General features: G+C 68.3%; 43 protein-coding genes (1 of these 43 only partly in view). 16 read left to right on the forward strand and 27 right to left on the reverse strand.

All coding sequences use genetic code 11. The features are described from left to right. The 5 genes from AB4089_RS12530 to AB4089_RS12550 all read right to left on the reverse strand — a co-directional run. Positions 1 to 733: the 5' portion of a glycerate kinase family protein gene (locus AB4089_RS12530; protein WP_441409613.1), read on the reverse strand. The gene continues 302 nt to the left of window position 1, outside the view; only the first 733 of its 1035 coding nucleotides appear in the window; its start codon is at positions 731 to 733; the stop codon falls past the left edge of the window. Positions 734 to 737: 4 nt separating this feature from the next. Beyond that, positions 738 to 1670: a 3-keto-5-aminohexanoate cleavage protein gene (locus AB4089_RS12535; RefSeq protein ID WP_441409614.1), complete on the reverse strand. Its 933-nt coding sequence runs from the start codon at positions 1668 to 1670 to the stop codon at positions 738 to 740. A 19-nt stretch (positions 1671 to 1689) separates the two neighbouring features. Continuing rightward, complete coding sequence (locus AB4089_RS12540) at positions 1690 to 2454, reverse strand: SDR family oxidoreductase (RefSeq protein WP_441409615.1); 765 nt, start codon at positions 2452 to 2454, stop codon at positions 1690 to 1692. 83 nt (positions 2455 to 2537) lie between these two features. Further along, positions 2538 to 3857, reverse strand: coding sequence for an MFS transporter (locus tag AB4089_RS12545; protein ID WP_441409616.1), 1320 nt, complete (start codon positions 3855 to 3857; stop codon positions 2538 to 2540). Positions 3858 to 4093: 236 nt separating this feature from the next. Beyond that, positions 4094 to 5152, reverse strand: a complete 1059-nt coding sequence (locus tag AB4089_RS12550; RefSeq protein WP_441409617.1) for a LacI family DNA-binding transcriptional regulator — start codon at positions 5150 to 5152, stop codon at positions 4094 to 4096. A 710-nt stretch (positions 5153 to 5862) separates the two neighbouring features. Here AB4089_RS12550 and clpB point away from each other — a divergent pair. Beyond that, on the forward strand, positions 5863 to 8538 hold the full coding sequence (gene clpB, locus AB4089_RS12555) for an ATP-dependent chaperone ClpB (protein ID WP_441409618.1): 2676 nt from the start codon (positions 5863 to 5865) through the stop codon (positions 8536 to 8538). Positions 8539 to 8640: 102 nt separating this feature from the next. On the opposite strand, the gene AB4089_RS12560 is transcribed toward clpB, so the two are convergent. Beyond that, positions 8641 to 9366, reverse strand: coding sequence for a septum formation family protein (locus AB4089_RS12560; RefSeq protein ID WP_441409619.1), 726 nt, complete (start codon positions 9364 to 9366; stop codon positions 8641 to 8643). Positions 9367 to 9658: 292 nt separating this feature from the next. Between AB4089_RS12560 and AB4089_RS12565 the strand changes: the two genes are divergently transcribed. Both AB4089_RS12565 and AB4089_RS12570 read left to right on the forward strand, forming a co-directional pair. Further along, positions 9659 to 9892, forward strand: coding sequence for a DUF3073 domain-containing protein (locus tag AB4089_RS12565; RefSeq protein WP_018774150.1), 234 nt, complete (start codon positions 9659 to 9661; stop codon positions 9890 to 9892). A 253-nt stretch (positions 9893 to 10145) separates the two neighbouring features. Beyond that, entirely contained in the window at positions 10146 to 10928 is a 783-nt protein-coding gene (locus tag AB4089_RS12570; RefSeq protein WP_441409620.1) for a VOC family protein, read from the forward strand. 6 nt (positions 10929 to 10934) lie between these two features. Here AB4089_RS12570 and AB4089_RS12575 read toward each other — a convergent pair whose 3' ends face one another. Next, positions 10935 to 11561: a GntR family transcriptional regulator gene (locus AB4089_RS12575; RefSeq protein ID WP_441409621.1), complete on the reverse strand. Its 627-nt coding sequence runs from the start codon at positions 11559 to 11561 to the stop codon at positions 10935 to 10937. Positions 11562 to 11673: 112 nt separating this feature from the next. Here AB4089_RS12575 and AB4089_RS12580 point away from each other — a divergent pair, with 112 nt between their 5' ends. Genes AB4089_RS12580 through AB4089_RS12595 form a run of 4 tightly spaced genes read left to right on the forward strand, consistent with a single transcriptional unit; the run spans position 11674 to position 15407 of the window. Next, entirely contained in the window at positions 11674 to 12765 is a 1092-nt protein-coding gene (locus AB4089_RS12580; protein WP_441409622.1) for a succinylglutamate desuccinylase/aspartoacylase family protein, read from the forward strand. Next, positions 12752 to 13693, forward strand: coding sequence for an ABC transporter substrate-binding protein (locus AB4089_RS12585; RefSeq protein WP_441409623.1), 942 nt, complete (start codon positions 12752 to 12754; stop codon positions 13691 to 13693). Before AB4089_RS12580 ends, AB4089_RS12585 begins: the two co-directional genes overlap by 14 nt. Positions 13694 to 13701: 8 nt before the next feature. After that, positions 13702 to 14628 (forward strand): amino acid ABC transporter permease, encoded by a 927-nt coding sequence (locus AB4089_RS12590; protein ID WP_441409624.1) that lies wholly within the window; start codon positions 13702 to 13704, stop codon positions 14626 to 14628. Then, the gene (locus AB4089_RS12595; protein ID WP_441409625.1) at positions 14625 to 15407 is read left to right on the forward strand and encodes an amino acid ABC transporter ATP-binding protein; all 783 of its coding nucleotides are present in this window, start codon (positions 14625 to 14627) and stop codon (positions 15405 to 15407) included. Before AB4089_RS12590 ends, AB4089_RS12595 begins: the two co-directional genes overlap by 4 nt. Positions 15408 to 15541: 134 nt before the next feature. On the opposite strand, the gene purM is transcribed toward AB4089_RS12595, so the two are convergent. The 3 genes from purM to AB4089_RS12610 all read right to left on the reverse strand — a co-directional run bounded on the left by purM (position 15542) and on the right by AB4089_RS12610 (position 18881). Continuing rightward, positions 15542 to 16711 (reverse strand): phosphoribosylformylglycinamidine cyclo-ligase, encoded by a 1170-nt coding sequence (gene purM / locus AB4089_RS12600; protein WP_441409626.1) that lies wholly within the window; start codon positions 16709 to 16711, stop codon positions 15542 to 15544. Beyond that, positions 16708 to 18399, reverse strand: a complete 1692-nt coding sequence (purF, locus tag AB4089_RS12605) for an amidophosphoribosyltransferase (protein ID WP_441409627.1) — start codon at positions 18397 to 18399, stop codon at positions 16708 to 16710. Before purF ends, purM begins: the two co-directional genes overlap by 4 nt. Positions 18400 to 18509: 110 nt before the next feature. Continuing rightward, entirely contained in the window at positions 18510 to 18881 is a 372-nt protein-coding gene (locus tag AB4089_RS12610) for a hypothetical protein (RefSeq protein ID WP_441409628.1), read from the reverse strand. Positions 18882 to 18982: 101 nt separating this feature from the next. Here AB4089_RS12610 and AB4089_RS12615 point away from each other — a divergent pair, with 101 nt between their 5' ends. Then, on the forward strand, positions 18983 to 19831 hold the full coding sequence (locus AB4089_RS12615) for a class I SAM-dependent methyltransferase (RefSeq protein WP_441409629.1): 849 nt from the start codon (positions 18983 to 18985) through the stop codon (positions 19829 to 19831). Here AB4089_RS12615 and AB4089_RS12620 read toward each other — a convergent pair whose 3' ends face one another. After that, on the reverse strand, positions 19832 to 20266 hold the full coding sequence (locus AB4089_RS12620) for a DUF6855 family protein (RefSeq protein WP_441409630.1): 435 nt from the start codon (positions 20264 to 20266) through the stop codon (positions 19832 to 19834). It lies immediately after the preceding gene. A gap of 106 nt (positions 20267 to 20372) precedes the next feature. Then, positions 20373 to 20852, reverse strand: a complete 480-nt coding sequence (gene bcp / locus AB4089_RS12625) for a thioredoxin-dependent thiol peroxidase (protein ID WP_441409631.1) — start codon at positions 20850 to 20852, stop codon at positions 20373 to 20375. Between the two features lie 171 nt (positions 20853 to 21023). On the opposite strand from bcp (AB4089_RS12625), the gene AB4089_RS12630 reads away from it, so the two are divergent. Beyond that, positions 21024 to 22025: a serine hydrolase gene (locus AB4089_RS12630; protein WP_441409632.1), complete on the forward strand. Its 1002-nt coding sequence runs from the start codon at positions 21024 to 21026 to the stop codon at positions 22023 to 22025. 134 nt (positions 22026 to 22159) lie between these two features. Here the strand turns inward: AB4089_RS12630 and bcp (AB4089_RS12635) are convergent, their stop codons facing one another. From bcp (AB4089_RS12635) to AB4089_RS12685, 11 genes are all read right to left on the reverse strand, one after another. Then, entirely contained in the window at positions 22160 to 22672 is a 513-nt protein-coding gene (gene bcp, locus AB4089_RS12635) for a thioredoxin-dependent thiol peroxidase (protein ID WP_441409633.1), read from the reverse strand. Positions 22673 to 22746: 74 nt separating this feature from the next. Beyond that, positions 22747 to 23430 carry a winged helix-turn-helix domain-containing protein gene (locus AB4089_RS12640; protein WP_441409634.1) on the reverse strand — a complete coding sequence of 228 codons (684 nt, stop codon included), beginning with the start codon at positions 23428 to 23430 and terminating at the stop codon, positions 22747 to 22749. Continuing rightward, positions 23427 to 24770, reverse strand: a complete 1344-nt coding sequence (allB, locus tag AB4089_RS12645; protein ID WP_441409635.1) for an allantoinase AllB — start codon at positions 24768 to 24770, stop codon at positions 23427 to 23429. Before allB ends, AB4089_RS12640 begins: the two co-directional genes overlap by 4 nt. Further along, entirely contained in the window at positions 24763 to 25959 is a 1197-nt protein-coding gene (locus AB4089_RS12650; protein WP_441409636.1) for a glycerate kinase, read from the reverse strand. The genes allB and AB4089_RS12650 overlap by 8 nt, the downstream gene beginning before the upstream one ends. Before the next feature lies 1 nt (position 25960). Beyond that, entirely contained in the window at positions 25961 to 27751 is a 1791-nt protein-coding gene (gene gcl / locus AB4089_RS12655; protein WP_441409637.1) for a glyoxylate carboligase, read from the reverse strand. 156 nt (positions 27752 to 27907) lie between these two features. Next, positions 27908 to 28786, reverse strand: coding sequence for a 2-hydroxy-3-oxopropionate reductase (locus AB4089_RS12660; protein ID WP_441409638.1), 879 nt, complete (start codon positions 28784 to 28786; stop codon positions 27908 to 27910). Positions 28787 to 28845: 59 nt separating this feature from the next. Next, a complete protein-coding gene (locus AB4089_RS12665; RefSeq protein WP_441409639.1) occupies positions 28846 to 29646 on the reverse strand; it encodes a hydroxypyruvate isomerase family protein in 801 nt (266 codons plus the stop codon). A 226-nt stretch (positions 29647 to 29872) separates the two neighbouring features. Then, the gene (locus AB4089_RS12670) at positions 29873 to 30685 is read right to left on the reverse strand and encodes a bifunctional allantoicase/(S)-ureidoglycine aminohydrolase (protein WP_390206482.1); all 813 of its coding nucleotides are present in this window, start codon (positions 30683 to 30685) and stop codon (positions 29873 to 29875) included. After that, positions 30682 to 32037, reverse strand: coding sequence for a DUF6986 family protein (locus tag AB4089_RS12675; protein WP_441409640.1), 1356 nt, complete (start codon positions 32035 to 32037; stop codon positions 30682 to 30684). The genes AB4089_RS12670 and AB4089_RS12675 overlap by 4 nt, the downstream gene beginning before the upstream one ends. A gap of 3 nt (positions 32038 to 32040) precedes the next feature. Beyond that, positions 32041 to 33639: a malate synthase A gene (gene aceB / locus AB4089_RS12680; RefSeq protein ID WP_441409641.1), complete on the reverse strand. Its 1599-nt coding sequence runs from the start codon at positions 33637 to 33639 to the stop codon at positions 32041 to 32043. A 37-nt stretch (positions 33640 to 33676) separates the two neighbouring features. Further along, the gene (locus tag AB4089_RS12685; RefSeq protein ID WP_441409642.1) at positions 33677 to 35101 is read right to left on the reverse strand and encodes an NAD-dependent malic enzyme; all 1425 of its coding nucleotides are present in this window, start codon (positions 35099 to 35101) and stop codon (positions 33677 to 33679) included. 203 nt (positions 35102 to 35304) lie between these two features. On the opposite strand from AB4089_RS12685, the gene AB4089_RS12690 reads away from it, so the two are divergent. Then, positions 35305 to 36060 carry an IclR family transcriptional regulator gene (locus AB4089_RS12690; protein WP_441409643.1) on the forward strand — a complete coding sequence of 252 codons (756 nt, stop codon included), beginning with the start codon at positions 35305 to 35307 and terminating at the stop codon, positions 36058 to 36060. Positions 36061 to 36169: 109 nt separating this feature from the next. On the opposite strand, the gene AB4089_RS12695 is transcribed toward AB4089_RS12690, so the two are convergent. Both AB4089_RS12695 and pucL read right to left on the reverse strand, forming a co-directional pair. Continuing rightward, positions 36170 to 37693 carry a nucleobase:cation symporter-2 family protein gene (locus AB4089_RS12695; RefSeq protein ID WP_441409644.1) on the reverse strand — a complete coding sequence of 508 codons (1524 nt, stop codon included), beginning with the start codon at positions 37691 to 37693 and terminating at the stop codon, positions 36170 to 36172. Between the two features lie 165 nt (positions 37694 to 37858). After that, positions 37859 to 38767, reverse strand: coding sequence for a factor-independent urate hydroxylase (gene pucL, locus AB4089_RS12700; RefSeq protein ID WP_441409645.1), 909 nt, complete (start codon positions 38765 to 38767; stop codon positions 37859 to 37861). A gap of 466 nt (positions 38768 to 39233) precedes the next feature. On the opposite strand from pucL, the gene AB4089_RS12705 reads away from it, so the two are divergent. The 6 genes from AB4089_RS12705 to AB4089_RS12730 all read left to right on the forward strand — a co-directional run bounded on the left by AB4089_RS12705 (position 39234) and on the right by AB4089_RS12730 (position 46065). Continuing rightward, positions 39234 to 39434, forward strand: coding sequence for a hypothetical protein (locus AB4089_RS12705; RefSeq protein ID WP_441409646.1), 201 nt, complete (start codon positions 39234 to 39236; stop codon positions 39432 to 39434). 298 nt (positions 39435 to 39732) lie between these two features. Next, on the forward strand, positions 39733 to 40227 hold the full coding sequence (locus tag AB4089_RS12710; RefSeq protein WP_441409647.1) for a nucleoside deaminase: 495 nt from the start codon (positions 39733 to 39735) through the stop codon (positions 40225 to 40227). A gap of 17 nt (positions 40228 to 40244) precedes the next feature. Then, entirely contained in the window at positions 40245 to 41513 is a 1269-nt protein-coding gene (locus tag AB4089_RS12715) for an XdhC family protein (protein WP_441409648.1), read from the forward strand. Then, on the forward strand, positions 41504 to 42463 hold the full coding sequence (locus tag AB4089_RS12720) for an FAD binding domain-containing protein (protein ID WP_441409649.1): 960 nt from the start codon (positions 41504 to 41506) through the stop codon (positions 42461 to 42463). Before AB4089_RS12715 ends, AB4089_RS12720 begins: the two co-directional genes overlap by 10 nt. A gap of 2 nt (positions 42464 to 42465) precedes the next feature. Continuing rightward, the gene (locus AB4089_RS12725; protein WP_441409650.1) at positions 42466 to 45351 is read left to right on the forward strand and encodes a molybdopterin-dependent oxidoreductase; all 2886 of its coding nucleotides are present in this window, start codon (positions 42466 to 42468) and stop codon (positions 45349 to 45351) included. Between the two features lie 69 nt (positions 45352 to 45420). Beyond that, positions 45421 to 46065 carry a uracil-DNA glycosylase gene (locus AB4089_RS12730; RefSeq protein WP_441409651.1) on the forward strand — a complete coding sequence of 215 codons (645 nt, stop codon included), beginning with the start codon at positions 45421 to 45423 and terminating at the stop codon, positions 46063 to 46065. Positions 46066 to 46076: 11 nt separating this feature from the next. Here AB4089_RS12730 and nboR read toward each other — a convergent pair whose 3' ends face one another. Continuing rightward, positions 46077 to 46742, reverse strand: coding sequence for a nicotine blue oxidoreductase (gene nboR / locus AB4089_RS12735; RefSeq protein WP_441409652.1), 666 nt, complete (start codon positions 46740 to 46742; stop codon positions 46077 to 46079). Positions 46743 to 46839: 97 nt separating this feature from the next. Next, a partial coding sequence (locus AB4089_RS12740) for a transketolase-like TK C-terminal-containing protein (protein ID WP_441409653.1) occupies positions 46840 to 48540 on the reverse strand: 1701 nt, incomplete at its 5' end.

Consider the following 48540-nt stretch of genomic DNA (forward strand, 5'->3'; position numbering starts at 1 on the left):
CGAACCCCAACAAATCCAGCACATAGTTGGCCCCTGACACCAGGCTGGCACCGTAGCGTGCCCACATGCCGCCGGAGAACCCGCCGGCCGCGCCGGTCCGGTCCATCAGACGGGGATCGCGGCCGTACTCGGCGGCGAAGCGTTCCGCCTGCAGCTCGAGCCGGCGGGTCAGGTCGGCAACTAGGGCCGGACCGGCGCCCTTCTGCGGACCGAACACCCGGGCGGCGTCGGAAAAACGCGTTGTGACGTCGCTCAGGATCACGATCTCGGCGCCGCGGAGGCCGCCGCGCTCCTCGATCGCAGCGATGGCCCCGGCGCCGCCGTCGGTCGTGGCGGACCCGCCGGCCGCGACCAGCAGCCGGCGGGCCCCGAGCCGGACGGCCTCCGCCATGAGCACGCCGGTGCCGTAGGTGCTGGCGGCGGTTGGGTCCCGGTCCCCGGCCGTGGGCAGGTTGAGACCGCTGGCAAAGGCCAGCTCGACGACGGCGGTGCCGTCGGCGGCCAGGGCGATGGCGGCGTCGACGGCGTCACCCCACGGACCCACCGTGCCCACGCGGACCGGGCGGGCGTCCAGGCCCCTGACCAGGACCTCAAACGTTCCCTCGCCGCCGTCGGCCACGGGGAGTTCGACGGCGGCGGCGCCGGCCGAACGGATCCCGCCGGCAATGTGCGCCGCGACCTGCGCCGCCGTGAAGGTGCCCTTGAAGCTGTCCGGGGCCACGAGGATGCTCACGTGCTCAGAAACCCACCTTGTCCCGGCCCTTAAGCTGCAGCATTTGCCGCGCCTCGTCCGGTGTGGCGACCTCGAAGTTGAGGGCTTCCAGGATGGTGCGGATCCGGGTGACCTGTTCGGCGTTGGACGCGGCGAGTTGCCCCGGCCCTATCCAGAGCGAGTCCTCCAGGCCCACCCGGACGTGCGAGCCCATGGCCGCGCCGATCGTGGCGAGCGGCATCTGGTTCTTGCCGGCGCCCAGGATGGACCACTCGTAGTCCTCGCCCAGCAGCCGGTCCGCGGTGCGGCGCATGTGCATGAGGTCCTCGGGGTGGGCGCCGATGCCGCCGAGCAGGCCGAATACGGACTGGACGAACAGCGGGCCCCTGGCAAGTCCGCGGGCATGGAAGTGGGCCAGGTTGTTCAGGTGCGAGATGTCGTAGCACTCGAACTCGAAGCGGGTGCCGTTCCGGTTGCCGATGCCCAGGATGGTCTCGATGTCCTGGAAGGTGTTCTTGAAGACCAGGTCGCGGCTCTTCTCGAGCCCCTCGCGTTCCCAGTCGTGGCCGAACTCGGTGAAGCGCTCCAGCATCGGGTACAGCCCGAAGTTCATCGAGCCCATGTTCAGCGAGGCGAGCTCGGGCTTGAACAGTGCTGCCGGCTGCATCCGCTCCTCGACGCTCATGTGCGGCGAGCCGCCGGTGGTGATGTTGATGACGGCGTCGGTGTTGAGCTTGAGTTTGTCCAGGATCGGTGCGAAGTGCTCCGGGTCCTGTGAGGGGCGGCCGTCCCTGGGATCGCGGGCGTGCATGTGCACAATGGCGGCGCCGGCCTCGGCGGCGCCGATCGCGGCGTCGGCGATCTCGTCCGGGGAGACGGGCAGGTGCGGGGACATGGACGGGGTGTGGATGGCGCCGGTGACGGCGCTGGTGATGATGACTTTGCGTGCAGCAGCCATGGGTGTCGCTCCTCGGGGATCAGTAGAGTTTTTCGGTGTTGCCGTCGACGGCGAGGGCCTGGCCGTTGACGTTGCGGGCCAGGTCGCTGGCCACGAAGACGGCCATGTTGGCGATGTCCTCGGCCTCGATGAGCCGGCCGAGCGAGGACTGGTGGTGGTAGAGCGCGGACACCTCGTCCGCCGGCTGGCCGAGCATTTCGGCCTTGGCATTGATGACCGCGTCGATCCGGGGGCCGTTGACGGCGCCGGGGCAGATGGCGTTGACCCGGATCCGGTCCGGGCCGAGTTCGATCGCAAGGGTCTTGGTGAGCCCGACGACGGCCCACTTCGACGCCGAGTAGGCACTGCGGCCGGCCATGCCCAGCCGCCCGGCGGCCGAGGACAGGTTCACGATCGAGGCGCCGTTGCCCTCGCGCAGCAGGGGCAGGGCGTGTTTGATGCAGAAAAACTGGCCGTGGATGTTGACGTCGAAGGTCGCCTTCCACGCCGCGGCGTCGATGGATTCCAGGGGGCCGGTTGGCCCGGCGATGCCGGCATTGTTGACCAGGACATCCAGGCCGCCCAGTTCTTCCCGGACCGTTGCCATGAGGGCGCGGACCTGCCATTCGTCGGAGACGTCGCTGACGGCGGCCGCGAGGCCGTTGACGCGGGCCTTCTCGACGGCGTCGGGGTCAATATCGGTGACGAAGACGGCGGCGCCGAGTTCCCGGAACCTGTTGGCGATGGCCAGGCCGATGCCGTTGGCTCCGGCGGTGACCAGGACGCGTTTGGCGGTGAAATCCATGGGTATTCCTTGCAGTCAGAGGGTGTGCGGGCCCGTTCCGGACGCGCGGCGGGGCGCGTCCGGGACGGGCGGTGGTCCGTGGGTCAGTGGGCGGCCGGGACAGCCGCGGGCTTCTCCGTGCCGCGCTTGAGCAGCAGGGACAGCAGCGCGCCGATGATGCACATGGCCACGATGAACCACAGCCCGGACAGCTTGGAGCCGGTGGCGTCCTGCATGAAGCCCATGACGTAGGGGCCCAGGAAACCGCCGCAGAGGCCGATGGTGTTGACGAAGGCGATGCCGCCGGCGAGGGCGGCGCCGCTGAGCCGGGTGGCCGGGTAGGTGAAGAGGATCGGCTGCAGGGCGAAGAAATTGAAGGCGGCGAGGCAGAAGCCGATCATCCCGAGCAGGGGACCGCCGACGGCACCCAGCGCGAAGCCGGCGACGATGCCGGTCATGGTTCCGGTGACCAGCATCCGGGAGCGGCGGCCGTCCGTGGCGAAACGCGGGACCAGCAGCGCGCCGGCCGCGGAGAAGATCCAGGGGATGGCCGTCAGCAGGCCGATCTGCAGCGGGCTGAGCTTTCCGTACGTGCCGATGATGGAGGGCAGGAAGTAGGACAGGGCGTAGACGGCGATCTGGTGGGTGAAGTAGACGCCGACGACGAGGAGGATCTGCTTGTCCTTAAGGACATCGCGGAGCCGGTGGTTGCCGGAGGCCTCGGCGCCGGCAGATTCCTCGGCGGCGATGCGGGCCTCAAGATCGGCCGCTTCCTCGGCAGTCAGGAATGGTGCCTGGCTGGGGCGGTCCGGGAGTTTTTTCCAGACGACGTAGGCGAGGACGCACGCCGGGAGGCCCTCGACAAGGAACATCCACTGCCAGCCGTGCAGGCCGCCGAGCCCGTCCATGGTCAGCAGCAGACCGCCCAGGGGGGCGCCGACGATGTTGGCGATGGAGACGCCGAGCAGGAACATTCCGTTGGCCTTGGCGCGGTCCTTGACCACGAACCACTGGGTCAGGAAGTACATGACGCCCGGGAAGAGTCCGGCCTCGGCGACGCCGAGCAGCATCCGCATGATGTAGAAGGACCATTCGCCCTGGACGAAGGCCATGCCGGCGGAGATGATGCCCCAGGTGATCATGATCCGCATGATCCAGAAGCGGGCACCGACCTTGTGCATGATCAGGTTGGACGGGATCTCGGACAGGGCGTAGGTCAGGAAGAAGAGCCCGGCGCCGATGCCGTAGGCGGTGGCCGAGATGCCGAGGTCGATCTCCAGCCGGTCCTTGGCCATGCCGATGTTGGTGCGGTCCAGGAAGGCCATGATGTAGGCGCCGATCAGCAGCGGCATGACGCGGCGTAGGATCACGCCGTTGATTTCCTGCGGTGTGCGCATCTTCTTTGGTGCGGATACAACTGACATGGGTCGGGGTCCTTGGGTCGGTGGTCGGGGTCGGTGGCCGGGGCCGGTGGTCAGAACGGGCGTGCGGAAGTCAGGCGACCGGGAGCAGTGCGGCCGCGGCGGGGCACACGGAGCCGTCGTCGTGACGGACTGGCGTGGAATGGTGGGCGTGGATGGGCGGATGCGGGGGACTGGCCGTGGCCGGCCCGGCCGGCGTGTGGCCGCCGGCGTGGGCGTCTTCGGTGCGGCGCCCGGCCTCAGATGTCCGGCGGCGTGCAGCCGCACGTCCGCCCGACGTGCAGGCGGTGCCGGCACACTTTCGAGGTGTAGGAGGCGGAAGGGGAATCGATGCGTTTGAGCAGCATGGCGAAGGCCTCGTTGGCCATTTCCTGCTGCGGTTGGACAATGCTGGTCAGGTTGATCAGCCCGGAGCGGCTGTGCGGCAGACCGTCACAGCCGGCGACGGCGACGTCCTCCGGGATGCGCAGGCCGCGCGACAGGGCGTATTCCATGACGCCGATGGCAAGTTCGTCGCTGCCGCACACCACGGCCTGGGGCGGAGTTCCGGCGGAAAACAGCCGTTCCGCTGCCAGCCGGCCGCCCTCGTTGTTGACCCTGGTGCTGATCTTCCGGTCGCCGCTGATGGTGATGCCGGCTGCGGCGGCGGTGCGGACAAACGCCTGTTCACGGGCCAGGGAGGCGGTCGAGAATCGGGGCCCCACAACGGTGGCGATCTCGGTGAAGCCGTGGCTGAGCATGTGCTGCATCAGCGTGGAGGCGGCGGCGTCGTCGTCGATCCCGACAAAGTCCGAATCGAGGAAGTCCGCCCGCCGGGACAGGCACACGTAGGGGATCCGGGCCGCCCTCAGGGTGCGGAGCGCGGTGGCGTCGTCCCGGAGCGAGGCGGCCAGGATGATGCCGTCCACGTTGCGGTGCGCCAGTGTGGAGGTGACCTGGGCGAGGACCTCCGGATCGTCCTGGGTGGTGGCGACGAAAACTTCGTAGCCGGACTCCGCCGCGGCCGTGATGACGCCCTGCGCCCAGCGCGGAAACATCGGATTGATGATGTTCGGCAGGATCAGCCCGATGACCCGGGTCCGCTGCGGGTCTGTTGACTGCGAGGGCTTACGGGGCCTGAAGCCGAGCTCGTTCGCCACATGGATGATGTGGCGCCGGGTTTCCGGCGAGACGCCGCCCTTGCCATTGAGGACATAGGAGACCGCAGCCGAGGAGACCCCGGCGGCCCGTGCCACCGCGGCGGCCGAAACCGGTCCAACACGGCCGTCCATCGTGGCGCTTGCGGCGTGTTCGTGCATGTCCGGCCCTCCTTCGTGTCGGTTCGAGTTGCTGTGACCCCAGTTACAGTAAGGAGCCTGCCGATCGTTAAGCAACGTTAAGTGACTGGTGCGGGCTGCGTGAGCGGCTGCCGCGGGACATGCCCATTTTTCCAATCCGGGCCGAGGGGGCATGTCCAGCCGGGCGAGTGGGACACGTCCAGTCTTGGGGCCGAGTCGTGCCGGGCGAGCGGGGACATGCTCATTTTTCGTACCGGGCGAGCGGGACATGCCCATTTTTCGCGCCCGGATGGCGGGAGCATGTCCAGCCCTCGGCCCGAAGAGCGGACATGATGGGATTATGTCCACTCTTCGGGCTCAGGGGAGGGCATGTCCCGTGGAATCAGTGGAATCAGTGGAATCAGTGGGAGCGGTGGAATCGGTGGAATCGGTGGAAGCGGTGGAACCCGTGGAACCCGTGGAACCAGCGGAACCAATGGAACCAGTGGGGTCAGTGGAATCAGTGGAACCCGTGGAACCAGCGGGGCCGGGGGCGGATGCCTGGTTGCTCCCCGGTGCCCCCTAGCTCTCCCTGATGCCCCCTGGCTCTCCCTGGGGCGCATGGCCCGCGGGCAGTCCGCCCCTAGACAGGCGTTTCGCTGTCGGCAAACATGGAGCCAGCGGGCATCACGGCAAAGTTGAGCGATGTAGACTCAACTTTGCCATCAGGACCATTCCGGAAGGAGCCCTCTTTGGACGCCAAGTTCACCACCAAGAGCCAGGAGGCTCTCGCCGCCGCCGCCATGAATGCCTCGACCGCGGGAAACCCGCAGCTCGAGCCGGCGCACCTGCTCAAGGCGCTCATGGACCAGCGGGAGGGCGTCGCCGTCGCACTGCTCCGGGCCACGGGCGCAGACCCGGACATCGTCAGCGTCCAGGCGAGCACCGCCATCAAGGCCCTGCCCTCAACGTCCGGGAGCAGTGTGCAGCAGGCGCAGCTGTCCCGGACCGGCCTGCAGGCGATCAAGAATGCCCAGAACGAGGCCGAACGGCTCGGGGACAGCTTTGTCTCCACCGAACACCTGCTGCTCGGCCTCGCTGCCGGCAGCGACGGCGTCGGGACGCTCCTGCGCGAGGCCGGCGCCTCCCACGAGGCGCTCCTGGCCGCCCTGCCCGGCGTGCGCGGCGGCCGCAAAGTGGACAACGCGGACCCGGAAAACACCTTCCAGGCACTCGAGAAATACGGCACGGACCTCACCGCTGTCGCCCGCTCGGGCAAGCTGGACCCGGTGATTGGCCGCGATGCAGAGATCCGGCGCATCATCCAGGTCCTGAGCCGCCGCACCAAGAACAACCCCGTCATTATCGGCGAGCCCGGGGTCGGCAAGACCGCCGTCGTCGAGGGCCTCGCCCAGCGGATCGTAGAGGGCGACGTGCCCGAAAGCCTGCGCGGCAAGACCCTGATCGCCCTGGACCTCGCCTCCATGGTGGCCGGCGCGAAGTACCGCGGCGAATTCGAGGAGCGGCTCAAGGCTGTCCTGGAGGAAATCAAGGGCTCCGAGGGGCAGATTGTCACCTTCATCGACGAGCTCCACACGGTGGTGGGTGCCGGCGCCACCGGGGACAGTTCCATGGACGCCGGCAACATGCTCAAACCCATGCTGGCCCGCGGCGAGCTGCGGCTGATCGGTGCCACCACGCTGGATGAGTACCGCGAGAACATCGAAAAGGACCCCGCCCTGGAACGTCGGTTCCAGCAGGTGTTCGTGGGCGAGCCCAGCGTGGAGGACACCATCGGCATTCTGCGCGGCCTCAAAGAGCGCTACGAGGCCCACCACAAGGTTTCCATCTCCGATTCCGCCCTCGTGGCGGCGGCGACACTCTCCAACCGGTACATCTCCGGCCGGCAGCTGCCGGACAAGGCGATCGACCTCGTGGACGAGGCCGCGTCCCGGCTGCGCATGGAAATCGATTCCGCCCCCGAAGAGATCGACCAGCTGCGCCGCCAGGTGGACCGCCTGACCATGGAGGAGCTGGCCCTGGCCGGCGAGACCGATGCCGCTTCGAAGGAGCGCCTCGCGGCGCTGCGCGCGGACATGGCGGACAAGAAGGAAGAGCTCGCGGGCCTGAACGCCCGTTGGGAGGCCGAGAAGGCGGGCCTGAACCGGGTGGGTGACCTCCGGGCCAAGCTCGACGAGCTCCGCTCTGCGGCGGACAAGGCCCAGCGCGAGGGCGACCTCGAGACGGCGTCCAGGATCCTCTATGGGGAGATCCCCGCCCTGGAGCGGGAACTGAACGCTGCGTCCGAGGCCGAGGCGGCCGTGCCCGACAAATCCACGCAGATGGTGGCCGATGAAGTCACAGCCGACGACATCGCCGAGGTGATTTCGGCCTGGACCGGCATCCCTGCGGGGCGCATGCTGCAGGGCGAGAGCCAGAAGCTGCTGAACATGGAGCATGTCCTGGGCGAGCGGCTGATCGGCCAGAAGAAGGCCGTTGCCGTGGTTTCCGACGCCGTGCGCCGCGCCCGCGCCGGGATCAGTGATCCCAACCGACCTACGGGTTCGTTCCTGTTCCTGGGCCCCACCGGCGTCGGCAAGACTGAGCTCGCCAAGTCCCTTGCGGACTTCCTCTTCGACGACGAGCGCGCGATGGTCCGGATCGACATGTCCGAATATTCGGAGAAGCACTCCGTGGCCAGGCTCGTCGGGGCGCCTCCCGGGTACGTCGGCTACGAGGAGGGCGGCCAGCTCACGGAGGCCGTCCGGCGGCGCCCGTACTCGGTGCTGCTGCTGGACGAGGTGGAAAAGGCCCATCCGGAGGTCTTCGACATCCTCCTGCAGGTGCTCGACGACGGGAGGCTCACCGATGGTCAGGGGCGCACCGTGGACTTCCGCAACGTGATCCTGGTGCTCACTTCGAACATAGGCAGCCAGTTCCTGGTGGACCCCAACCTCGACGCCGCGGCCAAGAAGAACGCCGTCATGGCCATGGTGAACGCCTCCTTCAAGCCGGAATTCCTGAACAGGCTGGACGAGGTGGTCCTCTTCGATCCGCTGAGCGTGGAGGAGCTGTCCGAAATCGTGGAACTCCAGGTCAAGGAGCTGGGCGAGCGGCTCAAGGGCCGCCGGCTGAACCTCGAAGTCACCGAGGGCGCCCGGGCCTGGCTGGCCGTGACCGGCTTCGACCCGGCGTACGGCGCCCGGCCGCTGCGCCGGCTGGTGCAGCGAGAGATCGGCGACCGGCTGGCAAAGGAAATCCTGGCCGGCGAAATCACCGACGGCGACACCGTTCTGGTGGACACCGCGCCGGACCTGATGGAACTCACCATGGGCGAGCTGGAGGACATGGACGTGACCGACGGCGGCGCGGGCACCGGCAGCGGGCTCTCGGTCCGGCGCAAGGAGCAGGCGCCGCCGCAGCTGTAAGGAGCCGCGGCAGACAAACGCGCCGCAGCAGAAAAACGCCACTGGCAGCCGGATTCGTCCCGGCTGCCAGTGGCGTTAATGTCTGCGAAACGCTGCGTAAGGCTACGGCAGCAGGGACTCCTTGATGACGTTTCCGGCGTCCGTGACGGCGTAGCAATCGACCCGGCGGTCGCCCTTCTCCCAGCTGTTCGAGCTCGGGTAGGCCAGCTTGTAGCTCAGCCCGTAGCTGCCGGCCTTCTCCGTCAGCGGTGCAGCCTTGCAGGCATTGCGCGCCTTTTGCTTGAGCGCTTCCCGGCCGGGGTAGGAGTCAGCCGCACCGTACTTCTCCACCGCCACCAGCTGCGCCGAGTGGCCCGTGGCGCAGTCCACAATGGTGGACTGCTGCGCATCCGGATCGAAGTCCTTGAAGCAGTCACGCAGCTGGAAGTCCATGGGGCTGACGCCTTCCAGCGGCAAGGCTCCGCGGCTGGCCGGGGCCGACTCCGCCGAAGCCGCCGGGGCCGGACTGGCGCTATCCGGGGCGGGCTGGCCGCCGCCGGCAAATGAGGCCACAGCCCACCAGAGCAGAAGGCCGAGCGCGACAAGAATGGCCGCGGCCACACCCAGCCGCCGTGGCCCCTGCCGGCGGATCTGGCGGGCCACGCGCCGCGCGCGCCAGGAGAGCGCGGCAATGATGCGGTCGAAGGTGACGGGTTTCCCAGCCGGTGCCGCCGAGCGGTTCGTGGCCCGTGCCGGGTCGGCTGTGATGACGGGCAGGGCGGACGTCGGCGGCCTTGAAGGCGGCGGCGGGATGGTCCCGGCGTCGTTCCTTGGATTCTCTTCAGTCACTGAGAAATTCACCACTTCCGTGCGTCTTTTGCCGGGGCTGGAGGCCCGGCGTCGTGGCCCTTTTCCGGGCGCACATCACGAAACTCTATCGAAGAAGCGCGTTACGGCGCATGTGCCGGTGGCCGAGGCCGCCGCTGCCGAGGCGCCACAGTGTCCACACGGGGCGGGCCGGCGAGCAGTTGACGCCGAAAGCATGTAATCTAGGTGTACGACAAATTGACCAAACATTCCGGGGCCTCACCGATCGCCAAAGGTGACCACCTCCGGTCCAAGTACAAAAGGGGGTCACGCCATGGGGCGCGGCCGTCAAAAGGCAAAAGCTACCAAGCAGGCTCGGGACATCAAGTACTACTCCCCGAACACTGACTATTCGGCCCTTCAGCGCGAGCTCACGGGCCCGGGAAGTCGTGCCACGAGCCACTTCGCGGATGACCCGGTCGAACCGGATTATTCAGCGTATGTGGATAAGTACGCGGACGATGTGGAAGACGACGACGACGAGGTAGATTCCCGTCGCATAGGTTAGTCGACGCTTCCTCCCGGCAGGTTCTGCCGGGGGATCCTTTCGGCACTGCGGTGCCGGCCAAAGTTTTTCAGGCCGCCGGCCACTCCTGTTACAGGTGTGCCCGGCGGCCTTTCTTGTACCCGGCTTCGTGTACGCCGTTTCCTGTCCCCGGTATTCGCGGCGCTGTTGTCACCGGCGGGGCCCCGGGCTTGGTTGTTCGTGCCGGAATTTCCCGCCCAGATGCCCAGATGCCCAGATGCCCGGAAGGACTGCCATGACCACGCGCACAGGATTCGCCGAGGGTGAGCTCTGCTGGACAGACCTCCAGACCAGGGATGTGGAAGCGGCGAAGGCCTTCTATGCGGCGGTTTTTGGCTGGCGGTACGAGGACCTGCCCACCCCGGACGGGCGCAGCTACGCACAGGCCTTCCTTGGCGAGGCGCTGGTGACAGTCCTCGCGCCGCAGAACCCCCGTCAGGAAGCCGCGGGCGAGCCGGGCAAGTGGAACGTGTACTTCGCTGTCGAGGAAGCCAAAAACCTGGCCGCCGAACTGGCTCACTCCACCGGGCGCCTTGAATTCGGCCCGGAGGCCATCGGCGACACCGGCGTCATGGTCTTCTTCGCCCCTCCCGGCGGCGGAACCACGGGCGCGTGGCAGGCGGGCAGCCACTTCGGGGCCGGCCGGAGCCAGGAGGCGGGGACCCTGGCCTGGGCGGAGCTGCTCACGCCGGAGCCGCAGGCCGCCGTCGGCTTCTTCCAGCAGCTCTTCGGGCACGAGGTGACCGAATATCCCCAGGACGACGGCGGCACCTACACCACGCTCATGGTGGACGGCGCGGAGGTTGCCGGCATCGCCCGGGTCCCCGGCGATGCCCAGGACACTCTCGAGCCGGGCTGGCAGGTCTACTTCGGCGTCTCCGACGTCGCGGCCGCCGTGCAGGCTGCGGTGGCCGCGGGCGGCGTCGTGCTGATCGAACCGGAAGGGGTCGAGGAAGCCGGCGCGATCGCCACGCTGAAGGACCCGCAGGGCGGCGTCTTCAACCTGCTGGAGGTCTAGGGCAGCTCAGTCCTTCTCGTGGCAGAGGTCCAGCAGCGGAATCAGGGCATCGGGATCACCGGCCCGCGCGGCGGCCAGGATCTTCGTGTGTGAATCGGCGACGCGGGCCAGCTTGGCATCGTCCAGCGGATATGAGCGGCTGATCAGGCGCTGGACGGGGTTGTCCCAGACGGACTCGAGCGTGGTCAGCAGGAACTTATTTGGGCAGGGGGCTGCCAGGCTGAGGTGGAACCCCCGTGTTGCCGTGAACAGCGCCTCCGCGTCGGCACTCGCGGATCCCTCGGCAATCAGCAGCTCCAGCCGGGCCAGCTCGAGGGGCGTGTACTTGGCGCCGCACTGCCGGATGGCCATGATCTCCAGCGCTTTGCGGACTTCATAGACCTCGGCAACGTTCGACGGCGTCAGCGTCGTCGCGAAATATCCGGCACCGGGTACCAGTGTGGCCAGGCCCTCGTGCACCAGCCGGTTCAGCGCGTCGCGGATCGGCGTGCGGGACACCCCGTATTCGTCCGCCAGCTGCTCCTGGACCAGTGGAGCACCCGGCTCAACGACGCCGTTGACGATCTCATCACTGATCCGGTCGTAGACCTGCTCGCTCAACGGCCGCAACTTCTTGGCAGCTTGCACAGCCATTCGCCTCATCCCCTTCTGGTCCCAAGAATTCATCAAGTCTACGTGCTTTACATCACAGTATTCACTGTATACAGTGAATCCAATCTTGCCCAGCCTAGCTGAAAGTCAGCCCATGCCCCTGCACATTCCCCGAATCCCCGGTGTCGATTTCCTTGCCACAGGCAGGCAGCTCGGCTATCTGGAGATTGAACATTCGGACAACGCCCACGACGCCGCCGTGATCCCGTCCCCCATCGCCGTCCTGAGCGGCGGGGCCGGGCCAACGGTGCTACTTATCGCGGGCACTCACGGCGACGAGTACGAAGGCCAGATCCTGCTGCAGGAGCTGATCCGGTCCATCGATCCGGCGGAAGTCAGCGGACGCCTGATTGTGCTGCCCGCGCTGAATATCGCCGCCGTCCGGGAAGGGCGCCGCGTTGCCAGTGTGGACGGAGTGAACCTCAACAGGTCCCTTCCGGGCAACCCGGCCGGGGGCCCCGCCCAGCAGATAGCTTCCATCGTGGCCGAGGACCTCATCCCGCTGGCGGACTTCGTCATGGACATCCATTCCGGCGGAATCGCCTCGGAATACGTGCCCTCGGCCTTCGTCTACCACGGACCCACGCCGGAACTCTGGGCGCAAAAGACCGCGGCCGTGGCTGCCTTCAACGTGCCGTATTCGGTCGTGGTGCAGCCCATGCTCAAATCCGGTTCCATCAGCGGCGCCGCCGACCGGGCAGGCGTTCCCATGATCTCCACCGAACTCGGCGGCAGGGGGACGGTCTCCCTGCAGATCCTGAAGCGCGCACGGACGGGGCTGCGGGCGCTCCTGGGTCACTGGGGAATTCTCCAGGGCGTGCCGTCACCGGCCCAGTCCGCGGTCCCATCCGCCGGCCAGTCCACAGGCAAGTCCTCAGTTCAGTCCTCAGACCAGTCCACAGTCCAGTGGGTGGAGCTCACACCGCAGTCCCCGGTGAACTCCACCATGGCCGGGCTCTTCGAACCCACCGTTGAGCTGGGGCAAATCGTCGCGGCAGGGGCCCTCGTGGCCAGGGTTCATTCAGTGGAGGAACTCGACCGCCCGGCAAAGGAATTCTTCGCACCCATCGACGGGGTGGTTGCCATCGTTCGGCACCCGGCCCCCGTCAACGTCGGCACCACGCTGGTCAACATCGCCGTTGACCACGGAACCACCCATCCGAAAGGCAACTATGTCACGTCTTAATTTCACGGCCACCGGCACTGTGCTGCTCGCCGCCCTTATCGGGCTCAGCGGCTGCACCACCGCCTCCCTCGACGCCGGTAACGCCGCCGCCCAGCCCCTGCCCGGGCAGGGCGGCGCCATCGCCGCCGCACCGCTCAACCAGGCGGCAGCAGACCTGCTGCCCGTGCAGGTCAGGTCCAAGGGAACGCTCCTGGTGGGGACGGACCCCACGTTCGCGCCGTACGAGTTCTACGCCGCGGACAACAAGACGGTGACGGGATGGGACGCCGACTTCGCCAAGGCACTCGGGGAGACCCTGGGATTGGAGGCCACGATGGTCCCGGCCACCTTTGACACCATCCTCCCCGGCGTCGGATCGCATAAGTATGACGTCGGGATCTCCGGATTCAATGTCACCGCTGAACGGAAGAAGAACGCCGACTTCGCCACCTACATGAACAGCGGCTCGGGCCTGGCAGTCAAGCAGGGGAACCCGAAGAATCTCGCCCTTGACGCCATGAAGCTGTGCGGCATCAGGATCGGCGGCGAAAAGGGAACGTCCCAGGGCATCGAAAATCTGCCTGCCTTCTCGAAGCAGTGCACTGACGCGGGACAGGCCCCGATCGACATCCAGCTCTTCCCCTCCCAGCACGAAGCCAACCTGGCCCTCATCTCCGGCCGCGTTGACGGCGTCCTGTCCGGAGACATCGGCATGGCCTACGCCAGCAAGCTGTCCGGCGGCTCGTTCGAACTCGCCCCCGGCGCCGGCTGGGAACCCACGCCGGTGGGCATCGCCCTGCCGAAAGGTTCACCGCTGACCAAGGCCGTCGTGGCCGCTGTCGAGGCACTCGTAGCCAGCGATACCTACAGGGCCATCAACGCCAAGTACGGGATCCCCGATTCCGTGAAGGTCAGTGCGGACCAGGTCGACGCCGGAGCCACCCCATGAGCGGGACCATGAGCCTTTCACGGACCGCCGGCACCAGGGGCGAGTACACCGTAGTGACGGCCCGGCACCCGTGGCGCTGGGTCGCCGCAGCGGCGGTGACCGCCGTCGTCGGTCTGCTCCTGCTGTCGGCCGTGACGAACCCGCGCTTTGGCTGGGACAAGGTGGCCCTGTACTTCCGGGACATCACAATCGTCAACGGCATTGGCATCACGCTGATGCTGACAGTCGTCTGCATGGCGGCCGGCGTCGGACTGGGCGTCATCCTGGCCGTCATGCAGCTCTCCGCCAACCCGGTGGTCAAGGCCTCGGCCGGCATCTACGTGACGGCTTTCCGGGGCACCCCCGTGCTGGTCCAGCTGCTGTTCTGGTTCAATCTCTCGGCGCTGTACCCGGAAATCACGTTCGGCATCCCGGGCGTCAGCCTCGATGCCAACCAGCTCATCACGCCCCTGGCCGCGGCCATCCTGGGCCTGGGGCTCAACGAGGCGGCCTACATGTCCGAGATTGTCCGGGCCGGCATCCAGTCGATCGACCAGGGCCAAGGCGAGGCCGCGGGGGCGCTGGGCATGTCACGCCTGCAGACCCTGTTCCGGGTGATCCTGCCGCAGGCCATGCGGGTGATCATTCCCCCCACCGGCAACGAGTTCATCGGCATGCTGAAAATGACCTCGCTGGTCAGCGTCATCGCAGTCCCGGAACTGCTGTATTCAGCCCAGATCATCTACTCCAAGAACCTCCAGGTGGTGCCGCTGCTGCTTGTGGCCAGCATCTGGTACATCATCGTCACCACCGTGTTCAGCGTGGGCCAGGGGTATTTGGAGCGGCGGTTCTCCCGCGGTACCTCCCGGTCCGTGCCGCCGTCGGCCGCCGAACGCCTGCGGCGTTTCTTCAGGATCCACTCCCCGCAAGCCTCAGGAAGGGGCGGTAAGTCATGACCACCGAGACAGCAGGGCCAAGGCCGCTGGTGCGGGCCGAGGGCGTCCGCAAGAGCTTTGGAACCAACGAGGTCCTCAAGGGCATCGATCTTGAAATCCGGCGCGGCGAGGTGGTCTGCATCATCGGCGCCTCCGGATCGGGAAAGAGCACCTTCCTGCGGTGCGTGAACCATCTGGAAAAGATCGACGGCGGCCTGCTCCGGGTGGAGGACCGCGTGGTGGGCTACCGGCTCAAGGGCCGCAAGCTGCACGAACAGTCCCACAATGAGATCTGCGCCGACCGGAGCGACATCGGCATGGTGTTCCAGCACTTCAACCTGTTCCCGCACATGACCGTGCTGGAAAACCTCATGGAGGCCCCGCGGAGGGTGCTCAAACAGCGCAAGGACGAGGTCCGGCGCCGGGCGCTCGGGCTCCTGGACAAGGTGGGACTGGCGGAGAAGGCCCAGGCCTACCCGCGCCACCTCTCGGGCGGGCAGCAGCAGCGCGTGGCGATCGCCCGGGCACTCTGCATGGAACCGAAACTGATGCTCTTTGACGAGCCCACGTCCGCCCTGGACCCGGAACTCGTCGGCGAAGTCCTCCGCGTCATGAAGGATCTTGCCCGGAGCGGAATGACCATGATCGTTGTCACCCATGAAATGGGATTCGCCCGGGACGTCGCTGACCGTGTGGTGTTCATGCACGGCGGCCGGATCCTTGAGGAAGGGCCAGCAGAGGCGGTCATCAACCGTCCCCAGCATGAACGGACGCGCGCCTTCCTGTCCGCGGTGCTCTAGGCCTTAACCATCGAGTGCTCCGTAACTGCCCCCTGACCTCGCAAGCTCGGCCAGGGAACCCTGCCGGCGTGGGCCCAACCGCCCTTATGCTGCTGCAAACGGCAGGTGCGGAGCACTCGATGCTTTTAGGGGCTTTAGGCGTAGGCGTTGACCAGCCGGACGGCGCCGCCGTCGACGCCCTTGGCGCCCTGGACGTAGTCCGGGCCGGTCTTGACGATGGAATCCGAGTTCTCCTGGACAGTGCCCATGATCCAGGACGGAAGGCCGCGGTCGTTGAGCCGGGTCACGGCGGCGTCGGCCGCTTCCGGCGACACGATGGCCACCATGCCGACGCCCAGGTTCAGGGTGCGCTCGAGATCGGCCAGCGGGACGTTGCCGAGCTCGGAAACCAGCTTGAAGATGGCCGGGAGTTCCCAGGTGGCGCGGTCCACGGTGGCCAGCAGGCCCTGCGGGAGGACACGGGCCAGGTTGGCCGCGAGCCCGCCGCCGGTCACGTGGCTGAAGCCGTGGACGGCCTTGCCGGCCGCGGAGCCGTTCACCGGGAAGGTGCGGGCGAGGTCCAGGCAGTCCGCCGCGTAGACGCGGGTGGGCTCGAGGAGCTCCTCGCCCAGGGTGCGGCCGAGTTCGGAGACCTGGCGGTCCAGGGCCCAGCCGGCGTGGTTGATGACGCGGCGGACCAGGGAGTAGCCGTTGGAGTGCAGGCCGGAGGAGGCCATGCCGATTACGACGTCGCCGGCACGGACACGGTCCGGGCCAAGCAGCGAGTCGGCCTCGACAACACCGGTGGCGGCACCGGCGACGTCGTATTCGTGCTCACCGAGCAGGCCCGGGTGTTCGGCGGTTTCGCCGCCCACCAGGGCGGTGCCGGCGACCGAGCAGGCGGCCGCGATGCCGCGGACGATGTCCGCGATGCGCTCCGGGACCACCTTGCCGCAGGCGATGTAGTCGGTCATGTAGAGCGGCTCGGCGCCCACGACGACGATGTCGTCCACCACCATGCCGACGAGGTCGAAGCCGATGGTGTCGTGGATGTCCATGGCCTGGGCGATGGCCACCTTGGTGCCGACGCCGTCGGTGGACGTGGCCAGCAGCGGGCGCTTGTAGGTCAGGAGCCGGGAGACGTCGTAGAGGCCCGCGAACCCGCCGACGCCGCCGATCACCGAGGAGTTGTGGGTTGCCTTGACGGCGTCTTTCATGAGTTCGACGGCGCGGTCTCCCGCTTCGACGTCGACGCCGGCGGAGGCGTAGGTGATGCCGGCGTTCTGGGCGGCGTTCATGTCAGCGGCCGGGGAGGCGGAAGTCATACTGGCTCTTTCTTGTCGGCTTTGGTGACGCGGTCGGCATCGGTGAGCAGTTCTTCGAATTCGGAGTCCGGCCCCGGATCGCAGCCGGTGGCGCCGGCCTTCTCGGCCGGATCGTCGGAGATCGAGGTGCCGGGTTCGGCGTCGGACGCTGCGGAGGCCGTGGACGCCGCCTGGGCGGTGCCGTCAGCGGGGGCGGCACCGGACGCGGACGGCAGTCCGCCGAGGTCCGTGCGCTCGAGCAGGTTCTTGCCGAGCTTGTCCGCGCCGGGGAGCTCGATCGGGTACTTGCCGGTGAAGCAGGCGGTGCACAGGCGTTCGCGCGGCTGCCGGGTGGCCTCGATCATGCCGTCTTCGGAGATGTAGGCGAGCGAGTCGGCGCCGATGGCCTGGGTGATTTCATCGATGGTGGCGCCGTTGGCGATCAGTTCCGCGCGGGAGGCGAAGTCGATGCCGTAGAAACACGGCCACTTGACCGGCGGGGAGGAAATCTTGATGTGGACGCTGGCGGCGCCCGCTTCCCGGAGCATCCGCACGATGGCGCGCTGGGTGTTGCCGCGGACGATCGAGTCGTCAACCACGACGACCCGCTTGCCGCGGATCACGGATTCCAGGGCGTTGAGCTTGAGGCGGATACCGAGCTGGCGCAGGGTCTGTGAGGGCTGGATGAATGTGCGGCCCACATAGGAGTTCTTGACGAAACCGTGCGCGAAGGGGATGCCGGATTCCTCGGCGTAGCCCACGGCCGCGGGGGTGCCCGATTCCGGCACGGGGATGACAATGTCCGCTTCCTGGGTGTTTTCGCGGGCCAGCTGGCGGCCCATCTCCACGCGGGACTCGTACACCGAGCGGCCCGCGATGGAGGCGTCCGGGCGGGCGAGGTACACGTATTCGAAGACGCAGCCGGCCGGGGTCGACTCGGCGAAGCGCTGGGAGCGGACGCCGTCCTCGTCGATGGCGATGAACTCGCCGGGTTCGATTTCGCGGATGAAGCTGGCGCCGACGGTGGCGAGGGCGGACTGCTCGGAGGCAACCACCCAGCCGCGTTCCAGCCGGCCGAGGCACAGCGGACGGATCCCGTAGGTGTCCCGGGCCGCGTAGAGGGTGCCCTCGTCCATGAAGACGAAGCAGAAGCCGCCCTTGATCTTGGGCAGCAGCTCCATGGCGGTCTCTTCGAGGGACTTGCCCTCCTCGCCCTCCAGGAGCGCCGTGACCAGCGCCGTGTCCGAGGTGTTGCCCTGCTTCATCTCGCCGCTGAGCTGGCCGCCGTTGCGGTCCTCGATCATCGCCTTGAGCTCGGCCGTGTTGGTCAGGTTGCCGTTGTGGGCCAGCGCCACGGTGCCTGTGGCGGTCGCGCCCAGGGTGGGCTGGGCGTTGGCCCAGTGGCTGGCGCCCGTAGTGGAATAGCGGCAGTGGCCGACGGCCAGGTGCCCGGTCAGGGTGTTCAGCGTGGTCTCGTCGAAGACCTGGGAAACGAGGCCCATGTCCTTGTAGACGTTGATCCGCTTGCCGTCGCTGGTTGCTATGCCAGCCGACTCCTGACCGCGGTGCTGCAGTGCATACAGCCCGTAATAGGTGAGTTTTGCTACTTCTTCACCGGGTGCCCAGACCCCGAAGACGCCGCATGCGTCCTGAGGGCCTTTTTCGCCTGGGAGAAGATCATGAGAAAGTTTTCCATCGCCGCGTGCCACTGGTCGATTATCTCACGATGTGCGCTAAGACTTTTCCGGCCGCCGGTTTATGACCTGCCGCCCGGCTCAGGTGCTGCTCAGGCGGGGTTGAGTTGCGTTTGGGCGCCGGCTCAGGCGCCGTTCTCGTCGTCGTCGGCGTCAGGTGCGGACTCGACGACGGCGTGCTCGGCGCGGCGGACGCTCAGCCGGTCCAGCACCAGGGCCACCGCGGCACCCAGGATGACGCCGCCTGCAGCGCACAGGACCATGAAGAAACCGAAGACCGAGCCGCGGTCGTAGCTGGCGTCACCGGGGAGGGCGTAGGCGATGATGGCCGCGACCGCCACGCCCACGAGCCCGCCCAGGATCAGGAAGGGCACATACTTGGGCGCCCGGCGGACGGTGACCTCGCGGCGCTCCGGAACGCCGCCTGGAACGCTGCCCGGGGCAGGTTCCCGCTGGGGGTCGGAGCCTGCGGTGCCGGGTGTTTCGTGGGAAGACATGCCGTTAAGCCTACTGCCCCAGGACTCATTGCCGGGGCCCGGTTCCCGGGGCAGACTAGGGGATGGGGGAGGGCCAGGTACACACGAGCTAAGGAACCGCCATGTTAGCCTCGGCCGACCGCGTTCGTGACCAGCAGCGCATGATCTGGAACGAGTTCTCGGCGGGCTGGCACAAATGGGACGCGGAACTGCTCGGCTGGCAGGCTCCATTCGGGGAGGCCCTGCTCGAGGAGCTGCGGCTGCGCCCCGACTCCCGAGTGCTGGACGTCGCGGCCGGCACTGGCGAACCTGGTCTCAATGTGGCCGGACAGGTGCCGGAGGGCAGCGTGGCCCTGGCCGACATCTCGTCGGGGATGCTCCGCGTGGCCGAGGAGAAGGCAGCGGTCCGGGGCCTGCAGAACCTGGACTTTCAGGTTTGCGACGCTGCCGCCATGCCCTTTGGAAACAGCACGTTCGACGTCGTGTACTGCCGCTTCGGGTTCATGTTCTTTCCCGTAATGTCCGCGGCCATGGCTGAGATGGCACGCACCGCCAAGCCGGGCGCCCGCGTTGGGGCCGTCGTTTGGGGACGCGCCGCCGCGAACCCGTGGGCCAGCCTGATCCTGGGCACCATTGCCCGGCATCGGGAACTTCCCATTCCGCCCGCAGGGACTCCCGGGCTGTTCCGCTGCGCACCAACCGGGTTCATGGCGCGCCTGTTCAAGGACGCCGGGCTCGCGGACGTGTCCGAGCGCCAGGTCAGCGCCGAGCTGGTGCACGAATCCCCCGACAGCTACTGGGAATTCATGACCGACATCGCGACCACCGTGGCGATGGGGCTGGCCAAGGCCGACGCCGAGTCGCGGGCTCTGATCCGCCAGGACGTGTTCGCGCTGCTGGGCCGCTACGAGCACGACGGCGCGATCCGGCTCCGCTCGACCGCCACCGTGGTGTCCGGGACCAAGGTGTAGCTAGGCGGGCGACGCGGGGCCGGACGCGTCCGCGATGATCGCGCGCACGCTGTTGTTGCGCTTCTCGTGGGTGAGTTCCACCAAGCCCAGGGCCTCGAGCAGGGGCGGCAGGTACATCCCAAACCGTCCCCGGTAGCCCTTGCGCAGGCCGTACCAGCCGCCCACGGGGTTTTCGGGGTCCCGGCCCCAGGCTTCCACTGTCCCTTCTGCCGCCGGCTTGTTTTCGTCGGCGGCGCCCAAGGGAACCCAGTCCACCTTCTCCATCAGCCAGAGGTGCAGGTCATCCAGTGCCCGGAGGTGGTATTTGAGCGTGGTGGACCCGACCTGGCACACCAGCGCCGGCGGATCGGACTCCTCGTCACGGTACATCGAATACTCCGAGGTGCCTGGGGCCGTCCTGAGCTGCCAGGGATCCTGCTTGGTGCCGTTTGCCACGCCGTGCCCGCCTTCTGTCCGGCCGGATGCCCGGCGCCGATGGTCCGAGCCTACCGAGCCATCCGGCGCGGTGCGAGGCAAACTTGCGGGAGTCGACGATTGGGCGTCAGACGCCCAGTTCTTCCTTCAGCGCCGCGACGTGGCCCTGCGCCTTGACCTGGTACCGCGCCAGCTTCACCCTGCCCTCGGGATCCAGCACCACCGTGGAGCGGACGATGCCCTCCGTCACCTCGCCCTGGACCAGCTTCTCGCCCCACGCGCCGTAGGCGAGGGCGACGGCGTGGTCCTCGTCGGCCAGCAGCGGGAACGTCAGGGCGAAGTCGCCGGTGAAGTGGGCCAGGGCCTCGGGGGCGTCGGGGGAGATGCCCAGGACCTCGTAGCCGGAGCCCTGCAGGGAGGCAAGGTTGTCGCGGAAGTCGCAGGCCTCGGTGGTGCAGCCGGGGGTCGCGGCCTGGGGGTAGAAGTACACAATGACGTTCTTGCCGCGATAGTCGGCCAGCGAAACCGGCTTGCCTTCGGCGTCGGGCAGCATGAAGTCCGGGGCCGGCGTGCCGGGCTGGAGCTTGACGGTCATGTTTGCGCTCATGATGATCCTTCGGGGAGTGGACAACGGGTCTGTGATGCACAACATCGTTGGCCGAGGCTGTATTCCGCCGCCTGAGCCTACCAAGGACCGGTCCCGGGGCTGCATTGGAAGGCCGCCAATGACGGCTTATTCATAGCTCGGGCACAGCTGCAGTGGCTAGCGTGGAGCACCATGGAACAGCAGACACCACCGCAGCGACGACCCGGATTCCGGCGCGGCGCCGGACGCGGGCCCCGCCGAATGGCCGTCCGGCCGCGGATCCTGGTGGGGTCGGTCTGTGCCGCAGTGCTCGCCGTCGCGCTGGCGGCCGGGTTCTTCTCGGCCGCGGAGGGACGGACCCTGACAGCCGCCGGCGGCCTGTCCGCGGCCAGTCCGGCAGCGGGCGGCGGCGCTTCGGCGTCGGGTGGTGTCGAGGCCTCTGCGGAAGCTTCAGCGAGTGCTTCGGCCCCTGCATCCAAGCCGGCGGTGGGCACGGTGGACGCGGCACTGGACGCGCGCATCCAGGCCATCCTGGATGCCAACAGCCAGTACCAGATCGGCGTGGCCCTGATGGACGTGTCTTCCGGAGCGGACCCCGCGGAGGTCCATGAATACGGGGTCCGGGAGAACTTCGTGGCGGCCAGCACCGCCAAGGTCCTGGCCGCCGCAGCCTACTACCACCTGGTCGAAACCGGCGCCGCGAGCCTCGATGACCCTTTGGGGGCCTACACTGCCGGGTTCCAGCTGCGCGAGATGGTCCAGCAGAGCGACAACGACTCGTGGTCGCTCATCATGGACGCGGTGGGCCACTCGGAACTGACGGACTACGCGGCGTCGCTTGGCGTGGACTACGACCCGGAAACCAACACGCTCACCCCGGCGGAGATGACCAGGATCCTGGCGGGGGTCTATTCCGGGAAGCTCCTGGATGCCGATGACACCGCCCAGTTGTTGTCCTACATGCAGGAAACGAACTACGAAACGCTCATTCCCGCCGCGGTGCCGGACGGGATCACGGTCTTCCACAAGTACGGGCTGTTGGACGATGAACTGCACGACGCCGGCATCCTCGCCCGGGACGGCACCGCCTACGCACTGGTCATCTACACCAAGGGCCAGAACCTGAGTGACGTCCCGGAACGCACCGAGGTGATTCATCAGCTGACCCAGGCGGTGGCGGGCGCCCTGTTCTAGGCTGTCCGGGGCGGAGCGCGGCGTGATGTCGGAAATCGGCGTCGGAATCTGACCACCGCACCGTGGATCCGCGGCGCCCTCGTCCGCCACCCGGGCAGAAATCCGAACACGGCGCGCGGACCAGGCATCGGCGCCTAAATGCCGAGCTCCTGCCGCAGCGCCCGAACGTGGCCCTGCGGACTGACCTGGTACTGCGCCAGGACCACCAAGCCGTCGGGATCGACCACCACGGTGGACCGGACCGTTCCTTCACGGACCTCGCCGTCCACCAGCTTCTCGCCCCAGGCGCCGTAGGCGAGTGCCACGGCGTGGTCCTCGTCGGAGAGCAGGGGGAAGGTCAGCGCATGCTCGGCGGCGAAGGCGGCCAGGGCCTCGGGGGCGTCGGGGGAGATGCCCAGGACCTCGAAGCCTGCGCCTTGGAGGGAGGCGAGGCTGTCGCGGAAGTCGCAGGCCTCGGTGGTGCAGCCGGGGGTGGCCGCGCGGGGGTAGAAGTACACAATGACGTTTTTGCCGCGGTAGTCGGCCAGGGAAATCCGGCGGCCAGCGGCGTCAGGCAGCGCGAACCCCGGCGACGGGGTTCCCTTCTGCAGTTTGGTGATGCTGTTCAGTTTGGCGGCGGGCAGGTTGGTAGCCACGGTGGATTGCATGGAGTTTCCTTCGATACGGGGGTCGGGATGGGTGGGGCAGCGGGTCGCAGATAGCGGGTCTCAGAGGGCAGGTCTCAGATGCTGAATTCCGCGGGCCCCCGCACCGTCGCCCGCGGGCCGGGGACGAAGCGGTAGCCGCCGCTGCGGACGGTGACGACGGCGTGCCGGCAGCCCTTGAGTTTGCGGCGCAGCCGGCCGACATATACGTCGATGGACCGGGTCGCGGCGCCGGGGGTGTCGAACGCGTCGAGGCAATGCTGCAGTTCCTGCCGGCTCACCGTGCGGGAGCAGTTCTGCACGAGGCATCTCAGGAGCATGAACTCCAGCTCCGTCAGGGGCACCCGCTCGCCGTCGAGCCTGGCGTCCCCGGCGGCGAGGTCGACGGCAAGCCGGCTGATGCTGCCAGGGACCGGAGCAAGGACGGGCGCAGGGACCGGCCCAGGGCCAGCCCCGCCGTCGCCCGCCCCGCCGTCGTCTGCGGGGGACAGGACGACGGCGGACGTTGCGGCTCCGGCGGCGGGCCTAAAGTGGACTTCCGCCTCCGGAGCACATCTGAGGGCGCGGCCGAGCACGAGTTCGGCCGCGCGGGCCAGGCAGGCCGGGTCAACGTCGGCATCGTCCGGGACGGTAACCCAGACTGCCAGCCCCTTCGCGGTGAGGCCGGCCTGCCGTGCCTGTCCGTTGTGCCGTGCCTGTCCGTTGTGGTTGACCCGTCCGTGAACGGCGGGCGCGGTGCCGGCCACCGCCGCCTGGCTCACACGCCGCCGCGGCGGATCAGCTTGCCGGTCGGAGTCCGGCCGTCGACCAGGGTGCCGCGGAGGTAGGTCTGGCGGACGACGCCGGAAAGCGCCTTGCCGTCGTACGGGGTGATGGGATTCTTATGCTTGAGCTTGGAAACATCCACAACGTACGCCTCGTCCGGGGCAAAGACGGCGAGGTCGGCGTCGTACCCCAGCGCCAACTGGCCCTTGTTGCCCAGTCCGGCGAGCTGGGCCGGCTTGGCCGCCATCCACGAGAGCACCTGCTCCAGCGCGATGCCGCGGTGCCGGGCCTCGGTCCAGATCAGCGACAGGCCCAGCTGCAGCGAGGAGACGCCGCCCCAGGCCACGGCGAAGTCACCGTTTTCCAGGTCCTTCAAATCCAGGGTGGACGGGGAGTGGTCCGAGACGATGCAGTCGATGGTGCCGTCCTGCAGGCCGGCCCACAGCAGCTCGCGGTTGGAGGCCTCGCGGATCGGCGGGCAGCACTTGTAGGCTGTGGCGCCGTCCGGGATTTCCTCGGCCGTCAGCGTCAGGTAGTGCGGGCACGTTTCCACCGTGAGGCGGACGCCGTCTCGCTTGGCGCTGGCGATCATGGGCAGGGCGTCGGAGGAGGACAGATGAAGGATGTGGGCGCGGACGCCGGTCCAGCGGGCCCGTTCAATGACCTCGGCGATGGCCTTGTTCTCGGCGCCGCGGGGGCGGGAGGCCAGGAACGTGGAGTAGTGGTCGCCGCCCGGGTGCGGGGCGTGGTCGATCGCGTGGGAGTCCTCGGCGTGGACGATCATGAGCGAGTCGAAGGACTTGAGCTCGGCCATGTCCTCTTCCATCTCGTCTGCTTCCAGGTGCGGGAACTCGTCCACACCGGAGTGCAGCAGGAAGCATTTGAATCCGAAGACGCCCTCGTCGTGCAGTGGCCGCAGTTCACTTTTGTTGCCGGGGATGGCTCCGCCCCAGAAGCCGACGTCCACGAACGCCTGGTCCCCGGCCACCTCGCGCTTGAGTTTGAGGCCCTCCACCGTGGTGGTGGGTGGGATGGAATTCAGCGGCATGTCGATGATGGTGGTGACGCCGCCGGCCGCGGCCGCCCGGGTGGCGGACGCGAAGCCCTCCCACTCGGTGCGGCCGGGCTCGTTGACGTGGACATGGGTATCCACGAGACCCGGCAGGAGGGTTTCGTCGTCGGCGAGCTCGATCACTTCACGGCCGGAGAGGCCGTTGCCCAGCGGCTCGATCGCGACGATCACGCCGTCGCGGATGCCGACTTCCCGTGCGGCGATGCCGGCCGTGGTCAGGACGCGCCGGCCGCGGAAGACGAGGTCGTAGGACTCTTCAGACACTGAGGGTCTCCTTTCCCGGAGCACTGTCCAGGGCGCGGGCGCCCTGCGCGGAGTACGCCACGTTGGTCAATTGCTCACCGAGTTGCCGTCCGAGTCGCTCCAGGAGCGGAGCGGCCTCGGCTATACATGTGTCTACATTGCTTTCCAGTTCCGTCAAAGCGTGGACCGCCAGGAACCCGGAACTGCTGATCTGCTCCGGGCTCAGGACCGAGCGGCCGCAGACCGCGACCGCAGGGACCCCGGCCCGGCGGGCCGCCCGGGCAACGCCCACCGGAGTCTTGCCCAGCAGGCTCTGTTCATCGAGGCTGCCTTCGCCGGTGATCACCAGGTCAGCACCGGCCAGCCGCTCCGCCAGCCCGGTGAATTCAAGGACGACGTCGATGCCCGGCCGGCGGGTCGCGGCCAGTACCGCGATGGCGGCGTAGCCCGCGCCGCCTGCCGCTCCGGCGCCCGGTGCCTCGGCGGCCTTGCGTGCCCGCGGCCCGATTTCGGCCGAGAGCACGTCCACAAAGTGGGCCAGGGCGGCGTCGAGGGCGGCTACATCCTCCGGCGTGGCACCCTTCTGCGGGCCGAAGATCGCCGCCGCGCCCTGGGGGCCGAGCAGCGGGTTGTCGACGTCGCTGGCGAGCACGAAGCGTGCCCCGTCCAGGCGGGCATCGAAGCCGGAGAAATCAATCCAGTCCAGCCTGGCCAAGGCCGCGCCGCCGGGCGGCAGTTCGTTGCCGTCGGCGTCGAGGAACTTGGCGCCGAGTCCCTGCAGGATCCCGGCGCCGCCGTCGGTGTTGGCGCTGCCGCCGACGCCGAGGATGATCTGCCGGGACCCGGCGTCGAGTGCTGCCCGGATCAGTTCGCCGGTGCCCAGGCTGGTGGCGCCCGTGGCGTCCTTGAGGCCCTCGGGCAGGACGGCGAGCCCGGACGCGGCGGCCAGCTCAATGACGGCCTCGCGTCCGCGGACCGCGAATTCGGCCCGGAGCGGCGCGCCGGTGGGGCCGCTGACAGTGGCGCTGCGGCGGGTGAAGCCGGAGCCGACGGCGGCATCGAGGGTGCCCTCGCCGCCGTCGGCCACGGGAATAAGCAGGACGTCCAGGTTGCCGCCGCACGCCCGCTGCAGCCCCGCTTCCAGGTGCCGTGCAACGTCCGGGGCCGAGAGCGATCCCTTGAACTTGTCCGGCGCTATGACGACGCGCATCTCAGGCCTGCAGAGCCAGGATGGCGGTGGGGGCGTCCTCGGCGGTCTCGGCCAGGGCCTCGAACTCGTTGACGGCGTTGATCTCGGTGCCCATGGAGATGTTGGTGATCTTCTCCAGGATCACTTCGACCACCACGGGAACCTTGAACTCGCCCATGAGCGCCTTGGCCTTGCCGAACGCGGCGGGCAGGTCCTCCGGGGTTTCCACCCGGATGGCCTTGCAGCCCAGGCCCTCGGCCACCTTGATGTGGTCCACGCCGTAACCGCTGGCGGTTGCCGAGAGCTCGGTGGAGTTGATGTTTTCGAACGCCAGGGACACGTTCTGTTCCATGTTGAACCCGCGCTGGGATTGGCGGATCAGGCCGAGGTAGGAGTTGTTGACCACCACGTGGATGTACGGCAGGTTGAACTGCGCGCCCACGGCCAGTTCCTCGATCATGAACTGGAAATCGTAGTCACCGGACAGGGCAACAACGGTCTCGTCCGGCTTGCCACGGACCACTCCCAGCGCGGCGGGGGCCGTCCAGCCCAGCGGGCCGGCTTGACCGGCGTTGATCCACTTGCGCGGGCCGAACACGTGCAGCATCTGGGCGCCGGCGATCTGGGACAGGCCGATGGTGGACACGTACGTGGTGTCGCGTCCAAATGAACGGTTCATTTCCTCGTACACGCGCTGGGGCTTGATCGGGACGTTGTCGAAGTGGGTCTTGCGGTGCAGGGTCGCTTTGCGCCCTGAGCATTCGGCAACCCAGGCGGCGTAATCAGGCAGCGAACCGGCGGCGCGGCGTTCCCGGGCCAGTTCCAGCAGGCCGTCCAGGGCGGCGCCGGCGTCGGAGGCGATGCCGAAGTCCGGGGAGAACACGCGGCCGATCTGGGTGGGCTCGATGTCGATGTGCACGAAGGTGCGGCCGGCGGTGTATGTGTCCAGGCCGCCGGTGTGGCGGTTGGCCCAGCGGTTGCCGATGCCGATCACGGCGTCGCTGCGCAGGAAGTTCTCGTTGCCGTAGCGGTGGCTGGTCTGCAGGCCCACCATGCCGGCCATCAGGGTGTGGTCATCCGGGATGGCGCCCCAGCCCATCAGGGTGGGGATGACGGGGACGTTCAGCAGTTCGGCCAGTTCCACGAGCTGCTCGGACGCGCCGGCGTTGATGATGCCGCCGCCGGCCACGATCAGCGGGCGCTCGCCGGCGGTGAGCATGTCCAGGGCCTTTTCCAGCTGCTTCCGGCTGGCCCGGGGCTTCTCCACGGGCAGCGGCTCGTAGGTGTCGATGTCGAATTCGATCTCTGCCATCTGCACGTCGATCGGCAGGTCCAGCAGCACGGGACCGGGCCGGCCGGAGCGCATCAGCGCGAAGGCCTTCTGGAAGGCTCCGGGGACCTGACCCGGTTCCAGGATGGTCATAGCCAGCTTGGTGACGGGCTTGGCGATGGACTCGATGTCCACGGCCTGGAAGTCCTCTTTGTGCAGCTTGGCGACGGGGGCCTGGCCGGTGATGCAGAGCATCGGGATGGAATCGGCCCATGCCGCATACAGGCCGGTGATCATGTCCGTGCCGGCGGGGCCGGAGGTGCCGATGCAGATGCCGATGTTGCCGTCCTTCGCCCGGCTGTAGCCGTCAGCCATGTGGCTGGCGCCTTCAACGTGGCGGGCCAGGGTGTGGCGGATGCCGCCGTGGGCCCTCATGGCCGAGTAGAACGGGTTGATCGCCGCGCCTGGCAGGCCGAACGCCTCGGTGGCGCCCTCCTTTTCCAGGATGGCGACGGCTGCGTCTACGGTGCGCATCTTCGTCATGGTGTGCTCCTTGAAAGTCTGTTTTTGGGTGTGGTGGGGGAGCCGCCGTCGTTGAAGTACGACGGCGGTTGCCCGGTTTTGTGTTTTATCCGGCCTGCCGCCGGAGGTGCTCCTGCTGGCGGCCCGGTTATTTCGGCCTGGTTTCTTTCGGCCTGGTTACTTCCGGCCGCTGAGCTGGAGGACCTGCTTGAAGAGTCCCGAGTGGTCCAGGCCGCCGTCGCCCTGGTTGACGGTCGCGGCGACGAGCTGCGCGACGACGGCGCCGAGGGGGACGGCGACGTTGGCCTCGCGGGCGGCGGCGGTGACGATGCCGAGGTCCTTGTGGTGCAGGGCCAGGCGGAAGCCGGGATCGAAGTTGCGGTCCAGCATCTTCTGGCCCTTCTGCTCCAGGACCTTGGACCCGGCCAGGCCGCCGCCGAGGACCTTGAGTGCGGCGTCCGTGTTCACGCCGTACGCCTCGAGGAAGGCGATCGCCTCGCCGAGGACTTCGATGTTGACGGCCACGATCAGCTGGTTGGCTGCCTTGACGGTCTGGCCGGAGCCGGAGGGGCCGACGTGGACGATCGTCTTGCCGACGGCGGCCAGAACATCGCGGGCGGCCTCGAAGTCGGCGGTGTCGCCGCCCACCATGACGGAGAGCGCGGCGTCGATGGCGCCCTGTTCGCCGCCGGAGACCGGGGCGTCGAGGGGGCGGATCCCGGCGGCCCGGGCGTCGTCGGCCAGGCGTTTGGCGACGTCGGGGCGGATGCTGCTGGCATCGACCCACAGGGTGCCCTTGCGGGAGTTGGCGAAGACGCCGTCGGGGCCGCTGACCACGGCTTCGACGTCGGGGGAGTCCGGCACCATGGTGATGACGACGTCGGCGTCCTTGACGGCCTCGGCGATGCTGCCGGCACCGCGGCCGCCTTCGGAGACCAGCTTGTCGATCTTGTCCTGGCTGCGGTTGAAGCCCGTGACCGTGTGGCCGGCCTTGACGAGGTTAATGGCCATGGGCAGGCCCATAATGCCGAGTCCGATGACTGAAACGTTGCTCATAGTGGTTCCTTTACTGAAGTCTCTTGGTGCCGGTGCAGGCGGGGGCGCGGTGCTGGGGATCAACCGGCGGCGTGCTGGCGGATGGCCCAGCTGAACGCGGTCTCCGCCGGCTCCTTGTATTCGAGGCCGATGTTGCCCGCGTAGCCGAGTTCGCGGCTGCGGGCGATCCATTCGCCGAGGGGAAGCTGCCCGGTTCCGGGAGCCCCGCGGCCGGGGTTGTCGGCGATCTGGATGTGGCCGAAGTCCTTCGCGTGCTTTTCGATGACGGCGGCGACGTCGTCGCCGTTCACGGCCAGGTGGTAGAAGTCGGCGAGGAGCTTGATGTTCCCGGCGCCGGATTCATTCTTGACCCGTGCAATGACGTCGAGGGCGTCCTGGGCCTTCAGCAGCGGATAGCGGGGTGCGCCGCTGACGGGTTCCAGGAGGACGGTGCCGCCGATGCGGGCGACGCCGTCGGCCGCCGTCGCGAGGTTTTCGGCGCCAATGGCGTCCTGCTTCTGTGCGGATTCGCCGTCAATGCGGTTGCCGTAGAGGGCGTTGAAGGCCTTGCAGCCGAGGCGCTCACCGATCCCGGCGACGACGTCGACGTTGTCCAGGAATTCGGCCGAGCGTGCGGGCCAGGAGACCAGGCCGCGGTCACCGCCCGGCATGTCGCCGGCATTGAAGTTCAGGCCGGTGAGCTGCACGCCGGCGTCGGTGATGGCGTTCTCAAACCGGGTGACCTGGGCATCGGTGGGGACGGAGGTCTCGAAGGGCCACCAGAATTCGACGGCGTCAAAGCCGGCGGCCTTCGCCGCGGCGGGGCGTTCGAGCAGGGGGAGCTCCGTCAGGAGGATGGAGCAGTTCACGGAGTACGTCATTGTGGATTCCTTCGGACTGGCATATTTCGTATTGTGGAAACAATATCTTGCTCTATGAAAAGTTTAGGCGTGTGACGGGTGGCAGTCAACCCTGTTGCGGTGACGGTTGGGCGGAAATAGCCCTCCCGTGTTAACAAGGCCTCCGGCAACGGCTGTGCGGTTTAAACCGAAGCGCCCCGGCCATGGGAGGCCGGGGCGCTTCGGTTTGGCTGCACAGCTGCGGAACTCAGGTCAGGCGGATCTGGCGGTTGACGTCCTTGTACAGCAGGTACCGGAAGTTGCCCGGGCCGCCGGCGTAGCAGGCCTGCGGGCAGAAGGCGCGCAGCCACATGAAGTCGCCGGCCTCCACCTCCACCCAGTCGTCATTGAGACGGTAGACGGCCTTGCCTTCCAGGACAAAGAGCCCGTGTTCCATGACGTGGGTCTCCGCGAAGGGGATGGAGGCGCCGGGCTTGAGCGTGACGATGTTGACGTGCATGTCGTGGGCCAGGTCCTCCGGGTCCACGAAGCGGGTGGTGGCCCAGGCGCCGTCGGTATCGGGCATGGCCCGCGGTTCGACGTCCTGGTCGCGCGTCACGAAGGATTTCGCCGTGTAGCCCTCCAGCGGCTCGTAGGCCTTCCGGATCCACTGGAAGCTGGCGATCTCGCCGGACTCGTTCGCCACGGACCACTGGGCACCGGCGGCAAGGTAGGCGTAGCCGCCTTCTCCCAGCTTGTGGATTTCCCCCTCGAGGGTCAGGGACAGGGCGCCCTTGGTCAGGAAGATGACGCCCTCGACGCCGGCCTCGGGCTCGGGTTTATCCGCGCCGCCGCCCGGGCCTACCTCGACAATCAGCTGCGAGAACGTGGTGGCAAAGCCGGCGATGGGCCGGGCAATGATCCAGGACCGGGTGTTGGTCCAGCCCGGCAGCTTGCTGGTGACGATGTCCCGGAGCACGCCCTTGGGAATGACCGTGTAGGCCTCCTTGACCACGGCGCGGTCGGAGAGGATCTGGGTCTGCGGCGGAAGGCCGCCCTCGGGGTAGAAATAGTTGCTCATGAGTGTGCTCCTTCTGCAGAGGGGGTGGAGGTGTTGGCCAGCCGCGGATGGGCCAGCACGGTGAGTTGGGGGAGCGCGACGCCGGCCAGCGCCAGGACTTCATCGGCGCCGACGGCGCCGCACTGGACCCCGCGCAGCACGAACGCCGCGAGGGCACGGGCGGTGGCGGGCTCGTCCATGACGCCGCCCGCGGTCTGTTCGACGTAGTTGCGGAGCCGGGCCGCGGCGGCGGGAAGCCCCTGCCGGTAGAAGGCGTAGGTCGCGGTGAACCGGCTGGGGAGCTGGGCGGGGTGGAGGTCCCAGCCCTGGTAGTAGCCGCGTTCCAGCGACCGGCGGACCAGCCGGCCGTGGAGCTGCCAGGCCTGCTCCACGTTCTCGCCCACCGGGATGATGTTGGTGGAGCCGTCGGAGAGCCGGATGCCCGTGCCGGCCACGGCAAGCTGCATGACTTCCTTGGCGAAGTCCGCCACGGGATGTTCCATGGACTGGTATTCGGCGGAGATCTGCAGCGACGCGGAGTAGTCGTAGGTGCCGTAGTGCAGCCCGCTGATCCGGCCGGGCACCGCATGCGGCAGGCGCGCCACCGGCGAGGTTCCGTCCGGGCCCAGGATGAGCTGCGGGGTTTCCACCTGCACCTCAAAGCGGAGCCGGCCCGCGGGCAGTGAGTGGACTTCCTCGAGGCGTGACACGGCGAAGTCCATGGCCTCCACCTGCGCCACGGTGGTGACCTTGGGCAGGGTGAGGATGAGCCCGTCCGGCAGTTCGCCGGCCGCGGCCAGCCGCGAGACAAAGAGATCCAGGGTCCGCAGGCCCCGGGCGCGGGTGGCGGCCTCGAAGCACTTGAAGCGGATCCCGATGAAGGGCGGCGCGGTCCCGGCGGCGACGGCGACGGCCACGGCGGACGCCGCGGTGAGCGCGGCGGCGTCCTCGGCGTCGTCGCCCCGGTCGCCGAACCCGTCCTCAAAGTCCAGGCGGAGGTCCTCGATCGGCTCGCACGCGAGTTTGGCCCGGACCCGCGGTGCGACGGCGGCGGCCAGTCCGGCCTCCTGTCCCTGCAGCGCGCACAGGCTCTCGACGCCGCCGCGGGCCTCGACCGCTGCCAGGGCCTGGGCGCCCCAGTCGGCGGTGAACTCCGGGTTGAAGCGGTCGGCCGGGACGTAGACGGTGTGCACCGGCTGGCGGGTGCCGTCGTCGCCCGGGTAGCTGCGCTCCAGGAGCAGGTCGGTGTCGGCGAGCCGCGCATCGATCCGGGCGAGGTCGGCCCCGGAGAGGGCCGTCGTCGGGGAACCCTGGCTGCGCGGTTGCGGCTGCGTCTGTGGATGGGACCGGGCGCTGGCGGAGGTGGCTGCCATGCCTCAGCCCACCAGCTCGTACGCCGGCGTGGTGAGGAAGTCGGTGTAGTCCTCGGACAGGCAGATGTCACCGATCAGGCGGCTGGCCGGCAGGTAGTGCCGGGCGAAGGCTTCCTCGCCCACCTCGCCGCGGAGCTTCTCGGTTTCCTCGGCCAGGATGGCGGTCACCAGCTCGCGTGTGACGGTCCGGCCGGTGTCGGCCAGCACTGAGTGGTTGCGGATCTGCTGCCAGACCTGGGACCGCGAGATTTCCGCCGTCGCGGCGTCCTCCATCAGGTTGTGGATGGCCACGGCACCGTTCCCGGAGATCCAGACGGCGGTGTAGGCGACGGCCACGTAGAGGTTCAGCCGCAGGCCGGCCTCGGTGACCTGGCCCTGCGCGGAGCGGATGTCCAGGAGCTGGTCCGCGGTGACGTTGACCTCGGGCCGCTGTTTGTCCAGCTGGTTGGGCCGCTCGCCCAGGACGGAGTCGAAGACCTCGCGGCAGACCGGCACCAGGTCCGGGTGGGCCACCCAGGAGCCGTCGAAGCCGTCGCCGGCTTCGCGGGTCTTGTCCGCCCGCACCTTCTCGAAGGCCTGGGCGGTCACTTCGGGTTCGCGCCGGTTGGGGATCACTGCCGCCATGCCGCCCATGGCGAAGGCGCCGCGGCGGTGGCAGGTCTTGACCAGGAGATCGGTGTAGGCCCGCATGAACGGTGCGGTCATGGCGACCGTGGCGCGGTCGGGGAGGACGAAGCTTTCGCCTGCATCCCGGAAGTACTTGATGATGCTGAACAGGTAGTCCCAGCGGCCGGCGTTCAGGCCGGAGGCGTGGTCGCGGAGCTCGTAGAGGATCTCGTCCATCTCGAAAGCCGCCGGGATGGTCTCGATCAGGACCGTGGCGCGGACGGTGCCCTGCGGGATGCCGAGGTAGTCCTGGGCGAAGACGAAGATCTCGTTCCACAGCCGGGCCTCGAGGTGGCTCTCCATCTTCGGCAGATAGTAGTACGGTCCGTGGCCATTGGCCAGGAGCCGCTTGGCGGTGTGGAAGAAGTGCAACCCGAAGTCGACCAGGGCGCCCACGGTGTGCTCCCCGCCGATCAGCAGGTGCCGTTCGGCCATGTGCCAGCCCCGCGGGCGTGCCACCACGACGGCGAGCGGCGCGTCGGTGCGCAGCGCGTATTCCTTGCCTTCGGGCGAGGTGTATTTCAGCGTGCCGTCGGCGGCGTCGCGGAGGTTGAGGATCGACTCGACCACGTTGGACCAGGTGGGCGTGCTGGCATCCTCGAGGTCGGCGAGCCACACCTTCGCGCCGGAGTTCAGGGCATTGATCGCCATCTTGGCCGGGGCGGCCGGCCCGGTCATCTCGACCCGGCGGTCCTGCAGGGCCGCAGGCGCCGGGGCCACGCTCCAGTCGGCGTCGCGGATCTCCTTGGTCTCCGGCAGGAAGTCCAGCCGGCCGGTCCGGGCCACGTGCTCGCGCTTGAGCGCGCGGGCCTTGAGGAGCTCGGCGCGGGTTCCGGCAAAGCGGAGGTGGAGTTCTTCGACGAAGGCGAGGGCCTCCGGGGTCAGGATTTCCCCGGCCCGGTCGACGGGGTGGGGATCGGTGACGGTGAGAGCCATTTCTGGTCCTTTCCTAGGCTGCGAATCAGGCTGCTAATCAGGCGTGGGACGGAACGGCGTGGGCACCGGCGTGGGTGGAGCCCTCGCGTGCCGCCGCGGCGACGGCGGAGGCGACGTCGCCGGCAACTTCGGGGTCGAAGACGCTGGGGATGATGTAGCTGGCGTTCAGTTCATCGTCCGCCACCCGGTTCGCGATCGCTTCCGCGGCGGCCACTAGCATGGCCGGGGTGATGTCGGCGGCTCCGGCGTCCAGCAGCCCGCGGAAGAAGCCGGGGAAGGCGAGCACGTTATTGATCTGGTTAGGGAAGTCGCTGCGGCCGGTGGCGACGACGGCGGCGTGCCGGGAGGCGATTACGGGGTCGATTTCCGGCGTCGGGTTGGCCATGGCAAACACGATGGCGTCATCGGCCATCGAGGCAACCTGCTCTTCGCCGATCACGTGCGGGGCGCTGACGCCGATGAAGACGTCCGCGCCGCGGAGTGCCTCGTGCAGGGTCCCCGAGAAGCCCCGCTCGTTGGTGTTCTCGGCGATCCAGGTGCGGTGCTCGTCGTCGTACTGTTCGCCGAAGTGGATGGCTCCCGAACGGCCGGCGGCGATGATGTTCCGTGCCCCCTGGGCCTTCAGGAGCTGGATGATCGCGGAGCCTGCGGCGCCGACGCCGGAGACCACGATCCTGACCTCGGAGAGCTTCTTGTCCACCACTCGCAGGGCATTGACCAAGGCGGCCAGGGTGACGATCGCGGTGCCGTGCTGGTCGTCGTGGAAGACCGGGATGTCGAGTTCTTCGCGGAGCCGGCTTTCGATCTCAAAGCAGCGCGGCGCGGCGATGTCCTCGAGGTTCACGCCGCCGTAGACCGGGGCGAGGGCCTTGACGATCATGATGATTTCCTCGGTGTCCTGGGTGTCCAGGCAGACCGGCCAGGCGTCCACGTTGGCGAACTGCTTGAAGAGGGCTGCCTTGCCCTCCATGACCGGGAGCGCGGCGGCCGGGCCGATGTTGCCCAGGCCCAGGACGGCGGATCCGTCCGTGACGACGGCGATCGTGTTGCGCTTGACGGTCAGGTTCCGCGCGGCGGCGGGGTCCTCGGCGATGGCCAGGCAGACGCGGGCGACGCCGGGGGTGTAGGCGCGGGAGAGGTCGTCGCGGTTGCGCAGGGCCACCTTCGGGACCACCTCGAGCTTCCCGCCGAGGTGCATGAGGAAGGTCCGGTCCGAGACGTGCTGGACCGTGACGCCGTCGAGCGCGTTGAGCGCGTCCTTGACCCGGGCGGCGTGGGCGTCGTCGGTGGTGTTGCAGGTGACGTCGACCACCAGCGTTTCGTGGTGGGACTCGGTGACGTCCAGTGCCGTGATGGCTGCGCCCGCGGCGCCGACGGCGGCCGCGAGTTCGCTGGTTGCCGTGAAGCTGGACGGAGCTTGCACGCGCAGGGTGATCGAATTTCCGGGGCTGGGGTTCGCCATTGAGTTCCTCCTGGTATGGCCCGCGAGGGCCGCTTACGCTTCGACGGATGTTTTCGTATTATGGATATTATTATCTGCTTAGTGGAAAAACAACCCTTTGGGGTCATCGCTCCGGCGGGCCGTGTGCTGTATCTTGGATTTTCAGCCTTATTTCACGATGTGGATAAGAAATGTCGATGCCGACCGCGCAGGAGAGAATGGTTATGGCTGAAAAGCCCTCGGGAGGCGTGCAGTCCGTTGAGCGCGTCTTCGAACTTCTGGAACTGATTACTGATGCCGGCGGTGAAGTCACGCTCAGCGAGCTATCCAACTCCACCGACCTGCCCCTTCCCACCATTCACCGGCTCCTGCGCACCCTGGTGTCCCTGGGGTATATCCGGCAGCTCCCCAACCGCCGCTATGCGCTGGGGCCGCGGCTGATCCGGCTGGGGGAGGCGGCCAACAAGCAGCTCGGCTCCCTCGCCAGGCCGCAGCTCAAATCGCTCGTGGACCGGCTGGGCGAAACGGCGAACATGGGCGTCCTGGACTCCGACATGGTCATCTACGTCGCCCAGGTGCCCTCGCTGCACTCGATGCGCATGTTCACCGAGGTGGGCAAGCGCGGCTACATGCACGCCACCGGCATGGGCAAGGCGATCCTGGCCCAGCTGGACGACGCCACGGTCCGCGGGATCGTGGGACGCCAGGGTATGCCGACGCCCACGCCGAAGAGCATCAGCAACGTCGAAGCGCTGCTGGAAGACCTGGAGCTCATCCGCCAGCGCGGCTACTCCATTGACGAGGAAGAGCAGGAGGTGGGCGTGCGCTGCTTCGCGATGGCCATCCCCGATGCCCCGACGCCGGCCGCCATCTCCGTCTCCGGACCGGTCTCCCGGGTGGACAAGGCCTTCGCGGACAAGGCCGTGCCGCTGCTGCGGGACGCCGCCCGGGCGATTTCGGACGAGCTCAAGCAGGGCTGAGCCCGGAACGCCTCCGGCCGCCGGGCCGGAAGCTTCCTGCAGGCACGACTGGCGGGGCCCACGGCTGTGGGCCCCGCCAGCGTCTGCGATCGCGGCGATGCCTGGCTGCCTAGTGCTCGTCCGCCGCGACTTTGGAGGATGCCACCGGGACTTCCTTGCCCTCGCAGTCGATCAGTTTGCCGTTCTCATAGCGGTCGCCCTCGGCCAGGCACTGGAGGTCCTCCTCGCGGATCACCCGGCCCGTCCCGGCCACGAAGACCGACTGGTTCTCCGAGTTGCCCTTCTTCAGGTGGTTGAAGAGCAGGTTCAGCGAGATGGCCATGACGGCGGCGGAGCTGATGCCGGAGTGGAAGATCGTTGCGAACCAGCTGGGGAACTTGTCGTAGAACGTGGGGGCCGCGATCGGGATCATCCCGAAGCCGATGGAGGCCGCGACGATGATCAGGTTCATGTTGTTCCGGTACTCCACCTTGGCCAGGGTGCGGATGCCGCTCGCCGCCACGGTGCCGAAGAGTACGATCCCGGCGCCGCCCAGGACGGCAGTGGGAACCGCCGCCACCACGCGGCCGAGCACCGGCAGCAGGCCCAACAGCACCAGGATGACACCGCCCGCCGCCACGACGTAGCGGCTCTTGATCTTGGTGACGGCGACCAGGCCGACGTTCTGGGCGAACGCGCTCTGGGTGAAGGAGCCGAAGACCGGCGCCACCAGGCTGGAGACCATGTCGGCCCGCAGGCCCGCAGCGATCCGCTTCGAGTCGACCCGGGTGCCCACGATCTCCCCGACGGCCAGGATGTCGGCCATGGTCTCGGTCAGGATCACCAGGACCACGATCAGCATGGAGATGATGGCGGCGGCCTCGAAGGTGGGGGCGCCGAGGTGGAATGGTGCGGGGAAGGCGACGATCGGGCCGTCACCGACCTTGGAGAAGTCCGCCATGCCGGTCACCACGGCGATCTCCGTTCCGACCACCATGGCCAGCAGGATGGAGAGGCGGGAAATGGTGGCACTGCCGACCTTGCTCAGCAGGAGCACGAGGGCCAGGGTAATGGCCGCCAGCCCGATGTTGGCCACGCTCCCGTAGTCCGGGGCCTTCTTGTTTCCACCCATGGCCCAGTTGGCCGCCACGGGCATCAGGGTAAGGCCGATGGTGGTGATGACCGTTCCCGTGACGACCGGCGGGAAGAACCGGACGATCTTGGAGAACACCGGGGCGATCAGCAGCCCGATGGCCGCCGAGGCGATGACGGCGCCGAACACGGCCGGCAGGCCGCCTCCGCCGGTGACGATGGCGACCATTGTCGCCACGCTGGCGAAGGAAACGCCCTGGACCAGGGGGAGCTGGGAGCCGAAGAACGGCACTCCCAGCGTCTGGAGCAGGGTTGCCAGGCCACCCATGAAGAGGGCGGCGGCGATCAGGACCCCGACGTCGGCCGGAGCCAGGCCGGCGGCCTGGCCAACGATCAGGGGGACGGCGATGATGCCGCCGTACATGGTCAGGACGTGCTGGAAGCCGTAGGCGAAGCTGCTTCCGATGGAGAGCCGTTCGTCTTCGGGGCGGGGCGTGCCGCCGGAACCTCCTGTGCCGCCGGTGCGTGGCAACCGTGCGGTCAATTTCTTGCGTGCGTTCATGGCAGACCTTCTTGGTTCATGGCGGACGTCGTCGTCCGGCTAACAATGTCTGGCTAACGGGTACTGGCTAAAGGGTGTTGATTGATGGGTGCTGAGGTGCTGAAGTGCCGGCCCGGTGGCCCGGGCCGGCTCCGGGGTCATAGGGAGCCCCGGGGCCCGGGTGGCCTAGCAGAAGCCGGCGATCCCGTTCCAGGCGATCTCCGCAGGACTGGCGTCATCGCGCTGGACGGTCGCCTCGATCAGGCCGTAGGGGCGGTCGGCGGCAAAGAAGACCTCGTTCGGGTTATCCAGGCCGAAGGGCGATAGGTCGACCAGGAAGTGGTGCTTGTTGGGCATGGAGAACTTGATCTCGTCGATCTCGGTGTGCGCTTCCAGGACCTTGGCGCCCATCTCGAACAGGGTCTGCTGCAGGGCGTGAGAGTACTTTTCGCTGAAGCCCTCCAGCAGCAGGCTCTTGACGTCCTCGTAGCTCTTGTTGAAGTCGAACGTGCTGAAATCGGTGCCGGTCCTGAAACGCCAGCGGGCCGAGACGTCCGTGGCGAGGATGCGGTCCGCGGTCTCCGGGAGGGTGGTGTACTTGTCCCGCGGGAAGCCGCTGAATCCGGACTGGGTCGACTTCAGCACGGTGAGGTCCTTGAGCCCGGCGATTAGGTGCTCGGTGGCGCCGTCGCGGACAAGGACTGCGGTGCGGACTTCCTGGCCGCTGCGGACGAAGGAGTGGTCGTGCCCGGTGCCGTGGGCCTGGATCCGGTCCCATTTGTAGGACTCGGCAGCCCAGCGGCCGCCGGTGACCCAGTCGAAGTTCGAGGTGAAATGCTTGCCCAGCCGCAGCAGGAAGGCTTCCGGGGAGCCGATGCCGTCCCGGGCGAAGGCGTAGATCGTGTTCTTTTGGGTGTCCGTGGCCACCACGTGGCTGTTGTCGCCTTCGAGGTGGGCGGCTGCGAAGTCTCCCCGGAGCTGCGAGGTGACGTTCAGGTCTTCGATCTCATGGCGGTCGGTGTCCCTGGTGATCTTGACGACCCGGACTTCGGCTTTTCCGTACTGGTTGTGGCCGAGGACGATCTTGTTGCTCATGGTCTGATTCCCAACTTCAGGTATGTGGCACCAAAGTCCCACATAGAAATTAAGCGCTTGTTTCCCGCGCGTTTCTTATTCCGTCGACCCACAAAAAAGAGCCGACATCAGTTGATGCCAGCTCATTACGACCCTGCCTGCTGCTCCCAGGTTACGTGACCTGCGCCACGAATTGGGATTAAGCGTAGCCCGGTCCGGCCGTGGTGTACATCACTTTGTGAAAAATCGGATTGTGACCGCGAGGGTCCCGGCGTGCGAGTGCAGCCCTGGGCCCACTCCTGGCCGCACCCTTGACCGGCGGTTCCCGCGCCACATAGACTTCCACATAACAAGAAATTACTTCCGAATTGTGGAAGTTTCGTGGAACTGTGTCGACCGGTTTGATCCGGCGCAACGAACGCATCGAAGCGGCCACACACAACGAATGCCACACAAGCTATGCCACACAAGCTATGAGGGGGAGTCCATGGACTCGCAGGAGAAGGACAGCACCACCATTGAATTTCCCGCGCCTGAAGTTCCGGCGCCCGAATTTCCGGCCCCGGGCCAGGAGCTGTACCTGCCGTTCGGCGGCACAGACCCGGACTTCTACATTCCGGCCGAGTGTGAGCGCAGGGACCGCGGCTTTTCCCGCTGGCTGCGCTCGCTGCCGCTCTTCGGGCGGTAGCCGCCCCGGGCGGCCGCCCCTCCTGTGGCGTGGTCGGCGCTTCCGTGGGTGCGACGGCGGGGCGTGACGGCCCGGAAACAGAGATTTCACACAACGAAACCGGGCTTCCCCTAAATTGGGGGCGCCGCGCGGACGTCCCGGTGCTACTGTCAGTCTTGCCAACGGCGGGCGGCCCGGTTCCGGGACGCTATCTACCAGGCGCAACCTTCAAGGCACATGCTGAAGACTGGTCACCGTCGCATCCGGCCCTTGCGTTCCCGCAGCGGTGTACCGGCTTCCGCAGGTAGGGAGTGGCAGCGTGAGAGCAACCGATACGGCCCAGAAGTTCCTGGCGAGGTCCATCGAGTTGGCCACGGCCAACGTCCTGGACAGCGGCGGCCCGTTCGGCGCCGTCGTGGTCACCGCGGACGGCCAAGCGTTCGACGGTGTCAACCGGGTCACCGCCACCAACGATCCCACCGCGCACGCCGAAGTCACGGCCATCCGGCGGGCCTGCCGCGAACTTGGCACGTTCGATCTCAGCGGCGCCACGCTCTACTGCAGCTGCGAGCCGTGCCCCATGTGCCTGGCGTCAGCGCTGTGGGCGCGGGTGTCGCGCGTGGTGTTCGCCGCGGACCGGCACGACGCCGCGTCCGCCGGCTTCGATGATGCCGTCTTCTACGAATACTTCGAAAACGATCAGCGCGACGCGCTCATGCCGGTGGGCAGGCTGGAACTGACCGACCCGCACGCCCCCGCGGCCCTGGACCCCTTCAATGCCTGGAACTCGCTCAAGTCCAGGACCGAGTACTAGCGCCGGGGCCAGCGGCCATGTTGGATCTGCTCCCGCACCTGGTCACCTGGCGGCCGGCCGCCTCCGGGCAGCGCTGCGCGGTGGCCACCGTGGTGGGCACGTCAGGATCCGTGCCGAGGCCCGTGGGCACCTCCATGCTGGTCTCCGACGCCGGCGAGGTGCTGGGCAGCCTGTCCGGCGGCTGCATTGAAGGGGCCGTCGTGGAGTCGGCCCTGGAGGCACTGCGCGACGGCGGGACGCGCCGGGAGTTCTTCGGCTACAGCGCCGAGGACGCGTTTGCCGCCGGCCTGACCTGCGGCGGCGGGCTGGAAATCCACATCGAACCCCTGGGGCCGGGGCCAGGCCGGCTGCGGCTGGAGAGCCTGAACGGCCTGGCCCGGCGGCGGCCGGGCAGCGGGGCGGCGCTGATCCGCAGGGTGGACGCCGGCGGGAGCGGCGCCGTCGTGGTTGCTGACCCCCCGGCCTTCCAAGCGGTGCAGTCCGCCGAACTGGCCGCGCTGCTGGGGGCTGAACTGCCGGGGGCCGAGCCGTCGGGGGCGCCCGGTCCCGGCGGTGCCTCGCGCATGCTGCTGGCGGCGGCGGCCCAGCTGGAACCGCTGCTGCGGGGAGGCCGCACCGGGCTGGTCCGGCTCGCGTCTGCGGGGGATTGCCGGCCGGAGCCCGTGAGCCTGCTGGTGGAGAGCCGGCTGCCCGCGCCGCGCCTGTTGATCTTCGGCGCCAATGACTTTGGTGCGGCACTGCTGCCCGCCGCGAAACTCCTGGGCTTCCACGTCACGTTGTGCGATGCGCGTCCGGCCTTCGCACAGCAGGACCGGTTCAGCGCCGCGGACGAAATCGCCACGGCCTGGCCGCACCGGTACCTCGCGGACCAGGTGGGGGCCGGGCGCACCGATTCCCGGACGGCCATCTGCGTGCTCACGCATGATCCGAAATTCGATGTCCCGCTCCTGCAGGCCGCGCTTGGCCTGGATGTGGCCTACGTCGGCGCCATGGGGTCCAGGCGCAGCCACAGCGCCCGGATCGATGCCCTGCGGCGGACAGGTGTGGCCGAACGGGACCTGGCCCGGCTGCACTCGCCCATCGGCCTGGACCTCGGCGCCGTCACGCCGGAAGAGGTGGCGGTGTCCATCGCAGCGGAAATCGTGGCCAACCGGAGCAGGTCCGCCGGGCTGGCCCAGGGCAGCGTGTCCCTCAAGGACGCCAGCGGCCCGATCCACCACTATGCACCAACTGATCACGACAGCAGCGCCGGCATCCCGGTACGTCAGGAGGTCCCATGGACATGAACACCATCGAAGCCGTGGTCCGCACAACGGATCCGGCCGACTGGCGCGAAGGGGACGCCTGGCTCGCCGGGGGAACCGTGCTGTTCTCCGCCGGGAGCCCCGCCTCCGGGGAGGAGCCGCTCCGGCGTCTCCTGGACCTCGGCGGGACGGACTGGACACCCCTGGCAGTCTCGCCGGCGGGCATCGAGCTGGCGGCAACCTGCACCATCGCGCAGCTCTACGCATTCCCCGATTCGGATGCCGGCCGGGGGCTGGCCGGGAACTGGCCCGGCATGGAGCTCGTCCGCCCGTGCTGCGAGTCGTTTGTGGCGTCCTTCAAGGTCTGGAACATGTCCACGGTGGGCGGCAACCTGTGTACCGCCCTGCCTGCCGGGCCCATCATCTCGCTCTGCGCGGCGCTCGAGGGCACAGCCACCATTTTGGGCCCCGGTGGCGGCGCCCGCACGCTTCCGGTGCCGGACTTTGTCACGGGCGACGGAACCAACGCCCTCGCTCCCGGCGAGCTCCTGCGCAGCGTGAGCCTGCCGGCGTCGGCCCTGTCCTCCCGGGTGGCGTTCCGCCGGCTGTCGATGAGCAACCTGGGCAGGTCCGCGGTGCTGCTGATCGGCAGGCTCGACGCCGGCGGCAGGCTGGTCCTGACCGTCACCGCGGCGACCAAACGCCCCGTCCAGCTGCGCCTGAAAACCAGTGCGGCGCCCGCGGACGCTCTCCCCGGGGCCCTTGCCGCCGCCCTTACCGGGGCCCTGGACGCCGCCATCCCGGACGAGCTGTACCACGACGACGTCCACGGCCTGCCCGAATGGCGCAAGGACATGACATACCGGCTGGCCCACGAAATCCTGGCCGAACTCACCGCCCCGGCAGGCCACGAGCCGCCGCGCGTCTCCGGTGACTTCTGGCCGCCGCGGGGCAGGCCCTTGCCCGCCGCATTCCGGGCGGAAGGGGCCTGACCATGTCAGCTGAGATCAACCGCCCCATCGAGATCAACGGCGCCCCGGCGCAGGCCGAACCCCGCCCGGGCCAGTGCCTGCGGACGTTCCTGCGTGAGCAGGGGAACCTGGGCGTGAAGAAGGGCTGCGACGCCGGCGACTGCGGCGCGTGCACGGTGCACGTGGACGGGATGCCCGTGCACAGCTGCATCTATCCCGCCGTCCGCGCGGAGGGCCGGGCCGTCACCACCATCGAGGGCCTGGCCGCCACTTGCGCCTCCGATGCCTCCCGGGCTGCTGAAGCCCCCGCCGGTGCTGCGCTCCATCCGATGCAGCAGCAGTTCCTGGACCGGCAGGGCTTCCAGTGTGGTTTTTGCACGGCCGGCCTGGTGATGACGGCGGCCGCCTTCGACGACGGGCAGAAGGCGGACCTGCCCCGCAACCTCAAGGGCAACCTGTGCCGGTGCACGGGATACCGCGCCATCGAGGACGCCGTCTGCGGGGAGGCCGTGCACGGCAAATCCCGTCACCCGGACCCCGCCGGCTCGGGATCCGGGATCGCCGGGCCGGGCCAGCCGGAGCCGCGCCCCGGGCAGCTGGGAGACGACGTTCCCGCCCCTGCCAGCCTCGCCGTCGTCACCGGACAGGCCCGCTACACCCTGGACGTCCCGGCCGGGGAACTGCCCGGGTTGCTGCACATGAAGCTGCTGCGCTCCCCGCACGCCCACGCCCGCATCCGCTCCATCGACGCGGCGGCCGCGCTGGCCATTCCCGGAGTCGAAGCGGTCCTTACCCACCATGACTCCCCGGCGCAGCTGTTTTCGACCGCGCAGCACGAGCTCTACACCGACGACCCGGACGACACCCGCGTGTTCGACGACGTCGTGCGGTTCACCGGCCAGCGGGTCGCCGCCGTCGTCGCCGTGACCGTGGCGGCGGCGGAGGCGGGCGTGCGGGCCCTCAGGGTCGACTACGAACTGCTGGAGGCTGTCTTCACCCCGGAGCAGGCCATGCTCCCCGGCGCCCCAGCCATCCACGGAGACAAGGACGCGGCCACGGCCCGCATCAGCCAGCCGGAACGCAATGTCGTGGCGGAACTGCATTCCGAGCTCGGCAATGTGGCGGCCGGCTTCGCCGCCGCGGACTTCGTCCACGAGCACACCTACCGGACCCAGCGGGTGCAGCACATGGCGCTCGAAACCCACGCGTCCATCGCCTCCGTCGGCAGCGACGGGCGGCTGCTGATCCGCACCTCCAGCCAGGTCCCGTTCCTGGTCCGGCGGACCCTGGCCCGGGTCTTCGGCCTGCCCGAGGAGCAGATCCGGGTGGTGGCGGGACGGGTGGGCGGCGGGTTTGGCGGCAAACAGGAAGTGCTCACCGAGGACGTCGTCGCGCTGGCCGCCCTGAAGCTCAACCGGCCCGTGCAGCTTGAATTCACCCGGACCGAACAATTCACGGCGGCCACCACCAGGCATCCGTTCACCATCCATCTCAAGGCCGGCGCCAGCCGCGACGGCCGGCTGACCGCACTGCAGCTGGAAGTGCTCACGAACACCGGCGCCTACGGCAACCACGCGCCCGGGGTCATGTTCCACGGCTGCGGCGAGTCGCTGGGGGTGTACAAGTGCGCCAACAAGAAAGTGGACGCCCACGCCGTGTACACCAACACCGTGCCCTCGGGCGCTTTCCGCGGCTACGGACTAAGCCAGATGATCTTCGCGATCGAATCCGGCATCGACGAGCTCGCGACCGGGATCGGCATGGACCCCCTGGAGTTCCGCCGCCGGAACATGGTCAGAGAAGGCGACGACATGCTGTCCACCCGCGATGAGCCCCAGGAGGACGTCCGCTACGGCAGCTACGGCCTGGACCAGTGCACCAAGCTGGTGGAGGACGCCCTGGCCCGCGGCCGGGAACTCGGCCGCGCGGCCGGCCTCGACACCCTGGGACCGGACTGGATGGTCGGGCAGGGGACGGCCCTGTCCATGATCGACACCGTCCCGCCGCGCGGCCACTTTGCCCACTCCAGGCTCCGGCTCCTGCCGGACGGGACGTACGCCGCCGACGTCGGGACGGCAGAATTCGGCAATGGCACCACCACGGTCCACGCGCAGCTAGCGGCCACGGCGCTGTCCACCGACGCCGCACACGTCACCGTTCGGCAGTCCGACACCGACCTCGTGGACCACGACTCCGGTGCGTTCGGATCCGCCGGCACCGTGGTGGCGGGCAAGGCGACGCTGGCGGCCGCCGAGGACCTCGCCGTCCGCATCCGCGGTTTCGCCGCCGGCATCCGCGGGGTTCAGTCCTCCGGCTGCCTGCTGGACGGGGACGCCGTGGTCTGTGAGGGGACCCGGGTGCCGCTGACGGAAATTTACGACGCCGCGGCGGAAGCCGGCGTCGAGCTCGCCGCCGAGGGGCATTGGGGCGGGACGCCGCGTTCGGTGGCGTTCAACGTCCAGGGCTTCCGGGTGGCCGTGAATGCCGGGACGGGGGAGCTGCGGATCCTGCAGAGCGTGCAGGCGGCCGATGCCGGCGTGGTGGTCAATCCGCGCCAGTGCCGCGGCCAGATCGAGGGCGGGATCGCGCAGGCCCTCGGCTCTGCGCTGTACGAGGAAGTCAAGGTCGACGACGCCGGCCGGGTCACCACCGACGTCCTGCGGCAGTACCACGTCCCGACCTTCGCGGACGTGCCGCGCAGCGAGGTGTACTTCGCCGATACGGCCGACAAGCTGGGCCCGCTGGGCGCGAAGTCGATGAGTGAGAGCCCGTTCAATCCGGTGGCGCCGGCGCTGGCGAACGCCATCAGGAACGCCACCGGCGTGAGGTTCTCCCAGCTGCCGATCTCCCGAGACAAGATCTACCTCGGCCTGAAAGCGGCTGGACTGACCCCACCCCGCGTTGGTTGAACCGCATGCGCTTTGGCGGGGTCCCCGGATACCATTTCAGGCACACTTGCTGCTGGAAGGGGCGCCCGCATGGCCGATGCCGCGATCCGGGCCTTCGTTGAGCGGCTGGCGTCCGTGGAGACCGGGCCGGGGTGTAACAACTTTTTCGCCTTTGGCGATGCCGGCAATGCCCAGCGGCGCCGGAACCTGGAGCTCTATCTGCAGGAAATGCTGGACCGGCGTCCAAGGGTGCTGCTGCTGGGCGATGCGCCAGGCTTCCGCGGCATGAGGATCACCGGAGTTCCTTTCACCAACCGCACCACGTTCGAGGGCGGGGCCAACTCGTTCGGGCTGTTCGGGCCGGGGAAGGGCTACGCGCTTCCGGCAGATGCCGCGGGAATCGCGGCGGAACCGACGGCCACGGTGATGTGGGAGGTGCTGGCTGAACTGGAATTCCTGCCGCTGCTGTGGAGTGCCTGTCCGTGGCACACGCACGTACCTGGCCGGCCGCTGTCCAACCGTACGCCAAGGGCCTCCGAGGTTGCCCTTGGAACTCCGTTTTGGCAGGCGCTGACGGAAGAGTTTCCGGTCGAATCCGTGGTGGCCGTGGGCAATGTGGCGCACCGCAGCCTGCAGCTCAGTGACCTGGACGTGCCGAAAGTCAGGCATCCCGCCCACGGCGGCAGGGCCGGGTTCAAGCTTGGCCTGCAGGAGCTCTTAGCCCGCCCGTGCTAAAACCCGCGTTGCTATTCGGGACCCGAGTCCAGAAGGTGCAGCTGGTCGGGGGAGTCGAGGTCCTCGCCGCCGGAGAGGTCGCTGCAGTCCACCAGGTCAACCAGGTCCGGGTGCGCCTGCAGGAAGACGCGCGCTCCGGCGTCGCCCGTTGCCGTTTCCGCGGCTTCGGCGCGAAGGCCGGCGTCGAGCAGCAGCGGATGCCCCCGCCGCAGCTTGCCCTCCGCATCGCGGTAGGCGGCCGCCGTCACGCGGCCCGGACGGTGGGCTGCCTGCAGCCGGGCGACGGCCTCCGGGCCCAGGCCCGGCTGGTCCACGAGCGCGATCAGCACATGGTCCGCCGGGGCCGCCGCGGCAACACCGGCCCGGAACGAGCCACCCATCCCGGTAGCCCAGTCGGGGTTTTCGATGACCGTGTGCCGGCTGAGGTCGGTGGCGGCGCGGACCCTGGCTGCTTCGGCGCCCAGGACCACCACGACTTCACGGCAGCCGCCGTCGAGCAGCACCCCTGCGAGCACTTCAACCAGCGTGCGGCCCCGGAACGGGAGCAGCGCCTTGGGCCCGAGGCCCAGCCGGGTCCCGGCTCCGGCGGCGAGCAGGACCGCCGTCGTCCGTGTCGACGTCCTCTGTGTCGACGTCCTCTGTGCAGCCGTCGTGAGCCGTTCCGATGAGTCAGCCATGGCCCCAGCCTATGCAACCTCCAGCCTATCCAGCCCATATAGCAGTTGACGGCAGTGTTCCGGGGGAACACTGCCGTCAACTGCCCGATCGATGGGGTCAGGCGTCGCCGCCCGCTCCGCCGGTGGTCCCGGCGTTGACGTCCAGGAGCTTGTAACGGTCCATCGCGTAGGCGGGCACCCCGGCGTCGACTTCGCCGCGGCGGGCGAGCATCTGCAGGGAACGGACCACCACGGAGTGGATGTCGTTCTTGAAGAAGCGGCGTGCCGCGGCGCGGGTGTCGGAGAAGCCGAAGCCGTCGGCGCCGAGCGAGGCGAACTCGTTCGGGAGGAACTGCCGGATCTGGTCGGGCACGGCCTTCATGTAGTCCGTGACCGCGACAATCGGGCCGGTGGCGCCGGCGAGCTGCTGGGTGACGAACGGGACACGGGCGGGCTCACCCGGGTTGAGGAAGGCTTCTTCCTCGGCGGCCATGGCGTCGCGGCGCAGTTCGGTCCAGGAGGTCACGGACCAGACATCGGCGGAGACGCCCCAGTCCTCGGCGAGGATCCGCTGGGCCTCGAGGGCCCAGGGGACGGACACACCGGAGGCCAGGATCTGGCTCTTGGGCCCTTCAACGTCCGACGCCGACACCCGGTAGATGCCTTTCAGCACACCGTTGACATCGAGGTTCTCGGGTTCGGCCGGCTGGAAGATCGGCTCGTTGTAGACCGTGAGGTAGTACATCAGGTTCCGGTCTGCGTCGTTGCCGGGGCCATACATCCGCTCCAGCCCGTCCCGGATGATGTGGCCCATTTCGTACCCAAATGCCGGGTCGTAGGTGAGCACTGCCGGGTTGGTGGCGGCGAGGATGGGGGAGTGTCCGTCGGCGTGCTGCAGGCCTTCGCCGGTCAGAGTGGTGCGCCCTGCGGTGGCGCCGATGATGAACCCGCGGGTCATCTGGTCCGCGGCGGCCCAGAAGGAATCGCCGGTGCGCTGGAAACCGAACATCGAGTAGAACACGTAGATCGGCACTAGCGGCTCGCCGTGGGTGGCGTAGGAGGTGCCCGCGGCGGTGAACGCGGCGACCGCCCCGGCCTCGTTGATGCCCGGGTGGATCAGCTGGCCCTGGGCCGATTCCTTGTAGGCGAGGACCAGTTCCCGGTCAACGGACAGGTAGCCCTGGCCGTCCGGGTTGTAGATCTTCGCCGTCGGGAAGAACGCGTCCATGCCGAACGTGCGGGATTCATCCGGCACGATCGGGACAATGCGATGGCCGAACTTCTTGTCCCGGAGCAGGTCCTTGAGCAGGCGGACAAACGCCATGGTGGTGGCGGCCTGTTGCTTGCCGGAACCCCGTTTGGCGACCTCATATGTTGCGGGGTCGGGCAACTCCACGGGCGCATGGTCCGGCCGGCGTTCGGGGACGAAGCCGCCGAGTTCCTTGCGGCGGCCCATCAGGTACTGGATCTCCGGGGAGTCCATGCCGGGGTGGTAGTACGGGGGCCGGTAGAGGTCCGCTTCGAGCTGGTCGTCGGTGATCGGGATGCGCAGGTGGTCGCGGAAGGCCTTGAGGTCCGCGAGGGTGAGCTTCTTCATCTGGTGGGTCGCGTTGCGGCCCTCGAAGTGGGTGCCCAGGCCGTAGCCCTTGACCGTGTGGGCCAGGATGACGGTGGGTTTGCCCTTGAACTCGGTGGCGGCCTTGTACGCGGCGTAGACCTTGTTGTAGTCGTGGCCGCCGCGCTTGAGGTTCCAGATCTGGTCGTCGGTCAGGTCCTGGACCATTTCCTTGGTCTGCGGGGTCTTGCCGAAGAAGTGCTC

Source organism: Arthrobacter sp. 2MCAF15 (genome assembly GCF_052115605.1).
Taxonomy (GTDB): domain Bacteria; phylum Actinomycetota; class Actinomycetes; order Actinomycetales; family Micrococcaceae; genus Arthrobacter.

What these genes read in the sequence shown, in the direction of transcription:
- AB4089_RS12535 (WP_441409614.1), bottom strand. Translation starts at nt 1,670, where the DNA reads ATGGCTGCTGCACGCAAAGTCATCATCACCAGCGCCGTCACCGGCGCC.
- AB4089_RS12540 (WP_441409615.1), bottom strand. Translation starts at nt 2,454, where the DNA reads ATGGATTTCACCGCCAAACGCGTCCTGGTCACCGCCGGAGCCAACGGC.
- AB4089_RS12545 (WP_441409616.1), bottom strand. Translation starts at nt 3,857, where the DNA reads ATGTCAGTTGTATCCGCACCAAAGAAGATGCGCACACCGCAGGAAATC.
- AB4089_RS12550 (WP_441409617.1), bottom strand. Translation starts at nt 5,152, where the DNA reads ATGCACGAACACGCCGCAAGCGCCACGATGGACGGCCGTGTTGGACCG.
- AB4089_RS12565 (WP_018774150.1), top strand. Translation starts at nt 9,659, where the DNA reads ATGGGGCGCGGCCGTCAAAAGGCAAAAGCTACCAAGCAGGCTCGGGAC.
- AB4089_RS12570 (WP_441409620.1), top strand. Translation starts at nt 10,146, where the DNA reads ATGACCACGCGCACAGGATTCGCCGAGGGTGAGCTCTGCTGGACAGAC.
- AB4089_RS12575 (WP_441409621.1), bottom strand. Translation starts at nt 11,561, where the DNA reads ATGGCTGTGCAAGCTGCCAAGAAGTTGCGGCCGTTGAGCGAGCAGGTC.
- AB4089_RS12580 (WP_441409622.1), top strand. Translation starts at nt 11,674, where the DNA reads ATGCCCCTGCACATTCCCCGAATCCCCGGTGTCGATTTCCTTGCCACA.
- AB4089_RS12585 (WP_441409623.1), top strand. Translation starts at nt 12,752, where the DNA reads ATGTCACGTCTTAATTTCACGGCCACCGGCACTGTGCTGCTCGCCGCC.
- AB4089_RS12590 (WP_441409624.1), top strand. Translation starts at nt 13,702, where the DNA reads ATGAGCCTTTCACGGACCGCCGGCACCAGGGGCGAGTACACCGTAGTG.
- AB4089_RS12595 (WP_441409625.1), top strand. Translation starts at nt 14,625, where the DNA reads ATGACCACCGAGACAGCAGGGCCAAGGCCGCTGGTGCGGGCCGAGGGC.
- purM (WP_441409626.1), bottom strand. Translation starts at nt 16,711, where the DNA reads ATGACTTCCGCCTCCCCGGCCGCTGACATGAACGCCGCCCAGAACGCC.
- AB4089_RS12610 (WP_441409628.1), bottom strand. Translation starts at nt 18,881, where the DNA reads ATGTCTTCCCACGAAACACCCGGCACCGCAGGCTCCGACCCCCAGCGG.
- AB4089_RS12615 (WP_441409629.1), top strand. Translation starts at nt 18,983, where the DNA reads ATGTTAGCCTCGGCCGACCGCGTTCGTGACCAGCAGCGCATGATCTGG.
- bcp (WP_441409631.1), bottom strand. Translation starts at nt 20,852, where the DNA reads ATGAGCGCAAACATGACCGTCAAGCTCCAGCCCGGCACGCCGGCCCCG.
- AB4089_RS12630 (WP_441409632.1), top strand. Translation starts at nt 21,024, where the DNA reads ATGGAACAGCAGACACCACCGCAGCGACGACCCGGATTCCGGCGCGGC.
- bcp (WP_441409633.1), bottom strand. Translation starts at nt 22,672, where the DNA reads ATGCAATCCACCGTGGCTACCAACCTGCCCGCCGCCAAACTGAACAGC.
- AB4089_RS12650 (WP_441409636.1), bottom strand. Translation starts at nt 25,959, where the DNA reads ATGCGCGTCGTCATAGCGCCGGACAAGTTCAAGGGATCGCTCTCGGCC.
- gcl (WP_441409637.1), bottom strand. Translation starts at nt 27,751, where the DNA reads ATGACGAAGATGCGCACCGTAGACGCAGCCGTCGCCATCCTGGAAAAG.
- AB4089_RS12660 (WP_441409638.1), bottom strand. Translation starts at nt 28,786, where the DNA reads ATGAGCAACGTTTCAGTCATCGGACTCGGCATTATGGGCCTGCCCATG.
- AB4089_RS12665 (WP_441409639.1), bottom strand. Translation starts at nt 29,646, where the DNA reads ATGACGTACTCCGTGAACTGCTCCATCCTCCTGACGGAGCTCCCCCTG.
- AB4089_RS12670 (WP_390206482.1), bottom strand. Translation starts at nt 30,685, where the DNA reads ATGAGCAACTATTTCTACCCCGAGGGCGGCCTTCCGCCGCAGACCCAG.
- AB4089_RS12675 (WP_441409640.1), bottom strand. Translation starts at nt 32,037, where the DNA reads ATGGCAGCCACCTCCGCCAGCGCCCGGTCCCATCCACAGACGCAGCCG.
- aceB (WP_441409641.1), bottom strand. Translation starts at nt 33,639, where the DNA reads ATGGCTCTCACCGTCACCGATCCCCACCCCGTCGACCGGGCCGGGGAA.
- AB4089_RS12685 (WP_441409642.1), bottom strand. Translation starts at nt 35,101, where the DNA reads ATGGCGAACCCCAGCCCCGGAAATTCGATCACCCTGCGCGTGCAAGCT.
- AB4089_RS12690 (WP_441409643.1), top strand. Translation starts at nt 35,305, where the DNA reads ATGGCTGAAAAGCCCTCGGGAGGCGTGCAGTCCGTTGAGCGCGTCTTC.
- AB4089_RS12695 (WP_441409644.1), bottom strand. Translation starts at nt 37,693, where the DNA reads ATGAACGCACGCAAGAAATTGACCGCACGGTTGCCACGCACCGGCGGC.
- pucL (WP_441409645.1), bottom strand. Translation starts at nt 38,767, where the DNA reads ATGAGCAACAAGATCGTCCTCGGCCACAACCAGTACGGAAAAGCCGAA.
- AB4089_RS12705 (WP_441409646.1), top strand. Translation starts at nt 39,234, where the DNA reads ATGGACTCGCAGGAGAAGGACAGCACCACCATTGAATTTCCCGCGCCT.
- AB4089_RS12715 (WP_441409648.1), top strand. Translation starts at nt 40,245, where the DNA reads ATGTTGGATCTGCTCCCGCACCTGGTCACCTGGCGGCCGGCCGCCTCC.
- AB4089_RS12720 (WP_441409649.1), top strand. Translation starts at nt 41,504, where the DNA reads ATGGACATGAACACCATCGAAGCCGTGGTCCGCACAACGGATCCGGCC.
- AB4089_RS12725 (WP_441409650.1), top strand. Translation starts at nt 42,466, where the DNA reads ATGTCAGCTGAGATCAACCGCCCCATCGAGATCAACGGCGCCCCGGCG.
- AB4089_RS12730 (WP_441409651.1), top strand. Translation starts at nt 45,421, where the DNA reads ATGGCCGATGCCGCGATCCGGGCCTTCGTTGAGCGGCTGGCGTCCGTG.
- nboR (WP_441409652.1), bottom strand. Translation starts at nt 46,742, where the DNA reads ATGGCTGACTCATCGGAACGGCTCACGACGGCTGCACAGAGGACGTCG.